This window comes from Microbulbifer discodermiae, from assembly GCF_040742695.1.
In the GTDB taxonomy this organism is placed as follows: Bacteria; Pseudomonadota; Gammaproteobacteria; order Pseudomonadales; family Cellvibrionaceae; genus Microbulbifer.
Genome location: NZ_JBFLAB010000009.1, coordinates 1 through 57,671, shown reverse-complemented (window position 1 = coordinate 57,671; position 57,671 = coordinate 1). Strand labels below are relative to the sequence as shown.

The window sequence follows — 57,671 nt, the reverse complement described above, 5'->3', positions numbered from 1 at the left end:
AGGTTGTACCAGGCATTGTTTGCCGTAGTGGTGGTGGAAGCCAGGTTGAAAGTGAACGGAGTGTCCGCAAAGGCAGCGTTCAGAACATTCATCTGGTTGTTGATATCACCACTGGACAATGCGCCATTATTGCTGGTGTCGGTGATCACGTGGAAGTGAACATCCACGCTCACAGAGCCGGCGGGGCGAGGCGTATAGCCACTGTCGCCACCGCTGCCAGGCTTGCCGCGCAGATTGCTGAGGTGGCGCTCCTTGAGGGCCGCTTCCTCGGTGGTCGGGTGCTTGGTGCCGCAGCGCAGGAAATTCGCGTTACTGTTGGCGTTTTCGAAAGCCTTGTCACTCTGTGCATCGGCGATCATGGGAGAGGCGAGCAGGCAGAAAGCGAACGCCTTGCTGAGGGACTTGGTTCGACACGGAAATTGCATAAGATAATCCTTATTTTTATTTATGATTGTTGTCGGGCTTCAGTTGAAGCCCGCGCAGAATGAGGCTTTTTACGCCAATTTGTCAATGACACAATCGCGGTGTTACATCAATAATGACGCTTAGTTCATTATTTTTCCCACGCCTAAAGTCCTCTCGCAAAAGACCCCGATCGCACCTTCAGCAGTAGAAGAACCTGCTGTAAACATCTACAGAAGATTATCCTCCCCGACCACCATGTCTCCTTATTCTGTCAATATCTACAGCAATATTCAGACAAATATTCTACGCGCTGTCTAAAGTCAGCCCCCTGTCAGAAAGCGCCGCCTCTTTGGTCCTGTTCGCTGTGCAGAACCCGTCCGATGGCCGTCCCACCATAGATTCTGGCTCTGACTCTCCCAGCCAAATTGACATACCTGCCCCTCTCCGGTTTCTTTTTAGGGAAATCTCTGGCATAACCCCCAGATGATTATTAATCCGGCAACTCAATAAATTGCCGGATTTATGCAATACAAGGATGTGCCGTCACCGGGGTTAGGCCGGTGCGAAGCTGTGAAATACAACTAACTTTGTGCAGTTGTGCAGGTTTTCAAACACGGCAGTCCAATGGATAGAGGATCATCGATTGAATCGCCGAGTTAATAATGCTGTGTGGGAAAGACTATGACGGATGTTTTGATCGTCGGCGGGGGCCACAATGGCCTGGTTTGCGCCTGCTACCTGGCCAGGGCCGGGCAGAAAGTCACCGTATTGGAACGCCGCGATATCGTTGGTGGTGCGGCCGTCACCGAAGAGTTTCACCCCGGTTTTCGCAACTCTGTAGCCAGCTACACAGTGAGCCTGCTCAACCCCAAGGTGATAGAGGACCTCAACCTGCACCGGCACGGTTTGCGGGTAAAGCTGCGCCCACAAGCCAATTTTTTCCCCCTGTCGGACACTGAAAGCCTGTCCTTCCACAGCAGCTTTACGGATACCAGCGCGGGGATTGCGCGCTTTTCCAGCAAAGATGCCGCTGCCCTGCCCGCCTTCTACGCGATGCTGGAATCCGTCGCCGATATATTGCGCACGGAGCTGCTGCGCACACCCCCCAACGTGGGTGGCGGCCTTGTGGACCTCTTGCGGGCCGGCAGTTTCGGCCTGCGCGCACGCCAGTTGACTATGGCCCAACGGCGGGACGCGCTGGACCTGTTTACCAAAAGCGCCACCGATATACTGGATGCCTGGTTCGAAAATGACCACCTGAAGGCTGCCCTGGCATTCGATTCTATAGTGGGTAACTATGCGGCGCCGAGCACCCCCGGCTCCGCCTATGTACTGCTGCATCATGTCTTCGGTGAAGTGAACGGTGTCAAGGGTGCCTGGGGCCATGCGCTGGGTGGCATGGGAGCCATCACCCAGGCCATGCTGAAAGAGGCCCAGCGGCTCGGCGTGACGGTGCGCACCGGTGCCGAGGTGAGCAAAGTACGTGTGGACAACGGACGGGCCTCTGGTGTGCGCCTGGCCAACGGCGACACCCTTCGGGCGCGCAAGGTGGTTGCCAATGTAGGGCCAAAACTGTTGTTCGGCAGCATGGTGGACCCCCAACACCTGGACGACGAATTCCTACGCCGGGTGCGCGGCTTCAAGGTCGCCTCCGGTACTTTCCGTATGAATGTGGCCCTGTCGGAACTGCCGGATTTCACCTGTCGCCCGGGCACCCATCTGCAGAAACACCACCAGGCAGGGATAGTGATCGGCCCCGACTTGGCTTACCTGGAACAGGCCTACCTGGATGCAAAACAATTTGGCTGGTCGAAAAAACCCATTGTGGAAATCCTGATTCCATCCACAGTGGATGATTCCCTGGCTCCCCCCGGCCAACATGTTGCCAGTTTGTTCTGCCAGCAGTTCGCACCGACACTGGCGGATGGCAGAAGCTGGGATGACTGCCGGGAAGCAGCGGCGGACACCATTGTCGACGCTGTGTCCGAATACGCACCCAATTTCCGCGATGCCATTATCGCCCGCCAGATCCACTCACCCCTGGACCTTGAGCGCAAATTCGGCCTGGTGGGCGGCGACATCTTTCACGGCGCTCTGGGGCTCGACCAGCTTTGGAGCAACCGCCCATTTATGGGCTATTGCAACTACCGCACGCCGGTAGCGGGTCTCTACCTGTGCGGCTCAGGCACCCACCCGGGGGGCGGTGTCACCGGAGTACCGGGACACAATGCCGCACGCGAAATCCTAAAAGACAAGTGATTTCCCTGTGATTCCACCCGCGCTGCCAGGCAGTGCACAAGCACAACTGTGCGCTGTCAGACCATATAGGAAGGCACTCAACACGGCCAAGCCAAAAATCCACCAAAATCCTATCCCATAAAATTCACATCGATATGGGCAAAGCGCCTAATTCTTCAGTAAGGTATGAACTTTCCATCATGAAAAAAGCAGTTTTTTTGCCCGCATTGGCGATAGTATTCAGTGCATTTTCCATTGCCGATGAGCAACCTCTGGAATTTGAGGCAGGTTACCTTGTGGATGGAAAACCGGGTCTGCAACCGTCGGGGCTCGCCATCTGTAGCGGAGAAATCGTCTTTGTCTCCGATAAACATGAACAGGAAATCTACAAATTGGTTTTCCACCCGCAGGGGGCAGCCAAACAGGGGGTAGCTGAAGTAAAAACCTGGAAAACACTGTCCAGTATTCCCGCACCGCCCAAACAGGACTTCAGTTTCACAATGCGTTTCAGGCGCTTTGTGGCGGAACTGGCCGGTATATCCGGGGGTATGGATTGGGAAGGTATCGCCTGTGACCGATTTGGCAATACCTTTTTGGCCAGTGAGTACTATTTCTCAATTTTGAAAATCGATGCTTCCGGCAAGATGGAATGGCTCGCGGACGATCTGTATCGAAGTGGAAACAAAGCCGGACTTTTTCAAAAGGACAATGCCTACATAGAGGGACTCACGCTACAGGACGGTGCACTCCTGCTGGCCGCCGAAAGGGAACCGAGAGGAATTATTGCCCTGGATGGGGGCTCTGCGTCTTTCCATGTTCAGCCCGAACCCCAGTCTTCCGGACAAGATCTGCCCCTGGACTATACGGGGCTGGAGGCCTACAACGACAAAATCATTGCTCTGGAAAGAAATCACTATCAGGTGTGCCAGCTTTCCCAGCAGTATGAAAGCAAACCCTGCTATTCGTTCAAGGAGGTTGCCACATCGTCCGACTGGGGCTACAACACCGGAAAGTATGGCCTTGCCGAAGGGGTGGCAGTGGATGGAAGCTCCCTATGGATAATTGTGGACAACAACGGGGATACCCGAAAGGCGGATGCCGACGATAGCAGATCGACTATTTTGAAATTCAAAAATCCATTTTAACAAGCCGGCAATTCCCGGGTTAATAGTCCAGCTTCTCCTGTGCAACTACTGATAGGCGCCGCAAGGCGCCGCTCAGCAGCAATACTGCAAACGCCGCGAGGCTCAGGACTCCCGCCCAGGCCAGGGTGGTAATGGGGGCCGCATATTCACTCAACACACCGGCGCCGAGCGCCCCCAGCGCGGCGGAACCGAACAAGGAAAGCTGGTAAATGGAAATAATGCGGCTGCGGAATTCCTCCGGTGCCAGCAGCTGCACAATGGCACGACCGAGTGCCGCGGACGCCGCGGCGACCGCACCCCAGCAAAAACACAGCAACAGCAGGCCAAAACGTGTGGGGCCCAGGCTGATACCGATCAGCAGCGCCGCACTGTACAGCAGGCACATAAGGATACCGCGCCCCGGCCGCGCTCCCTGACCGCGCCGCAGCATTACCACTGTAGCTGTCACTGTCCCGGCGATAAAGGCTATCTGCAGGGTGGCATAGTAGCTGGCGCCGCGTCCATATTCGTTGGCCAGCAGTGGCAACACCACCAAAAAAACACCGATATGGACAAAGCCGTTGAAACCTACCAGGGCCACCAGCTCGCGCAGTGGCGGCCGCTGCCAGACCTGGATAAAGCCGTCGCGAATCAGGGCCATGGATGGCGGTTGCCGCGACTGTGGTGCCGGGGCAGGCAACCTGAGGGCATAGAAAAACGCTGACGCCAGTAGCAATGCGATGATTTGCAGCGACAGCAGGGTCACGACGCCCCAGTGGTCGAAGCGGCTGGCGAGCAGCATACCCGTCGCCTGGCCACCGTACTGGGCCAGCATCATCCAGGTCACCGTGTGCTGGATACCGGCGCTGCGCTCTCCCACCGGCCGCACACCCCGCTGTACCAGATTGTCCCGCGCCGGCTGCAGGAAGGCAGTGCAGATGCCCAGACCCACGCCATAGAGCAACAATACCGCCAGGTTCGGAATGCGGATATCAAAATACAGCAGTAAAGCTATGTGACAGACAGCCAGGCCAAGGCAGGCCAGAGCGGACACGGCCGCGGAATCCCGCCGATCCGCGACCACGCCACCAAACAGCAGCAACACCAAATTGGGCAACAGTACCGATGCCTGCACCCAGCCCAGTTGCAGGGGTGGCAAGTTCACCACCGCCACCGCAATCCACGGCAGCAGGATTATCTGTAATCCGGTGGCGAGCGAGGTGCCGGCATAGCCGAGCAAAAACTTGTGCAGTCTTGCCGCCAGAGCGGAAACAGACATCGGGAAATTCCGGGGGTTGGTATACAGTATTACAGCTCCGGACAGCACTCAGCGGCGGCGGGGGCGGAAGCTCCGCAGCAGGCGCCGCAGCTGCCTGCCGGCCCGCGGGTCCTCGGCGTAGCTGGCCATCTCAAATGCGGTGGTGATCTTGTCTGCCATGAGCCCGAGCCCCGGTTCCTCAGCCGCCACCCGGCGGGCGAAGTCCCGCGGTGCTTCTCCGCAACGCCGCCCTATGCCCGCCCGGGCCAGGCGGCGGCAGAAGTTCCGGTAGAGGCGCTGCGCCTCTGGCAGCTTTTGCTCCCGCCCGGTGCTCCAAATCCACAACAGCAGAATGCTCAGGGCCACCGCGGCGGGTATCGCCAACAGCAGTGCCAGCCGGGCCGGGGAGATTTCTCCCAGTATACGCTGCAACAGCGTTCTCTGTCTGTCGCTGTCGAAGCTGATCACCGTCTGGTACCAGCGGTAGTTGAGCATGTCCCATTCCAGGCGCAATCGATGCAGCAGGGCGATGCGGTGCAGTGGCAAGAGCGCATCGCGCATAAACTCATCCGCCGCCGCCCTCTGCAGCCCATCGCGAATCCGCTCCGGCGATACCGCCGCGGTGGGGTCCACCCGCTGCCAGCCCCGTGCGGGAATCCAGATTTCAGCCCAGGCGTGTGCATCATAGTCCCGCACCAACAGGTACTCCTGCCGCGCCACCCATTCACCGCCCTGATAACCGGCTACCACACGCGCCGGTATCCCCGCCGCACGCATCATAAACACATAACTGCCGGCAAAGTGCTCGCAGAAACCCTGCCTGCTATCAAACAGAAACTCATCCACACTGTCTGCGCCCAGGGCCGGCGGCTGCAGTGTGTAGATAAAGCTGCGGGTGAATAAATCCAGTATCTGCTGCGAGACCTGTTGTGGGGACAGGTTTTTTTCGCGCAGTTGCGCCGCCCAGGCCCGTGCGCGCGGATTCCCACCGCGGGGCAATTGCAGGTTGCGCCGCCGGTCTGTGGTATTCAGCACTTCCGGCACCGGCAGCGTAGACCGCGGCCAGGAGCGCACCTGGTAGGCAAAGCGGCTGTACACCGGCGTCGATTTTACCAGTCGGTCGTCGCGGGTTTCGCCGACCCCCCCGGTATCCGAATGCGGCCGCGCCAGCGCGAAAAGCCAGGGTTTGTGGGTCGGCTCCTGGATCACCTGGTAGCGGTAACGCGGCCCGACCGCCGGCAATTGCGAAGCCGCCGGGCGCGGTTGGCCCCACCCCCTGTCATCGCTGCCAAAGCCGGGATAGCGGCCCCAGCTGCGGCCGTCGAAGCGGGACAACACCAGACCCCGCCAGTAGCGCTGTTCCGGCGGCGGCACCGGGCCGTCGAAACTAATCCGCAGCGCCGGCTCGTCGGACTTGGACAGCCGGGAAAAATCCCCGGGGGTCATCGAATCACTGATGCCGGTGGTGGCCTCCCCGCTGTCCTGCGGCACTGCCCACAGGGGCCCCAGCCGCGGAATTACCACGAACAGCACCAGCATCAGTGGCACCGATTGCGCCAACAGGGCTGCCGCCAGTCCCAGCGCCCGCCGCGGCCGGGCACTGTGGCGGCCACACTGGGCCGCCAGTGCCGCAGTCACCACCAGGATGCTCAGCACACCGTAAACCGCAACCGGGATCGACTGGTCGAAAATAAACAGCGTCGCGGCGACAAAATAAGACAGCAGCAGGCTCAGAAAAGCATCCCGCCTGGATACCAACTCGAGATTTTTCAGGGTCAGGGCAATGGCCAGCAGCGCGACCATAGGCTCCAGTGCGAACCAGTGCCGATAGGACGACAGCAGCCCCACTGCCACTATCCCCACCGCCATGTACTTGGCCAGACGTCCCGGCAACTCACGGCGTCCGCGGTAGGCATCCAGCCGCCACAATACCGCCAGCACCCAGGCCGCCACCAGCCAACCCGGCAGGCGCAGGAAGTGTGGCGTCAGCACCGCCAGTTGCGCGGCAAATATCCACAGCAGGCTCTCCCGCGGCAACAAGCTCTCTATCTGATTCACCTGGGGCCCCGCACCGGAAACAGGGCCAGCGCCGTGAGCACCCGCTGCTGGTGCTCCACACCCAGCCCCGGCTCGATTTTTCCACCGGGCAGGCGCAGCCCGTAGGCCTTGTTCTCCCGCTCGGCCTGGAGCGCCCAGTGGCACAAGTTACTGAGGCGCGTCTCCACATCGCGCCCGGCCAGTTGATCCCAATCCAGCCACAGTCGCGGATCGGCGCTGCTGTGATACTCCTTGCTGTGCAGTTCGCGCCCGCCCGCATACTGCTTCCACGCCACCTGCCGCAGAGAGTCTCCCGGGCGGTAGCTTTTGAGTCCGGCGAAATCGTCGCCGTCCCGGCGCTGCCTGTGTAGGGCTTCGCCCTCGCCTTCCACCCCACTGTCCGGCAAGGGCCCGGCGCTCTTGGGTTGCGGGTAAACCAGGAACTCCACGTCAAGGTCGACGCGACTCCAGCAGCGAAACAGCCCCAGGGGAAAACGGCTCTGGATATAGAGTCGCGGTGGCCGCACCCGGCCGCGCCCGCTGACCGGCAACGTGACCAGAGCCTCTTCCCCTTCCGCCGTCATCAAATCCAGCCGCAGCGCCTGCTGCCCTGGCCAGAAAATTTCCACCCCCTCCCGGGAGCGCCCTCCCCGGCCCGACACGGCGATCCGCAGCGCGGCAAAATCCCCACTAAAGGCGGGCGGGCTATCGAGTCGCTGCAGGCGGATACCGGACAGGTTGCCGAATGTATGGAGAGGCAGCAGCACCAGCAGGCTCAGTAGCAGCAGAGCCAGCGCAAGTACCAGGTTGTTTTCGTAGTTGGTCCCCAGCAGCCACAATAAGGCGATCAACAGCAGTGTCGCCAGGCCCGCGCGGGTGGGCAGGATAAACAGTTTGCGGTGATCCAGGGTAACGCTTGGGGCCGCGGGTGCGCGCCGGTTGATCCAGCGCTGCATGGCCGACTGCCAGTGCCGCACGGGGGAAACGGCGTCGTCCCTGGATGAGGTCATCGTGCCGGACTCAGGCGGCGATGATATCGACCTGGTGCAGCAGGCGCTCCACCAGCTGACCGCCGTCACCACTGTCGCCGGCGAGGCGGTGGCCGGCAACCGCCGGCAGTACCGCCTGGATATCCTCCGGCACCAGGTGAGCGCGGCCATGGATAAGCGCCCAGGCCCGGGCGGCGTGCAATACCGCCAAAGCGCCGCGGGGCGAAAGGCCGACGGCGCATTCCGCACTGTGACGGGTGTGAGACACCAACCGCTGCAGGTAGTCCAACAAACTCTCCGAGGCCTTCACCTGGCCCACCAGTGCCTGCAGCCGCGCCAAACCACCGGCATCGATCCGCGGCTGCAACTGCGCCAGTTGGGCGCGGGGATCGACTCCCTGAAACAGGGCCCGCTCCGCCTCCCGGGTGGGATAGCCGAGACTCACGCGCATCAGGAAGCGGTCCAGCTGCGATTCAGGCAGCGAAAAGGTACCGGACTGGTAAATGGGGTTTTGGGTGGCGATAACGAAGAAGGGCTCCGGCAGCGAATGGGTCTCGCCGTCGATACTGACCTGGCGCTCCTCCATCGCCTCCAGCAGTGCGCTCTGGGTTTTCGGCGAGGCGCGGTTGATTTCATCCGCCAGCAACAGCTGGCTGAATACAGGGCCGGGGTGAAAACGGAAGCTGCCGGAATCCCGCTGGAAAATCGAAACGCCCAAAATATCCGCCGGCAGCATGTCGCTGGTGAACTGCACCCGTTTGTAAGACAGGCCCAGCACCTGGGCCAGGGCGTGTGCCAGGGTAGTCTTACCCATGCCGGGGAGATCCTCGATCAACAGGTGACCGCGCGCCAGCAGGCAGGCCAGCGCCAGTTTCACCTGATGTTCCTTGCCCAGCAGTACCTTGCCCGTGTCAGCGATGATGGCGGAGATGATTTTTTGCATGTCGGTCCCGTTGTCACAGCCGCCACACCCCGGAAACTAGCCTCCGGATAGCGGGCGGGCTGAATTCTTGTTATTAATCATAGGCGGCCGGGGGGCGCCGCTTCACGGGCCAATTCCGCCGCCATCAGCTCTGGTTTCAACTGGCGGCGGGATACTTCCTCCCGTCAGTCCAAAGTGGACAGGCCCTGCGCCAGGTCGCGCTGCAGATCCTCGACAGTTTCCAGCCCCACGGAAACCCTAATAAGGTTTTCCGCGATGCCTGCCCGCGCCTTTTCCTCTTCACTGAGACGGCCATGGGTCGTGGTCGCTGGGTGCACAATGGTGCTCTTGGCGTCCCCCAGATTGGCGGTCAGGGAAAAAATTTTGCAGGCGTCGATAAGCTGCCACGCCTGCTGTCTGCCGCCCTCCACCGCAAAACTGAGCACACCGCCGAAAGCCGCCATCTGCTCTGCTGCCAAACGGTGACCCGGATGTCCCGGCAGGCCCGTATAGTAGACCCGCGCCACCGATGGCTGCTTTTCCAGCCATTGCGCCAGCGCCAGTGCATTGCGCGAATGGGTCTCCATGCGCAACCGCAGGGTTTCCAGACCCTTGAGAAATACCCAGGCGTTAAACGGGCTCATGGTCGGTCCCGCGGTGCGCAAAAACACCACCAGTTCATCGATGAACTCCCGCCTGCCGATCACTGCACCGCCCACGCAACGGCCCTGGCCATCGAGGTACTTGGTGGCTGAGTGCACCACGAAGTCGGCTCCCAGTGTCAGGGGACGCTGCAGTGCGGGCGTGCAGAAACAATTGTCCACCGCCAGCATGGCGCCAGCGCTATGGGCCAGGTCCGCCAGTTTGCGGATGTCGGCCACTTCACACAGCGGATTGGAAGGGGTCTCCATAAACAGCAACTTGGTATCGCCGTCCAGGGCATCCCGCCAGGCCGACATATCGGTGAGGTCCACGAAGGCGACACGCACACCAAATTTTTTCAGATAGCGGCTAAAGAGTGCAGTGGTGGTACCAAAAACACTGCGCGAGCAGATAACCTTGTCGCCACTCTGCAGCAGCGCCATGCACAGGCTGAGAATCGCGGCCATACCGCTGGAAGTGGCCACTGCGGCCTCGCCCTGCTCCAGTGCTGCGATACGCTGCTCGAACATCCGCACCGTCGGGTTGGTGTAGCGGGAATAGACGTTACCCGGGTTGTCGCCGGAAAATCGCGCGGCGGCCTCCGCCGCCGAGGGAAACACATAGCTGGAGGTGAGGTACATGGCTTCCGCGTGCTCCCCCTCCCCGGAGCGCGACTGGCCGGCGCGCACCGCCAGGGTTTCGAGTCCATAGCCTTCGTCTTCGAACATAGACGCCTTCCCGGATCGCGTGTAAAGAGGCTTTGCCGCTACCATCGCGGCACAGAGAAATCTATTGTAAACAAAGTTGCGGCAATGGCACTTAAAATATCCGCACAGGTGGAGACGGAAGGTACCCTGAGCGAGCCGCAATGATGGAGCCGCCAACAAAAAACCCGCGAACTTGCGCGCGGGCTCTGTTGTTTTGGCCTGTGTACCCGACAGTCGACTACATAGAGTTCTGGCTGCCCTTTTCACTCTTGGCACTGTCATTGCGCGCCGCGTGCAGCCGCTCCAGGTACTCCTCATCCACATCGCCGGTCACGTATTTGCCGTCAAAAACAGAACATTCGAACTGCTCGATGGTCTCATTGCCCTCGGCGGAAGATTCTACCAGGTCGCCCAGTTCCTGATAAATCAGCCAATCAGCACCTATTTCCGCACAGACCTCATCGGTAGTGCGGCCGTGGGCCACCAATTCATCTGCCGACGGCATATCGATGCCATAGACGTTGGGGTATTTCACCGCCGGCGCCGCCGACGCAAAGTAGACTTTGGCCGCTCCCGCCTCGCGGGCCATTTGAATAATCTGCTTGCTGGTGGTGCCGCGCACTATGGAGTCGTCCACCAGCAAAACATTCTTGCCACGGAACTCCAGTTCAATGGCGTTGAGTTTCTGACGCACGGATTTCTTGCGCTGTTTCTGGCCCGGCATGATAAAAGTGCGCCCGATATAGCGGTTCTTCACCATGCCCTCACGGAACTTGACCCCCAGCCTATAGGCGACGGTCTGGCCCGCGGTACGGGAAGAGTCGGGGATAGGGATCACCACGTCGATATCGTGATCCGGGCGCTCCCGCAGAATTTTTTCCGCCAGGTGCTCGCCCTGGCGCAGGCGCGCTTTGTGCACCGAAACCCCGTCCATGATCGAGTCCGGCCGCGCAAAATAGACATGTTCGAAGATACAGGGATTCAGGGACGGGTTCTCGGCACACTGCTCAGAGTGCACAGTGCCATCCAGTTCGATGTAAATCGCTTCTCCCGGTGCCACGTCCCGCACCAGAGTGTAACCCAGCACGTCCAGAGCCACTGACTCGGAAGCGACCATATATTCGCTGCCGCGGTCGGTCTCGCGCTTGCCGTATACCAGGGGGCGGATACCGTGCGGGTCGCGAAAGGCGACTATGCCATATCCGACGATCAGCGCGACGCAGGCGTAGCCACCCCGCACACGCTGGTGCACAGCCCTGGTGGCAGCGAAGATATCCGCGGCCTTGGGCTGCAGCTTGTGCAGTTTGTGCAGTTCATGGGCAAATACGTTCAGTAATACCTCGGAATCGGAATCCGTATTGATATGCCGCAGGTCCTGCAGATAGATTTCCTCCACCACTTCGCGCAAGTTGGTCAGGTTACCATTGTGCGCCATGGCAATGCCGTAGGGGGAATTTACGTAAAAAGGCTGTGCCAGTGCTGGGCCGGAGCTGCCGGCGGTGGGATACCGCACATGTCCTATGCCGAAGTTGCCGGTCAGGCGCTGCATATGCCTGGCCCGAAAAACATCGCGCACCAGGCCATTGGCTTTCTGCTGCTTGAGCTGATCCTTGTCGCAGGTGACTATACCGGCGGCATCCTGGCCCCGATGCTGCAACAGAGTGAGCGCATCGTACAGCTGCAGATTAACGTCACTTTTACCGACAATGCCGACAATACCACACATAGTCCGAGTCCTACTGGTCGAGTGGCAACCCCTGGCGGGAGCCCCGGTTAAAACAATTGAACGAAAAAGCCCTTGAGCGCCGCCGCCAGCACCCGGGCGCGGTCCTCAAACTCCAAAAAGTGGGGAATCAGGGCCGAGTCCCGCCACCAGCCATCCTGCTCCACGGGGATCAGCGCCGGAGCCAGTATCAGTAGTGCCAGCACCACAATACCGCCCCGCACTATGCCAAATACGGTGCCCAGGACGCGATCGGTGCCGGAGAGTCCGGTTGCCTCGACGAATGCCGACAGGGTCATTCTGAGACCGGCGCCCGCCAGCAGAGTGAAGACAAACAGGATGGCAAAGGCCGCGATGACCTGTACGGACGGGGTGTCCACCAGGCCGGAAAGCAGAGGGGCCAGCTGGTCGCGGAACATCATTGCGATGACGAAGGCCGCCACCCAGGTCACCATTGAGAGGGTCTCGTTAACGAAACCCCGACTGAGACCGATCAGCGTGGATATGGCCACGATTGCCAGAATGGTCCAGTCAGCCCAATTCATTCAACCCTGCCCACCTCGGCGACCGCTGTGAAGAGTGCGCATTCTAACTTAACGGGCTGGGTGCGTGAAGCACAGTGCGAGCGGGACATTGGCCCGGCCGTTGACCGGCGGGCCAGTGGCCCAGCATAGGCTTAAGCACAATTGGGCTTAGACACAGATTTCTAGCCGGGGGCACCAGGCAGGCAACCGGCGTCAGGACCTGAAGCGCAGTACCAGAGTCTGGATATCCAACAGCTGATCCAGCTCCTGCTTGACCAATTGGGCATCAGCCCGGTTCAGTTTGGGGCCAACGAACACCCGTACAAAGCGCCCCCTGGCGGTCGTCACGGGTCGGGTATAGGCTTTGTAGCCCTCATCCATCAGGCGGCCGCGCAACTGCTCTGCGCGGCCCTGGTCGCGGTAGGAGGCCACCTGCACCACCCAGGCCTGTGGCAGGCCATCGGCATCCAGTAAGGGTGGGGATTCTTTTTCCGCAGCGGACTCATCCCCAGCGGTTTGCCGCTGCCCGTCCTCCGCAAGGGTACTCTCTTGCTCCCCGCGGCTGGACTCGCCGTCGGGGCTGCCGGGGCCCGGCTGAAAGACCTGCTCCGGTTCCGGCGTCGGCACAGCATCGGCCACGGGCACCGGGTCGGCAATGGCGATCGGTTGAATCTCCGGAGCTGGCGGTATCTGGCTGGTGGCGTCGACATAGCGGGCGCCTTCGCGGTCGAACAGGCTGGGAAGAAAGATCACCCCCAACGCCACCAGCACCAGGGCACCGACCAGGCGCTGCTTAAAGCCATCGCTCAATCTCCCGGTGGACACCGGGTCACTACCCCGACTCGCCATCACTCCTATCCCGTATATATTGCAGAACCCCGGCCACGGTAAAGAAAGAACCGAAGACAAGCAACCTGTCCCGCTCGCCGAGGGCGCTCAGGGCCAGTTCGAACCCCTCCGCCACCGGCTCGCAGCGCGGCTCAATAGCCTGCGCGGCTATACCCACCCCTTCCAGCGCGGCTCTCAGCTCAGTGCAGCCGGCGGCGCGGTCGTTCTCCGGCAGCAGCGCCAACTGCCACCTGTCCACCAGCGGCGCCAGTGGCGCGACCAGCCCGGACAGGTCCTTGTCGGCCATCGCCGCCAGCAGTGCATGATTTGTCCCCTCCACAGGGTTCGCCGCCAGCCAGCCGGCCAGATATTGCGCGGCGGCCGGATTGTGCCCCACATCCAATAGCAGCGAGCGCCCGCGCCAGTGGAGCTGCTGGCAGCGCCCGGGCAGGCAGATTCCCCGCAGTACCGACTCCAGACTGCACGCGGGAAGGCCGTCCAACAGCGCCACACCGGTTATAGCGGCGGCGATACTGTTGGGCGGCAGGCTGATCGGGGGGATCTCGACGCGCAGGTCACCAAACCGGTAGCTGCCGTCGCTAAGGGCGAAATCGCGATTGATGAAGTAGCTGCGCGCCCCCTGGCTGGAGGCCGAGGAAACCACCGACAGGGGTGGCTCCGGATCGGCGCAGACAAACGGACTCGCCGGCCGCAGTATACCCGCCTTCTCCCGGCCTATGGCTTCGCGGTCGCTGCCCAGCCAGGCTTCGTGGTCCACCGCCACACTGGTGATAATGGCCAGGTCCGCATCCACCAGGTTCACCGCATCCAGACGCCCGCCCAGTCCCACTTCCAACAGCGCATACTCGACCCCGGCGCGCTGGAACAGCCACAGGGCAGCGAGGGTGGAAAACTCAAAATAGGTCAGGCTGATTTCACCCCGCACCCGCTCCACCGCTTCGAACGCCTGCACCAGGGCGACATCGTCCACCTCCCGCCCGTCGATGCGCACCCGCTCGTTGAAGCGCAGTAAATGTGGTGACGTATAGGCAGCCACCCGGTGCCCGCCGGCACACAGCAGCGCTTCCATTACGGCGACACAGGAGCCCTTGCCGTTGGTACCGCCCACAGTGATAACCCTTGGTGCGGGCTTCTGCACCCCCAACCGGCGCGCCACCTCCGCGACCCGCGACAGTCCAAGTTCTATCTCTACCGGGTGCAACTGTTCCAGCCGTTCGAGCCAGGTCTGCAGCTCACTCATGGCTTACTCCAGAAGTCGACATAAAAGGGGAAAACCACCGCGATTGTTGATGGTGTCGGTGGCTATTGCAATGGTTATTGCGCGAATCGACGGCGAGTGAAAAGCTCCGGGTACCAAAGCCCGGTATCGCCCTGGCGCCGCCGGGGGCGGGATTTCAATCCCGAAACAGTTTGCCCAGCAGGCGCGCCACAGTTGCACGCATTTCGCCGCGCGGGATGATCATATCGATGGCGCCGTGCTCCAGCAGAAATTCACTGCGCTGGAAGCCTTTGGGCAGTTTCTGGCGAATCGTCTGCTCGATGATATTGGGGCCGGCAAATCCAGCCCGCGCGCCCGGTTCGGCAGCATTGATATCACCCAGCAATGCCAGCGACGCAGAAACACCACCGTAGACCGGATCGGTCATCACCGAGATATAGGGCACACCGGCGGTTTTCATTTTCTCCAGCACCGCGGACGTCTTGGCCATCTGCATCAGGGAGATCAGTGCCTCCTGCATCCGCGCGCCTCCGGTAGCGGAAAAACAGACCAGGGGCATTCTCTCCTCCAGCGCCAGCTGCGCCGCGCGGGTAAAGCGCTCGCCCACCACGTAGCCCATGGAACCGCCGTGAAACGCAAATTCGAACGCCACCGCCACCAGTGGCCTGCCTTCCAGAGTACCGCGCATGGCTACCAGCGCGTCCTTTTCGCCAGTGGCTTTCTGCGCCTGAGTCAGGCGGTCCTTGTATTTCTTCACATCCTTGAATTTCAGCCGGTCCACCGGCAGGACGTCGGTGGCCAGTTCCTCCCGCCCCTCCGGGTCCAGAAAGATATCCAGCCGGCGGCGGGCACCAATCCGCATATGGTGATCGCACTTGGGGCACACATCCAGGTTGCGCTCCAATTCCGGGCGGTACAGCATTGCATCGCACTTGACGCACTTCTTCCAGACCCCTTCCGGCACTTTGCTGGCACCGGCGCGACGCTCAGTGCGAATGACCGCGGGAACAATTTTTTCTAACCAGCTCATATTGTTTGCAAATCCCGATGCTTGGCAGGGCCAGTGGCGACTACTGACCTTTGGCGTTGAGGTTGAGCATTAAAACACTAGTGTTCGCCGGAAACCCGGCGGGTTCGGCCGCCAATTTAGGCTTTCTGGCCAGGTGCACCCAGCGATGGACGCTCAATTGTCGAGCCCTGCGCGTATTTCGCTGACCAGTTCCGCCACGGCCTGACGCGCTGCGTCTGCGGTCGCGGATTCACCCACCGCCGCTACCAGCACACTGCCCACCACGGCGCCATCGCCGTGTTCGCTCACCAGGCGTGCGGAGGCCCCATCCTTGATTCCAAAGCCCACACACAGTGGCAAATCGGTTAAGCGGCGGATCTGATGCAGCTTCTCACCAACGGACACCGGGTCCAAATTGCCGGCGCCGGTGACACCCTTCAGGGAAACATAGTAGACAAAACCACTGGCCAGCCCACAGATAGTGCGCATACGCTCTTCGCTGGTGGTGGGCGTCAGCAAAAAGATATTGCGCAGGCCGCGCTCTTTCAGCAGTTCGTTGAGCGGCCCCGCCTCCTCCGCCGGCAGATCCACCGTCAAGGCGCCATCCACCCCGGCGGCCTGCGCCGCCTCGGCAAAGCTTTGCGCCCCCATTTTCTCGATGGGATTGGCGTAGCCCATCAGTATCACCGGCGTATCGCTGTCCCCCTTGCGAAACTCCCCCACCATTTGCAGGCATCTGCGCAGCGAAGTGCCCTGGGCCAGCGCCCTCTCGTGGCCCCTCTGAATGACCGGGCCCTCGGCCATGGGGTCGGAAAAAGGCACCCCCAGTTCAATCAGGTCACTGCCACTGGCCACCAGCTGGTGCATCAGGGACACTGTATGGTCCACACCGCCGTCTCCGGCAACGATATAGGTGACCAGCGCCTTGCGTCCCTGGGCGCGCAGGGCGGCGAAGCGTCGATCAATACGGTTTTGCATTTCCTCACTCACCGGCATCACTCCTAGACTTCGATGCCATCAATGGCGGCAACGGTAAAAATATCCTTGTCCCCACGACCGGAGAGGTTGATCACGATATTCTGCTCCGGCGAAAGGCCGGCGGCCAGCTTGAGGCCATAGGCCACAGCGTGACTCGACTCCAGCGCTGGCAGAATACCCTCTTTCCGCGTCAGCAGACGAAAGGCGCTGAGCGCTTCCGCATCGTCCGCCACCACATAATCGACACGGCCGATATCCTTCAACCAGGCGTGTTCCGGACCGACACCGGGATAGTCCAGGCCAGCCGACACCGAATGGGTCTCGATAATCTGACCGTCCTCGTCCTCCATCAGATAGGTGCGGTTGCCGTGCAGTATTCCGGGCACACCGTCGTTGAGCGGGGCCGCGTGGCGACCGCTGGCAAGGCCCTCTCCACCCGCCTCGACGCCGAACATTTTTACCGCGGCATCGTCGAGAAAGGGGTGAAAGAGTCCTATAGCGTTGGACCCGCCACCGACGCAGGCCACCAGCGCATCCGGCAGACGGCCAAACTGCTCGAGGCTTTGGCGACGCGCCTCGCGGCCTATGACTGAATTGAAATCCCGCACCAGCTGTGGGTAGGGATGGGGGCCAGCCACGGTGCCGATAATGTAAAAGGTGTCATCGACATTGGTCACCCAGTCGCGCATGGCCTCGTTCATGGCATCCTTGAGGGTTTTGGAACCGGACTGCACCGGAACCACCTCAGCTCCCAGAAGCTTCATCCGGTACACGTTTGGCGACTGGCGCCTGACGTCCTCGGCACCCATATAGACGACGCACTCCAACCCCAGCCGTGCCGCCACCGTTGCCGTCGCCACTCCGTGCTGGCCGGCGCCGGTCTCCGCGATCACCCGGCGCTTGCCACTGTGCTTGGCCAGCAGCGCCTGCCCCACTGTGTTGTTAACCTTGTGCGCACCCGTGTGGTTGAGATCCTCCCGCTTCAGCCAGATGCGCGCACCGCCCGCTTCAGCGGTGAGCCGCTCCGCCAGATACAGGGGAGAGGGACGGCCTACATAATGGGCCAGGTCGCGATCGAAGGCGGCGCGGAACTCCGGGTCGTCCCTGAGACTGAAATACATCGCCTGGAGCTGGTCCAGGGCATCCACCAGGGTCTCCGACACGAAGCGGCCGCCATAGGGGCCAAAATGGCCTTCGGCATCCGGAAAGGCTGAATAATTCACTGTATCTCGATCGTTCAATGCTCTATGTCCTTCACGCTATCACCCTTCTCCCTGCCGATTAGGGGCACTTCAATTGTAACTGTGCGCCGGAGTTTCAAACCCGGCACCTGGCGGCACGTATAAATTCGGCAACCTTGCGCTCGTCTTTGCACCCCGGCGAGGCCTCCACGCCGCCGCTCACATCCACTGCCTGTGGTTGCGCTATCACAATCGCTTGCGCCACATTTTCCGGACTCAGGCCGCCGGCCAGAATAATCTGCCGGCCGCTGTCCCGGGGTACCCTCTGCCAGTCGAAGGTCTCACCGGTACCTCCGGGCACTCCCGGCCTAAAGGCATCCAGCAGAAGACCCCGCGCCTGGGGATACCGCGCCATGGTGCCGGCGACGTCCAGGTCCTCCTTCATACGCAGCGCCTTGATATAGGGACGTCCGAACTGCTGGCAATAGTCTGCGGACTCAGCGCCGTGAAACTGCAACAGATTCAAGGGCACCCGATCCAGGACCTCTCTTACCTGCGCCGCATCCGCGTCGACAAACAGTCCCACCAGGGTGACAAAGGGCGGCACCGCTGCCGCAATCCCGGCGGCCCTGTCTAGAGAGACACAGCGCGGACTGTGCGGATAGAACACCATTCCCAGAGCATCCGCACCCAGTGTCACAGCCATAATGGCGTCCTCTGGCCGGGTGATGCCACAGATTTTTACTTGCATGGACACTGGTCGCCGAATGGCGCTTAAAAAAAAGTAGCTGGCGATACTACCAGATCCGCACAGGTGGCGGAATCCAGCGGCCTGGGAGCCCCGCCCTCCGGCAGCTTGTACAAAACAACCGGAAAGGGGTCAGCTACGTAAATTCGGGTCAGGCAAGCGGCAGTCCACCCAGGGGTAAGGGTACCAGCAGGGGCCCGGGTGCCCGCCGGGGCAAGGGGAATTCCTCCGGGTATTCGACCTCCACCAGATAGAGACCAAAGGGGGGGGCGGTAACACCCGCCCTGGTGCGGTCCCGGGCAGCCAACACCTCGGCTATCCACTCCGGTGCCCGCTCTCGCCGCCCCACCGACATCAGCGCCCCGGAGATATTGCGCACCATATGGTGCAAAAAAGCGTTGGCCCTGATTTCCAGCACAATCAGCGGACCCAGTTGGGCAATATCGAGCCGGGTGATTTCCCGCACCGGATTCCTGGCCTGGCACTGGCTGGCGCGAAAACTCGTGAAATCATGGCATCCCAGCAGGTGCGCGGCACCCCTACGCATGGCTCCCAGGTCCAGCGGGTGCCGGGTCCAGGTTACCTCGGCTGAACTGAGCGCCGAGCGCACCGGCGCACTGTGTATCAGGTAGCGATAACTGCGGGCGGTGGCGGAAAAACGCGCATGGAACTGCGGGGCCACTTCCGCCGCCCAGCCTACCCGCACCTCGTCCGGCAGCAGGGTGTTCACACCCTGCACCCAGGCCCGTAGCGGGCGCTGCGCGCTGGTGTCAAAATGCACCACCTGGTTGGTGGCGTGCACGCCCGCATCGGTGCGCCCGGCGCACACCACGGCTGTGGGCATTGCCGCTATGGAGGACAGGGCTTGTTCCAGAAATGCCTGTACCGTGCGCGACGCGGACCGCTGCTTCTGGAACCCATGTAGACGGGCACCGCAGTACTCCACGCCCAAAGCATAGCGTCGCACCCCCGGCGGCAGTTGCTCGCCCGGCGGCACTTCACCGTTGGGTTTGTAATGGTACTGGCTGGCCATTTCCTGCGCGGCTCCCCGCTGTGCGCGGCAACGTCTGTCGACGGTGCCTGAAAATAAAAAACCCCGCCGTTTAGGCGAGGTCTCTTTGGGTGCCGAAGCGGGCGATTACGCCAAACGCTCCAGCATCTCCCGGGCCTGTGTCTGCTGATCTCCCGAAGCCTCTTCCACCACTTCAGCAAGTATATCCCTGGCTCCGTCTTTATCACCCATATCCAGGTAGGCCTGTGCCAGCTCCAGTTTGGTACCCACCTCGTCACCGCCATCCAGCAGGTTAAGCTCCGAGTCCAGGTCTCCCTCGAGATCGAAACCCAAGTCGCCGAGGTCCGCGCCCAGGTCCTCTGCAGGCGCCTCCTGTGCCGAACTGCCTTGCACCGGCTGGGCCGCTTCCGCGCGGGTCTCGGGTGCCACGGCCAGATCGCCGTCCTGGGGCAAGTCCGCGGCTATGTCGTCGAGGTTGATGGAGTCCAGATCGAGATCCAGCTCCCCGTCCAACTCCACGCCAAAAGTCTCCAACTCTTCCGTTGTCTCATCCGCTTCCTGTGGCGCCGGATCCACTGCGGTATCGGGGGTGAAATCCCCATCCAGGTCCAGAGTCGGCATCTCCCCACTGCCGGACTCAATTGCTTCCCCCCCCTCTGTGGGCGACAGGTCCAGGTCAAAGTCCAAACCACTGTCCGCATCCCCCTGGTGCAATATCTCCGTCGTGCCGCCGGCGGGCTCTGACTCCAGCCCCTCATTCCCTTCCAGATCCAGTCCCCCGGGAATCAGGTCGTCCAGATTGAACTCCTCCGCGGAGGCAAGCTGCTGCTCATCGGTATCGTCAATACTGCCACCGACATCGGATTCGAGTCCCAGGTCGAGAGAGAACTCTTCCTCGCCGGCGGGATCCTGTGCCGGCCGACTCTCATCGGGAATATCCGCCATCAGATCATCCAGCAAGGATGACCCCTCATCCGCTTCCACCGGGGCCACATCCTCACCCAGGGAGGCACTGATATCATCGAGCTGGGCGGCCTCCAGGGACTCGCTGGACAAATCCATTGCCGGCGCTTCGAACGGTGGCGCCCCGGCGATGCCTTCGCGCAGGTGCGCGGCCCTGTCTGCGGCCGGACCATCGCTCACCGCCAGCAGCTCGCGATAGTGGCTGTCGAATTTATCCAGATCCTGCGCATTGGCATAGACTTCCAACAACATCAGCCGCGCGTCTATATTCTGGGGAGACTGCCCGAGGCCAGCCAGGAGCTTGTTTTCCGCTTCCCGATACTGTCCCAGGGACAAGTGGATCTCCGCCTCGGCGATAGGATCGTCGGTACCGATACCCCCCAGGTCATCCATTTCCAGGTCACTGGCGGCTTCGAAGGATTCCACTGCCGCCAGGTTTTCATCCCGATCATCCACTGAAGGTGCATCCGCCAGCGCCCGCTCGGCGGCCATCTCCGCTTCGATCTCGCGCATGGCTTTCTCTTCTTCACGGCGACGGCGCCAGCTGAAGAAACCGAACAGGCCCGCCAGCAGAATGGCCGCTCCGATTCCGATCAGGCGCATATGTTGCGCGGCCCAATCCAGCAGCGTCGGCTCGGGTTTCGTCTGCACGCTGACAACACGGTTGCGGTCGATATTTTCAACCGGCTCCTCTATCGCAGGCACTTCCTCCGCTGCGGTCGGCATCTCGGCCTCGTCCGCCTCCTGCACAGACACTTCCCCGGTATCTGCGCCCGGGGACTCCTCTTCAACGGCATTACTCTGCTCCGCCGCGGTTTGAATGGCCTGCATTTCCTCATTGGAAACTTCAACCATCCGCTCCATGGTGTCGATCTGCTCGTCAAGCTCGGAAATCCGCTCCTGCAGCTCCGCATTTTCCAGCCGCTGCTTGTCGAGTTCCTCTTCCGCAACTGCCAGCTCTCCGGACAGCGCCTCGCTGTCTTCGGCACCGCTACCGGAACCGGACAGCACCGATTCATTGTCTCCCGGTGCGGCCAGGCTCACGCGCCCCTCCAACGTATCGCTGGAAGCGGTTTCCCCCACCACCGCACGCCCGTCGAGCGGGGCACCGGTCGCGACTTCGCCACCGACGCCACGGCCGCGCCAGGAATCATTCTGCACCGCCACCTGGGCGATGGCCTGGGTGTGCGTCAGGTTGCGAATTTCATCGGCACTGGGCAGGCGCAGCACCACGCCGCGTTTGAGCAAATTGATATTGTTGTCGATAAATGCTTCCGGATTCAGGCGCTGAATCGCCAGCATGGTCTGCTGTACCGACAGGCGCCGGTCCGTACGGCTGTCCAGCGCTATTTGCCACAAAGTCTGGTTGGCCACCACCGGACCGTATACGTGGCTGCTGCCGGCCTGCCCACCGGGCGACAGCTCCAGCGGCTCGTCCACCGGTGGCTGTTCTTCAGCCCGCGGTTCCGCCGCGGGCTCCGGAGCGGGAACACTTTCCACTACCGGTTCCGCCGTCTGAGGGGCGGGGGATGTCTGCACCGAGGGCCGCGCGGGTTCGCGGCGTACCTGCTGGCGCTCGCGCGGGGCGGCGCGCACCGGTTCCGGTGCCGCCTTTTCGGCAAAAGCCGGCAAATCCATCAACAGGGTATATTCCCGCAGCAGACGGCCACTGGGCCAGCGGGTTTCCACCAGGAAATTCAGGAAGGGCTCGCGGATGGGTTCATGGCTGGAAATACGGATTTTCGGCTGCGCGGAGGAAAAGTCCACATCGAAATCCAGTTCCGTCAGCAAATAAGATCTGTCGACCCCGGCCCGCTCAAAATCCTCCGGGCTGGCGAGACGCACCTTGATCTCACCGTCCGAAAGTCCACGGGTCTGGAGTAGATTGATTTCCGCCTCCAGTGGCTGGTTGAGTGTCGAGTTCAGCTTGATCTCACCGAGACCCAGCGCCAGAGCGCCATTGCCAACCAGCGCGCTGACCAGACCTACAGCAAGTGCCAGCTTTCGCACACGCATATCCGATTCCCTTTATTGTTAGAACCATCCGGGTTTTCGCAAAGTGTGCCTTAGAAAACCCCTTCACTGTACAGTAAACGTCCAATGGGGGCTTTGCCGCAAATTCAGTACTGCTCCACTGGCGTACCAATCGCCTCCCCAAGCGGTACTGAAAGTTAATAACACACCTTCACTATGGCCGCTAAGTATTAATTATCAATGGTTTTTTAGCAACAAGTGAACAATCTGCACACAATTCATAGCCAAATCTTTGCGCAAATTATCCGAAGCCGTACAAAATTCAATCTGACCGGGGTGCAAAAGGCTCGTCCGCAAACGTCCAATCAGGGTCGTATCACGGCCTACCGCCTCCGCCGCCGACGGCCGCTCGACCATTTCCAACCGCGCGCCATTACCCAGCAGTCTGCGCAACTGTTCCAGGTCTGTCGGGGTTTGCAGTAGGACACGCACATTGGCTAGTTGGCCGTGAAACACCGAGGCTGTGTTAACTGTAGCGTCGACCGCAATCTCGTCCCCCAGTAGGCGCTGCAGATCGTGCACCAGTGACAGCTCCGTTAGGTTGTGGCCACTGGGTAGCGGTGGCTCACTGGAACTCAGGATATTAAACGCCAGTCGCTGGCCGATTTCCGGGTCCACTTCCACATCCTGCGCATTGAACATCTGTGCAGTCTGCGCAGCCATGGCATCCACCGCCGCTTTACCCAGCGCTGACACCGGCTGGTTGAGCGTTACTTCCGCCGATTTCAGCAGGCTGCGCAAAGGCAGCAGTGCCTCAACCACCATGGCCGCACCCGCCACCGGCAACACCAGCAGGCGGCGCTCGGCAACGGCGATGTCCGCGGTATTTACCAGCGGGTGCACCAGCAAGGCCGTCTCGTCACCGCGGGCATTCCCCGTCGCATCCAGTATCCAGGCCCCGGCCTGTTCCGCCGCGGCCATGGCCGCTTGGGCCTCCGGGCCGCTCTTCAGCAGCACAACTATCTGTCCTGGCGCAAAAACAAACGCCTCCAGTGACTGGGCCGCGATGGAGCGATTGGCAAATACCTGGGGATCCGCTTCACAGTCCTCCGCCTCCAATAGGCGCAACTGTTCCGGCTTGACCGTCTGGCGCTCTTCCAATAGCTCCAACAGGGGTGAAATGACGGCGTTGTTGACTCCCACAACCACCAGTTCGCGCTCTGATTCCGACATATCCGATCACTTATCCAATTGCAGCTGTAAAAAAAACCGGCCGATTATACCTGCCTGTATAGCCGCCGCGACCCACCGCAGCAACTATTGAATAAGTTGCCGGGTCAGTGGGATACAAGGATATGCCGCTGCCGGGTAAAGGGCGGCACTTCGGAATGATAGAGAGTCGCCCATCGGATTGCCGGGTTAATGGGAATGGGTTTTAGTAATCTGACAGGGTTGCTTAAAGTCTACCCAGCAGAATCAGCAGCGCGCGGCGCAAGGGTTCCGCAGCGCCCCACAATAACTGATCACCGACGCTGAAGGCATTCAGATATTCGGGTCCCATATTCAACTTGCGCAGGCGTCCCACAGGGACTTCGAGCCCACCGGTCACCGCAGTTGGACTAAGTTGCGCCAGTGTAGCTTCGCGCTCGTTGGGCACCACTTTCACCCAATCATTGGCACCGGCGATCAGCTGTGTCAGGTCCGCCAGTGGCAGATTCCGCTTGAGCTTGATGGTAAACCCCTGGCTGTGGCAGCGCATGGCCCCGATACGCACACAGGTACCATCCACCGACACTGTTTCGCCCGTGTCGAGGATCTTGTTGGCCTCCACCTGCGCCTTCCACTCCTCGCGGCTCTGACCGCCCTCCATGTGGCGATCAATCCATGGCAGCAGACTGCCTGCCAGCGGCGCCCCGAACTCGGCGATGGGGAAGCTGGGCGCGCGCATGGTGGCGGCTACCTTGCGGTCTATATCCAATATCGCGCTGGCGGGATCGGCCAGTTCGGTGGCGACACCATCGCGAATCGCACCCATCTGGGTGATCAGCTCGCGCATGTTTTTGGCCCCGGCTCCACTGGCGGCCTGGTAAGTCATGGCGCTTACCCATTCCACCAGCCCCGCCTTGAAGAGGCCGCCGAGGCCCATCAACATCAGACTTACGGTGCAGTTGCCACCGATAAAGTTTTTGATCCCGGCGTCTATACCCCGGTCGATCACCGCGCGATTGACCGGGTCCAGCACAATAATGGCATCATCCTGCATGCGCAGGGTGGAGGCGGCGTCGATCCAGTAACCGTCCCAGCCCCTGGCGCGCAGCTGTGGAAACACCCGCTGGGTGTAGTCGCCGCCCTGGCAGCTGACGATGACATCCTGCTGCGCCAGAAGGTCGATATCGTAGGCATCCCCCAGGGGTGCCGATTCCCGCCCCACGTCGGGCGCTTCGCCACCGGCATTGGAGGTGGAGAAGAACAACGGCTCCGCAATATGGACGAAATCATTTTCCTCCCGCATGCGCCCCATCAACACGGAACCCACCATGCCGCGCCAGCCGATAAACCCGATTTTGTTCATTTCAACAACCTGTTAAGCGCCGCGGGCGGCCTGAATTACTAGATTTTGGAGTCACAAGGCGTTCACCACGGCTGCACCCATCTCCGCGGTAGTAACTTTCCTGCATCCCTGGGTAAATATATCTGCGGTGCGCAGCCCCTCGTCCAGCACCTTGTGTACCGCCTGCTCAATTAGGTCGGCAGCCCCGTCCATATCCAGCGAATAGCGCAACATCATGGCTGCGGACAATATGGTTGCGAGCGGGTTGGCAACACCCTGCCCGGCAATATCCGGCGCTGAACCGTGACAAGGCTCATAGAGGCCAAAACCGGTTTCATTCAGGGAAGCCGACGGCAGCATACCGATGGAGCCAGTGAGCATGGCGGCCGCATCGGACAGAATGTCGCCGAACATATTCCCGGTAACCATCACGTCGAACTGCTTCGGCGCGCGTACCAGTTGCATGGCGGCATTGTCCACATACATATGGGACAATTCCACATCCGGGTACTCAGGCGCGAGTCGCTCGACCACTTCGCGCCACAGCACCGTCACCTCCAGCACATTGGCCTTGTCCACGGAACAGAGCCGGCCGCGACGCTTTCGCGCCGCTTCGAACGCCGTGCGCGCAATGCGTTCTATTTCGTATTCGCTGTACACATAGGTGTTGAAACCCTGCTGTTCACCGTTGGCCAGCACGCGAATGCCGCGCGGCTCACCAAAATAAATACCCCCGGTAAGCTCACGCACTATGAGAATATCCAGGCCGGATACTATTTCCGCTTTCAGTGACGAAGCGTCGGCCAGCTGCGGATAGAGTATGGCCGGGCGCAGATTGGCATAGAGACCCAGGCGGCTGCGGATTTTCAACAGTCCCCTCTCCGGCCTTATGTCCCGATCCAACTGGTCCCACTTGGGGCCACCGACGGCGCCGAGCAATACCGCATCGCACTGGCCAGCCGCCTCAAGGGTCTCCTCGGTCAAGGGCTCACCACTGCTATCTATGGCGGCACCACCTATCTCGCCCTCCTCGAAAGCGAGTCCGAGACCGGATTTTTTATCAACCGCCTCCAGCACGGCCTTGGCCTGGGCGACGATTTCCGGGCCTATACCATCACCCGGCAGAATCATAATTTTCTTACTCAAGACAGATTCCTCAATTCCATGGTAAACCGGCATTACCGGACCGCATTGAACAGCCAGGGTGCCCGCTGGCGACGCTGTTGTTCGTAGGCGCGAATATCCTCCGCATCCTCCAGCGTCAGCCCGATATCGTCGAAACCGTTCAGCAGACAGTGTTTGCGAAAGCTATCCACCTCGAACGGAATGGAGGCACCGTCCGGCTTCACCACCTGCTGTTGTTCCAGATCGATGGTGAGCTGGTAGCCTTCCCGGGCCAGGGTCTCCTCAAACAACTGGTCCACGATCGACTCTTCGAGCACTATGGGCAGAAGGCCGTTCTTAAAGCAGTTGTTGAAAAAAATATCGGCAAAGCTCGGGGCTATGACGGCGCGAAAGCCGTAGTCGTCCAGCGCCCAGGGGGCGTGTTCACGGCTGGAGCCGCAGCCGAAGTTCTCCCGGGCCAGCAGCACCGAAGCTCCCTGATAGCGCGCCCGATTGAGTGCAAATTCCGGATTCAGCGGGCGCTTGGAGTGATCCTGGCCCGGCTGACCTTCATCCAGGTAGCGCAGTTCGTCGAACAGATTGGGCCCAAAACCGGTGCGCTTGATGGATTTCAGGAATTGCTTGGGAATAATCAGGTCGGTATCCACATTGGCCCTGTCCATAGGTGCCACCAGACCCTTGTGCTGGGTAAAAGCTCTCATTGGCCGCCCTCCCGGTGCAAATCCCGCACGTCGACAAAATAACCGTTAATCGCCGCGGCAGCGGCCATGGCCGGGCTCACCAGATGTGTGCGCCCGCCATAGCCCTGGCGCCCTTCGAAATTGCGGTTGGAAGTGGACGCACAGTGCTCTCCGGCCCCCAGCTTGTCCGCATTCATCGCCAGACACATGGAACAGGAGGGCTCGCGCCACTCGAAACCGGCGTCGATAAAAACCTTGTGGAGTCCTTCCCTCTCCGCCTGGGCCTTGACCGCCTGGGAGCCGGGCACCACCAGCACCTGTTTGACCGTGTCCGCTTTTTTGCGCTCCCGGGCGATATCCGCAGCCGCGCGCAGATCCTCGATGCGGGAGTTGGTACAGGAACCAATGAAAACGCGATCGAGCCTTATTTCGGTGATTTTCTGCCCGGCGCGCAGGCCCATATAGTCCAGCGCCCGCTCGATACCGGCGCGCCTTGTGGAATCGGTTTCAGCGCCGGGATCCGGCACCTCGGCACTCACGGGTGCCACCATCTCCGGCGAAGTACCCCAGCTCACCTGGGGTTCAATTTCCTCACCGCGCAACGCCACCACCGCATCGAATACGGCATCCTTATCTGAGTGCAGATGGCGCCAGGCCTCCACCGCCTGTTGCCACTGTTCCCCCTGCGGTGCATAGGGCCGGTCCTTCACATAGTCCAGGGTCACCTGGTCCACCGCCACCATACCCGCGCGGGCACCCGCCTCTATCGCCATGTTGCAGATGGTCATGCGCCCCTCCATGGACATGGAGCGGATCACCTCACCACCGAATTCAATGGCGTAGCCGGTGCCGCCGGCGGTACCGATCTCGCCGATTATCGCCAGCACCACATCCTTCGCGGTAACCCCTAGGCGCAGCTTTCCGTCCACGCGCACCAACATGTTTTTCATCTTTTTCTGGATAAGGCACTGGGTGGCCATCACATGCTCCACCTCGGAGGTGCCGATGCCGTGTGCCAGAGCCCCGAGGGCGCCGTGGGTGGAAGTGTGGGAATCACCGCAAACCACCGTCATCCCCGGCAGAGTTGCACCTGTCTCCGGGCCGATTACGTGCACTATGCCCTGCCCCGGCTCATTGATGCCAAACTGCACCACATCGAAGTCCCGGCAGTTCTCATCCAGTGTTTGCACCTGAATGCGCGCTATCTCATCGCGAATACCCGCAACCCCCGCAGCGCGCTCGGTTTTGTCGGAAGGCACATTGTGGTCGGGAGTTGCCACCAGCGAGTCCCTGCGCCACAGATTGCGGCCCGCCAGCCGCAGGCCCTCGAACGCCTGCGGCGAGGTCACTTCGTGAATCAAGTGGCGGTCTATATAAATCAGTGCGGTGCCGTCTTCGCGGCTCTTGACCAGATGGTCAAGCCAGAGCTTGTCGTAGAGTGTCTTTCCACCAGCAGTAGCGCCCATGGCCTTTTCTCCTCGGTTTTGGCTCGAGCCAGTCTAGCCATGCACATTGCATAACATCAATTTATATTTATCATATAAACTAGTCCAACAGGGAATAGATCCCCCAGGCCAGCTCCCGCCGCGTGACAGGCTGAGGGGGCTGACTTCCCGGAGGAGGGTCCGAGTGTGGAAATTCAGTGGCTAAAAGCCTTTCTCGCCATCGCCGAACAGGGTTCTGTATCGGATGCCGCCGCACACCTCCACCTCACGCAACCAGCGGTGAGCAAGCGCCTCGCGGCACTGGAACAACAGTTGGATACCGCCCTGTTCGACCGCATAGGACGGCGCCTGCAACTCACACAGGCGGGGCGTGTGCTGCTGCCCCGGGCGCGGCATATTCTCAATGAGGTGAGCGATGCGGAGCGCGAACTCCACACCCTGGGCACTGAGGTCTCCGGCAGTCTACGCATCGCCACCAGCCACCACGTGGGCCTGCACCACCTGCCGCCAGTACTGAAGTCCTTCAGCAACCTCTATCCCAACGTGGCCCTGGACATCGATTTCGTCGATTCGGAACAGGCGTACGAAGCACTGGTGGCGGGCGAGTATGAACTTGGGGTGGTGACCCTGGCGCTGAAGGACTACCCGGGTCTGGAGGCCAGGGTTATCTGGCCGGATCCCTGTGTGGTGGTGGCGGCGCCGGACCACCCGCTGGCTCTGAAGCCAAAACTGCAACTCGCCGACCTCTCGGATTACCCGGCGATACTGCCGGACCTCAGTACCTATACCGGACGGCTGATCAAGCGGGCGTTCGATGCCCGGGGACTGAAACTCACCGCCAAACTGGCCACTAATTTCCTCGAGACCATTAAAATGATGGCGGGTGTCGGACTGGGCTGGAGTGTATTGCCGCAAACCCTGGTGGACGAAAGCCTGGCGGTGCTGCCGGTTGAAAAACTCGAAGTCCTGCGCAATCTCGGTGTGATCCATCACCGCGCCCGCACGCTCAGCAATGCGGCCGGTGCCCTGCGACAACTGCTGCTTGAGGCAGCCCAACGGGAACAGGCTGAAAAGCCTGACAACCATCACAAAAATTAACCAAAGTGTACCGCCGGCACCGTTAGGCGGGAAAAAGAATAGTAAACTCCGCGCAAAACAGTACAGAGGGAAGCCGATGAAAAACATAACCCTGGCCATCTGCATGGCCGCCGCCAGTGGTGCCGCCACTGCCGATACCATACTGGGCTTCGACGCCAGCCTGGGGGTTTGGATACCCTCTTACGACGGCGGTATCGGCAGAGACGACTTCGCTATCGAAAGCTTCAACCCGGCAGAGGACAACATCACCTTTATTCAGGCGGCCCTCGAACATCCGGTTCCGTTGATACCAAATGTTATGGTGGCCCACAGCAGCATCGAAACCAACGGCGATACCACCCTGTCTGAAACTGCGAGGTTCGGCGATCTCTATTTCCCCGCGGACAGCACAGTGGGCATGAACCTGGACTTAAGCTATACCGATGCCACCTTCTACTACGAACTACTGGACAACTGGGTCAATCTCGATCTCGGCCTGACCGCGCGGCGTTACGACGGGCAACTGGACGTGGCCAGCGATCTGCAGACGGAAACTGTCGAACTGGCCGGCTACCTGCCTATGCTCTACGGTATGGCCCGCTTCGACCTGCCTTTCACCGGCTGGTCGACTATCGCCCAGGGCAACGGCACCGGCTACAAGGGCGGCTCCGTTACCGATTTGACCGCCAAGGTGCGCTGGGACTTCGCCCCGGTTCTGGATCTGGGCCTGGAGGCGGGCTACCGTACCATGAATATGAACCTCAAGCGGATCGACGAGTTGGGGACCGACCTGGACATCAGCGGCGCCTATATCGGCCTGAACCTGCATCTCTAACCCCCAACTCAACCCCCTACCCTAGCAGGTTGTTGAAAAAGCCCTCCCTGGCTTTCCTCAACCCGGGTTTGCGGTGCATGTCCGCAAACCATCCATCACAAATCAAGCAGTTACATGCTTGATTTGCGGCCTGTTCACACTAACTGAGTTGGCCCTAGCAGCCTGCAAAAACGGGGCTGCTATTTCTTCATCAGCGGTTTCATTGCCGGGCCGGCTTCCGGGTCGAAATCAGCGGGGGTAAAGCCCAGTAGCGCCAGAGCCGTAGCGGCCACCTGGTTCTGGTACAGGTCCGCGCCGCCGGATACTTCTCCAAGACTCTCGATATCCGGGCCCAGGGCGGCTATCCAGATCTGGTCCGAACCCACCACACCATCCTTGTGGGGCTGGTTCTTGTTACCAAAATACTGCACCAACGCCGGCCCGCTGGCGTGGTGCGGCCAGGCCTCCGCGGTATTTCCCCGGCCGTGATCCACGGTGATAATCAGGTTGGTATTGCCCCGGTAGGCTTCCATAGACTGCAGCGTGTTCCACAGGTCGGCGAGGAATGCATCACTGCGATGCGCAGACAGCAAATACTGGTGATATTCCTTGTCGTGGGCAAAATCATCGGTTTCCCCCAGGGCAATATAGAGTACCTTGGGTTTTTCTTGCAGCAGATATTCCTTCGCCAGACCGTAGGTAAAGGCATCGGGCCTTACATCCTTCCAGAAAACCGGCAGTTGCCCCTGCAGATCATTGAGGAATTGAGCCCGCTGGGATAGTCGGGGCCAGTCCGCAGGCTCCAGGCCGGCGTTGACGAAAACACCACTGCGCTCCCGGTTGACAATGGCGGGAAAGGCGCCCCAGCTGCCGAAAGCGGCCACCTTGTGTTTGAATCCGGGCTGCTTATTCAGCCATTCCAAAAAAGTGATATTGGCATTGGGAACCGGATCATTGGAGTCGATATCCGGGTCTGCGCGGCCGGTGAGAATCTCGTTGTAGCCGGGGTAGGAAAACCACCAATGATTCGTGACATTGGCCCGGGAATCCCTGTTGCGGTTGCCGGCCAGCACCCCGCCCTGCGCGATTTCGCCCCACATAAATGGCAGAAGTTTATGGCGCTTCTCCGCTGTGGATTTTCCACCAAACTGTTCCGCCAACTGCTCTTTGTTCCGGGTATAATCTGCATGGTTGAGCAGCTCCGGATCATAACCGGAAAAAACCTCCTGCCAGCGCAAGCCATCAAGGGTTACCAACACCAGATTTTCCGCCCCATGCGCCTTGACGCCGAGCACTGCAGCCAGCAGTGCCGCAAGTAATATTTTCATTGCACAGTCCTCCGCGGGAATTCACTCCGCATGTAATTTTCTTTGCTATTAACCCAGCAGTCCAATAGATAATCCCTTAACCATTGGATTGCCCCCCTTGAAAACCTGCGCAATTGCGCAGAATCGTTAGCTTTTCAGGAGTTTGCACCGGACTCCGCCCGGCGGCAGCACATCCTTGTGCCGCGTTAACCCGATGGCGTTAGAAATCCACAACAGCGGACAGGGAAACCGTGCGCGGCGCTCCTATCCAGGCGCCCCCGGAAACCACTGAGCCCAGGTAGTCCTCATCAAACAGGTTGTTGACCACCAGATTCAGGTTTGTGCGGGCCAGCGCCGGATGAATATCCACCAAGTTCAGGCCCAGGTAGGCATCCGCCACCGTATAGGACGCGGCCACCCAGGAGTTGCCCGGATCCACATAGCGGTCCCCGGTAAACTTGGCCGAGATACCGCCGTACAGCAGTTCCGAAGCCCAATCCAGTCCCACCACAAACAGGTGGTCGGCGATACCCACAACGTGGTTACCGGGAGTAATGCCCTGGGCCTCATCGACGGCGGCATCGCCGGAACCGATATAGGTGGCGTCAATCAGGGTATAGGAGGTGTAAAGGTTGAGGGATTCGGAGAGGTCATAGTCCAGCAGCAGTTCCACACCACTGGATTCGATACCGCCGGCATTGAAGTAGGTGCCGTTGGTTCCGATCAGGTAATCGGGGCCCGCCGTGGTATTGTTGTCCAGGAAAATAATGCGGTTTTCAAACTCGTTCTCAAAATAGGTGGCAGTGGTGGTAAAACTATCGCCGGCATAACGCAGTCCGAATTCGATGGTCTCGGACGTCTCTGGTTCGATATTCTCCAGGTCGGAATCCGGGCGTTCGAGAACACTGTCACCGATCGCCTTGAAATTCTCCGCATAGCCGGCAAATAGTTCGGTATTTTCCAGCGGAGTTTCCCACAGCAGCCCGGCGGAGATGAGTATATCGGAATCGGAGTTGACCCTAGCATCGGTCGAAGCCCCAAACAGATCCTTCCGCTCCACGTCCACCAGAAATTGTTTGGCCCCCAGGGTGAGCGTGACGCTATCGATGGTGAGGGCGTCCTGCAGATACCAATTGCGGGTTTCCTGGGGGTAGCTGCGATCATATTGCACCCAGTAGGGACTGGCTTCAAAACCGGCACCCTGGGAGGCATCGGTGATTTTGTGCCAGTCACGGTGTTCGTCTCGGGTGGCATCCTCATACCAAAAACCCCCGCGCAACGTGTTGTCGTAGCCGGCGACCAGGCCATTGTAGCTAAAATCCAGGGTCACGCCGGTGCGCTCCTTGCCATAGTGGGTGTGGCGGTAGGACATGACCGGCAGCGCATTTGCGGGATAACAGGCGGGATCGTATTCCGGACCGGATTGACCGTAGACATTAACCACCGAAGAGATACAGCCGTCCCTGGGGCTGAGTGCGCTGCCATCCGCATCGACAAAGAAAATCTGCCCTCGCTGGACACCCCCGTAAACGGTAGGAGCACCGAGGAACTCGGACTCCCCGGCACTGCCGTCATCAATGATATCCACCAGATAGGGCGGCACCCAGTCGCCGCGCCCTTTATTGCGGTGATAGTACACACCGGATTGCAGGTTCAGGCTGTCAGTCAGATCAAAGTCAAACTGGGCATAGCTGAGCAGGTTCTTGCGCAATGTCGACCAGCCGCGGCGATACAGCTGGTCGATGTGCGGAATTCCGGTCCACTCATCCCGCAGAAAATCGTCTTTGGGAGAAGCCTCGAACTGGGCCGCGGAATAAATACGCTGGTAATTGTCCTCGTGGACATCATCGTAAGCCACATAGGCTTTGATAGTACCGGCTTCCAAAGTGGTCACCAGTTTGGCCGCCAGTTGCTCGCGCTCGTTTTCCGCGCTCTCATTGATCCAGTCGGTAGCTTTTTGATTGGAATAGGAAATCCACGCCTTGCTGTTGTCGGCGAATGTACCTGAGTCGAAGCGATAGTAGAATCGCCGGGCATCGAATTCCCCCGCGGACACTTCCATTCGGCTGCGCCGCGCATCCGCCGGGTCGTCCGTGCGGTAGTCGATGGTACCGCCCAGGGCTTCATGTGAGCGGGAAGCGATATCCGCAGTGCCCTGGGAAACCTCCACAGAGCCGATATTGGCCGGATCCACAAAACGGTTGGCTTTGGAGCCACCACCGTAATTGGAGCCGCCGTTGGGAATACCGTCAATAGTGGTGCCTATCTGCTGCTCATCCTGACTGATGGTGAAGCCGCGTACACTGATGTTGGTGGACCAGTCGTCAAAACCGTAAGTATCCCCCTCGTTGACTGAAACACCGGGCAGGTTGTCAATCAGCGCGTTCACGCTGGTAATGGTGGACTGCTGCCTGCGCATCGCCTCGGACACTTCGCTGCGGTTAAAAGTGACGCCCTTGGCCAGCACCACTACCTCTTCCAGCTGTTCACCGCCCGCCTGTTCGGCGTGCAACGGGTTGGCAGCCACCAAAGTGGCGAGTGAGACGGCTGCAGCCAGCGGTTTTTTTCTGATGTTCATCGGGGCACCCCTTGTTGTAGTGATTGAGCAGACGCGGACCGGAGCAGCCATGCTCCAGCCCAGTTGCCCGCGTACATTGAGGGGTGAAGGTGAAATATTTTTTACGGATAAATTAAACTCTGTTGACCGGCCTGTGAATGCAGGTGAACAGAGCAATCAGGGACATAAAAGGGATAGGATTTACCGGTCATTGGAACGGGCCCATAACCGTGAAGCGACGGTGAGAAATTGCAGCAGGCATAGGTGGTTTAACCGCCAGAGGCAGTTAATCAGAACAGAGGCGGACAGCGGGTATTGATTTGTCGCCCTTGAAGACCTGCGCAATTACGCTGAATCACTTGCTGTTCACTTGAAAATAGCAGGTCGCTGAGAATGCCCTTCTCTGCTAATAGTGCGGCGGCTTATCATCCGCCGCGTCACCGTCACCAAACACCTGCAGTGCAATATCCTGGTATCTGGCCAGGACTTCCTCAAACTGCGCTTTCAGGGCACGAATCTCGGCATCCTGCTGTGCAATCACATCATTCAGCTGTGCCATTGTGTCCTCGTGAAAAGCGAGCCGGGTCTCCAGCTCGTCCACCCGACGGATCAATTCGATATTCTGTTCCATTACAACAACCGGTATAAGTGTTCCACCAGGTGCACCGAGCGCCTGTCCATAAAAAGGCTCTGCCCCAGGCGCGCGGTCACATAGCCGCAGCCGATCTCCCGCTCCGGATCGGCAAAACCGACACTGCCCCCTGCACCCGGATGCCCAAAGCCCCAGTCCCCGCCAAAACGCAGGTCCGCCCCGCGGCCGCTGAGAACAAAGCCACAGCCAAAGGCAACGTCGGCCTGCAATACGGCATCGCGCTCCCGGCTCTGCTCCCTGCGGGCCTCCGCCACCGTGTGCGGATCCAGAATTGCCCCTTTGGCCAGTGCGAGGTCACCGTAGATGCCCGCCAGATCCCGGGCACTGAAGTGCCCGTTTGCCGCCGGTATCAGCGCCCCCCGCCAGGCGGAGCCGTTACTGCCGGTCAGCAGACTGACAGGATTGGAGAAGGCCTTCGCAACCGGCCCCTGGCGATCCTCTTTCATGGCGTGTGCCACGGCATTTTCCCGCAGCTCCGGCAGGGGCTTTTTGAGCGGACCCACGTCCGCGATGCGGGTGGACCTGTGGCCCAGGGCACCAAAGCCGCCATCCAGCTGCAGCGAGTCTGCCAGCACCTCGCGATAGAGTTCGGGCAGTGTGCGCGACGAGACTCTCTCCAGCAATCCGCCCAGGCTCCAGCCATAGAGAAAAGCCGCATAGCCCTGCCGCGATCCCGGCGGCCACCAGGGTTCCTCGGCCGCCACCCGCGCGCAGCTTCCATCCCAGTCGTAAATCAAGTCGTCCGCCACCCGCTCGCGGAAGGCCACCAGGCCGGAGCGATGGCACAGCAACTGACGGGGCGTAATGGCGGCCTTGCCCGCCGCGGCAAATTCCGGCCAGTAGTCCGCCACCGGCCGGTCCAGGTCCAGCCGACCGGCAGCCACTTGCTGCATCGCCAACACCGCGAGTACCCCCTTGGAGCAGGAAAATACATTGGCGATGGTGTCCTCCGTATAGGGAACCTGTCCCTCCCGGTCGCAGCGCCCCGCCCACAGCGACACTATCAGCTCATTGGACCGGCGGACGGCAAAAGCCGCACCGGTTTCACCGCTCTGGCGAAAATTGGCGGCAAAGGTATCCAAGAGCGGCTCGAAACCGGGGGCACAGTGGCCGTATATCTCCATCGCAAGTGTCCAGCAGTGGGAAAAGGAGGCGCAAGATTAATTTCTTCCCCTGTCCTGCGCAAATCGTTAGCATGGCCGCAAAATTTTTCACAGAGGGACAACCATGACTGAGCCGGTGGCAATTCAGGATCAAATTCCCGCGAACCACTGCTTCGGTTGCGGCCCGGAAAATGACCGGGGCCTGCAAATCAAAAGCTTTTGGGTCGGCGACGACGAAACCCACTGCCAGTTCACCCCCGCCCCGGAGCACTGCGCCGGGCCCACCCACTACCTCAATGGCGGCATCATCGCCACCATCATCGACTGTCACACCATCTGTACGGCGATCGCCGACGGCTACCGGCAGGCCGGGCGCCAACCCGGCACCGGGGACAAAATCTGGTACGCCACCGGCAGGCTGGATGTCCACTATAAAGCGCCGGCGGCGATGGATGCCCCGGTAACGCTGCGGGCCAAAATCACCGGTCGCAGCGGCAGGAAAACCACCCTGCACTGCACCCTCACCAGTGGAGACCGCATCTGCGCCTCGGCGGAGGTGGTGGCGGTGCGCGTGCCGGACAACTGGTAGCGGCTACCGGCTGGCGACTCAGCCCAGATCCCGGCCCGCTGTGTCCAGTTCTTCCAGCCTGTAGCCGCAGTGGCGACAGTAGTCGGCATCCCGGTCGTGGCCGGCGCGGCTGCAATTGTCACAGCGTTGCACGCTGCGCTCTCTGCCGATCTCACTGGCCAGCTCGGCAGTTACTATCCCGGTTGGCACAGCGATAATGGAATAGCCCACCAACATAGTCAGGGAGGCAATCGCCTGCCCCAGGGGCGTGTGCGGGGTGATATCGCCGTACCCCACCGTTGTCAGGGTGACAATCGCCCAGTAGACACTCTTGGGAATACTGGTGAAGCCGCTATGGGGCCCCTCCACCATAAACATCAGCGCACCGAAAATGATGCACATCACCAGTACGCTGGCGTAAAACACCATAATTTTTCTGCGCGCCTGCCACAGGGACCGCATGAGCAGGTTTGCATCACGCAGATAGCGCACCAGCTTGAGCACGCGAAAAATGCGCAGCACCCGCAGCAGGCGCACCACCAGCAGATAACTGGCCCCGGTAAAGGCCAGCGCCACATAGCTGGGCAATATCGCCAGAAAGTCCACCACGCCGTAAAAGCTGAAAATATACCTGCGGCGGTCCACCGCACAGTAGATACGCAGAATATACTCGACCGTAAACAGCCCGGTAAAAAACCACTCCAGCCAAAAGAACAGCCGCCCGTACCGCCCGGCGATACCCTCGACGGAGACCAGAAGTACCAGACCCACACTGAGGAGAATGGCCCAGATCAAAAATACATCAAAGCCTTTTCCCGCCGGCGTGTCAGTGCCGAAAATTACCTCATTAAGCCATTTGCGCCTGCCGGTTAGTGCCATATATCCTCCTGCCGGCACAGACTATAGCGCCGGAAGGTCCCGCCCGCCACAGGCGCACCGCAATTCCGGTCGGCAAAGCCTGACTCTTGTTAGAGCACTGCGCTACAACAGCGCACTTTTTCGCTAACATATAACACCAGAGAGGTCTCGGGGGTCGCTGCCGGCGGCTAAGAGGCCGGATTTACCGGCGAGCCAGCGGCAGAACTTTTCGCGCGGGGTTGCGTCGCATTGCAGGGCCGATCCCGCCAGCCGGGTTGGCTGGACAGCTGGGGGAAATCATGAGCAGGGAAAACCGTCTGGTTTACTCGACCGATCGCGGCCGGGTCAAAGAGGAACCGAGCAAGGAGTCCCGCCGCAGCGGCGACGGGATTGTTCGTATTCAAAGGGAAAGCAAAGGCCGCAAGGGCAAGGGCGTCACCTGCGTGCGGGGCCTCCCGGGCAGCGACGCCGATTTGAAGCTATTGCTGGCGGACATGAAAAAACGCTGCGGCTGTGGCGGCACTGTAAAAGACGGGGTGATTGAAATTCAGGGTGACAAGCGCAGCGAGATCAAGGCCCTGCTGGAAGACCGCGACTTTAGGGTAAAGCTCGCCGGCGGCTGAGCGGACCGACGGGCGGGCAGCCCCATGCAGCAGGTGCTCGGATCAGTCCCGGGCGCTGCCGAGCCAGCACTCGATGGTTTCCCGCAGCTGGTCCTTACCCAGGGGCTTGGTGAGAAAATCATCCATACCCGCCGCCAGGCAACGGCCTTCGAACTGCTCTTCCGTGGTGCTGGTCAGAGCGATGATCGGCAGTCGATTCTCCACTGCATGCTCTGATTCCCAATGGCGCAGGGTTTCGATAATTTGTGCACTGTGTTCGGTATTCTGCTGGCAGTCCACCAGCAGCATATCGTAGTGCCCCTCCGACAGCAGCTCCAGCGCGTCCACCACCGACCGGGCCACTTCCACCCGGTATCCCAACGTGTGCAGCATTTCTTCGGTCACCCGCTGGTGTTGGCGCGACTCCTCGATCAACAGCAAGGCGTACTGGCGCGGGTGGGCACCACTGCTGGTGACAATGCGACGGCTGGTCTTTTTACCACCACAGAACAACAAACCGATCAATGCATCGTGCAGTTCCTTCCGGGTCGCCGGGCGGCTCAGATACTGTGTGCAGGGCAGGCTTTTGATAAAGGGGGTAAATGCCTGCTTATGGCCATAGGCGCCCAGACACATCAGTGGGCAGTTTTTGGGCTCTACATCGCTGTGGTCGATAATCTCCTGGACTGCCGTCAGCAGGCTCGAATCGCCCATGGCCGGAACCAGCAACACCAGCTGACTGCGCACCAGTGCCTGCTGCACAGCCTCCTCCAGTGCCGGCCGGTGCGCCGATGAGGTGTATTTCAAACCCTGCACCTCCATTCCGAAGGAACTCAGAGCCTTTTCCAGGCCGCTGACAAACAGGCCCTTCTGGTGCAACAGCAGTATGTCCAAATCCTGCAAGCGGCGATCCGGCACCAGATAGAAGCGCTGGTTCGGTTCGGTGGCGAATCTCATCGCCACCTGATAGCGGTTGCCGTCGCGGCTGGAATGCAGCTGCAGATAGCCACCCATGGCTTCCGCCAGCCCCTTGGCAATGGACAGGCCCAGCCCCGTAGCTACCTGGGCGCTGTCTACCCGCGAGAAGGCGCCGAACAGTTCACTTTCGTCCGGCAGTATCTCACCCTGACCATCGTCCATGAGGGCGATCGTCATCTGTCCCTCCGCGGTGCTGATAGGGGAAAAGTCCACCTGTCCCCAGATCTCGCCCTGCTGGGCTATTGCCGTAGCCGCCTCCACCAGGTTGCGTATCAGCTGGGAGGTCTTGCGATTGTCCCCGATCACCATGACCGGCAGCTTGTCGTCTATTTCGAAATTGAATTCAAGGCGCTGGCGATGGGAGGCCTTTGCGGCAAACTTAAACGACTTCTCGACGGTTTTTACCAGATTGAAGGGCCCCTGTCGCAGCCGGATACTCTTCCTTGCCACACGGGTAAAAAGACCGACATTATCCACCAGTTTCAGTTGCTGGCGACTGGCGTTTTTTGCCAGCCGCACCCACTCCCGCTGCCGCTCCGGCAATTGCTCCGCCTCCAGCAGCGCCAGCGCTCCCAGGGAGTCGGTGAGTTGGCTGCGAAACTCCTGGCCGATGTTTGCGACAAATTCATTGGTTAACTCGATGGCCGCATCGGATCTTTTACTGGCCACGGCGAGCTGGCTGGCGCGTTGCTGCAACTCCTGCATCGCGCCCATACGACCCCAGTAATTCTCGGACTCAAGTCGTGCCTGGCGGGAGATGAGCCAGACAAACGCCAGCGAAAGCACACCGTAGACAGTGCCGAGGATATCTCCCGATAGAAACGATGTAGCGGAAGCCGGCACCAGGGATACCACCAGGCACCAGGTGAGAAACCGGTAGTAGGGCGCGAATACGGTCACCACAATGGCACTGTACATCACGGTATAGAGCCACAAAAAGTGGGTCTCCGGCGCAAATCCCAGCAGCCACTCGTGGCACACCAGTATCAGACCCCACCAGCCAGCGAACAGAATTGCGGTGAAAAAATAGCGGCGGCGCCAGCGATGCGGACCGGCGGCATAGAGGCTGCCAAAGCGAAAAAGGTGATAGCCGTGCAACAGACTCAGCAGGATCAACCCTATAGCAAGCACCAGGGTCAATTGCGGTGCAACCAGGGGCAACTCACCCACTGTCACTGCGATGAAAAACACCATAATGGTAAAAAGCATCACGCGACGGCTGTACTTGGCCATACGCGCGTCTGTGAGTCGACAGACGCGACGGTCTTTTTGTACTTTGAGTTCCGGTCGATCAAACATTGGCATTTAGCCCTTTCACCACTGCCCTGGCGCTGGTGTATTCCATCTGCACGAATATCGAACCCGCGTATCAGTTCAGCCGGACACCGAGGTTAAGGCGGGCCGGGCGCGGCCAGCTTCTAGCCGATCCCCAACACTTCAACGAGCACTGTTTTGATCACAAAGCCCAGCAGGCCGAGGCCCAGGGCCAGAAACAAAACAAAGGTACCGAATCGCCCCGCCTTGGATTCCCTGGCCAGGCTCCAGACGATAAACACCATAAACAGAATCAGCCCACCGACCCCCAGCCAGAGTGAATACTGCTCGAATTGCTCAAAAGACATACAACTTCATGTCCTGAATGATTCACTACCACTGGCGGCCGGCTAAGGGGCAATAGCCCTGATGGCCGACTTCCGCCCGGCACGCCGGGCAGGTAAAAAATTTGGCGCGTATTGTAATGGACACTTGGGCTTATAACCACGGCTACAGGCTCCTCCAGTGGACCGGAGCCAGGGAACCTCTGCAGCGGATTCAGGCGCCCTGATAATAGTCCTCATCCTCCGCCCTGGTGCCGCAGCGCATACGGCTGACCTCCCTGTCCCGGTAGCGGCTGTCGTGCCAGCAGCGAGGCAGTGCCTCACCAGACAGGAAACACAACTGGGTCTTGTCAAAGACCTCGGGATCCTGGACCTCTTCACCCCAGAGGTAGCGGCCGACGACGGTGAGTTCGTAGGGGTTGGATAAGGTAACGATATCCGCTACCTCAACCAAGTGACTGGAAGACAACTCTTTGAACAGCATATTGGCACCAATTTCATCCTACTTCCCTCAGTATAGGGTTCGCGGATATATTGGGGCGTTCCGGGGGATAAAAATAGTGTTTCAGGGGCACAAGCCAGCTCCAGGAACCGCACCCAATGCGGCCTGCCCGGCACCTTTACGGCAATTCCGGCGGCTCCGTATGGACCCGATCGACGATGGCCATTCATGGCGCCCTGCGGGTTTTGAGGCTGCTGAAAAAGACTTTGCCAGCAACCTGCTGTCCCGAGCAGGTATGTTCGGGCCGTAAATAGGGCTCGCTCACTTAGTGTCAACAGGCCTAGGAGTGATTGGGGACTGCCTCGACAGTATGCCGGACGGTAATATCGGTCACCGTAGCAATAGATATTCAATCTATGGACTTGGAGCAAATAAACTCTTCGGTCACATCGGCTCCGAGCAGCAAATACCTGCGGCACTTCCCATAGCCGGCGGGCGCATCAAGACTGCAGACGACAACACCCTAACTCCGGGATACCCTCAGCCCTCCAGGGTCAGTCGGGCGGAAATCATTCCCTCTTCCGCCAGGGCATCCAAGTTTACCGTGCGGAGCACAAACCCCTGCTGGACCAGGGTATTTAGCCAGGGTTGAAGGTCCTGATAGCGCGCCTCGTCGATCCACAGACGAATGCGCCCCTGGTCCTCGGGCTCGAAGCGCTTGATAGAAATGCCGTGTTGCCGGGCCGCCGCCGTCACCCTTTGCAACAGGGTCCCGGAGGCCTGACCGCTGGATGAGGGGGGCTTGAGGCGCTCCAGCACATTGCGCTGGGATTCTATCCACTGCACCAGCTCCTGCGATGCGTCGGCGCGGCTGTAGGCGTCGTCAAAAAAGTGCTTGGCGGGCGTAAACAGACCGTAAACGATAAAAAGTCCCCCCAGCACCAGGATCAGTACTCCCAGCGCACGCTGGTCATTGGGCGGCAGGGAACGCCATTTCTGCTGCAGTTCCTCGACAATTGCTTGTTTCATCACTCGGTTTTCTTGGCAGGTGCAAATATCTGTTAATCCGGCAAACCAATCGAAGCCTGTTCGAATGAATTGCCGCCCTTAAAATCCTGTTCGAGTACCCGGAAGCGCCGGCCTTTGCCGACGGCAGGTCCACGGGCAGGATTCACCCCAGCGCCGACTGGCGGGCGGGTGAATCAATGCGATCACTGCAGCTTGACACGACCTGATGCGCCCTTTTCCAATTCACTGGCAGCCAGCAGTTCGGCCCGGTACTGGCCGTTGCTGAGGCTGCCGACAAATCGATCCAGCTCAGCAAGATCGGCGGCTTTCACCTGTAACACCAATTCGCCACGCTGGCCGTCAAAACGCAGGGACTGCAGCTTCAACTGGCCGCTGCCCTGTTGGTTCCATACCTCGCTCAACAGCTGCATCTGGCCACTGAAACCATCGCCGCCGCCGGCGGCCTGCTTCAGATACCCCTCAATCTGGCGCCGCAGATCCCGGCCGGGCCGGGTTTCGGGAAACAATTCCGTAAACAGTGCTCGCGCCTGCTCTTCAGAACCGGAGGCACGCCAGTTGTAATAGGAACCCGCCACTACAAACAGCAGCAGTTGCACCGCAAAACAAATGGCGGCCACCTGTGCCGGCCTTATCCACCAGTTGGGCTCTTCCCTGTCAGTCGCCAGCGCAAAATCTCCAGTGAGAAGATTGGCCATGCGCGAAGGGCGAAAGCGCTCCAACAGTTGCTCCTCCGCCGCGCCGGCGGAAGAGTGCAGACCGTCGCCGAACAGTGATTCCAGATTCGCCCGGGTCAACTGATCGTCGGGGTCTTCGCCGATCAGTTCCAGCTGCGGGGTTGCATCACCCTCCTGGCTATCTTCGCTGTGATTTTCCACCAGGGGTGCCAGAAGCTGCTGCAGGTAGCGGCGCTGTACCGAGAGGCCGTGACCGCTGCCGTACCAGAGGTGGGCACGGTTCCCATCCAGCCACAGGGCGGTATCGGTATCCAGCAGATCCAGTAGCTGGTATTCGGGAACAGCGGCAATCAGCGGCCACTCCAGCCGCTGCAGCTGATCCCGCAGCACTTCCATCTTCTGGCGGGCGATAGCGTAAACACTGCACGCTTCTCCCGCGCGGGGCTGACATACAAAGTGCAGATCCTCAACGTCCTCGGCCAGCTGCTCTTCGACCATATAGCCAATGGCCTGACTCTGGCGACGGGCGGCTTTGGGAATGCTGTCCACCCCACTCCACACCCAGTGTCCGGGCAACAGCAGCAGCGCCCGCGTCTGTTCACCAAACTGCAATTCCAACGCGTCCGCGGGCTCCTCCTCGGTAGTAACGGGATCGTCCACACCAAACGCGCGCGCAAAATCATCGTCCATAGCGACGGTGCGCCAGCCGCAATCACTCCAGCATTCCACCCGGGGAATCTGGTTACTGCTATCCTCCACCAGCCGCAGTAACAACAATCGCTTCTCGGATCCCGAAGCGGTTTCGCCGCCAGTTACCTTTTTAATCATAACCATTTAAATTTAATTAGCATTATTGTCCGAATTGTCCGGGCCTTCAGCCTCGAAGCTCAGCAGCTCACGCATATAGGCAATGTCGAAATTCCGCCTGTGGCGCTGCATCACCTTGGCTTCGCCCTTGGTCTCGTCCAGATAAATCATGGACTCCCAATATTGCCGGTATTCCTCCCCATCACCCAGCTGCACCGCGATTCTGGCGAGGAAATACTGGCTGTCAAACACCAGCGCCTGGGTCTGCTGAAAACCAAAATCCTGCAACTGGGCCTGTTCATTGAATACGCCCTCAGAATCGCGAAAGCTCAATACATCCTCCACCCGCGCCTGGGGATCAACCGCTTCCAGCAGGGCCTCGGAGGCAAAATTTACATTGATCGCCGTACCCTCCGCCGGCAGTGCGCAAAGGTAGGGCCTCAAGGCCTGCCAGTCTTCGCCCTCCATCCCCTGTACCGCAGCCAGTTCGGAAACATCGCTGATCAGTGTGTCCGGAGTGCGGTGCGCCATTTCCAGGCCCAGATAACCGTCGTCCTCAGTCCCCGGCGCCAGCGGCGTATCGCCGGGATCGAGCCAGTCCAGTATGGCTTTGGCCAGCTCCGGCTTGCCGGTTACATTGCCCACCAGGCGCTGAAAAATCTGCACCTGATCCGCCTGTCCGGCGCCCGGGCCGGCGAGATTGTTTACATTAAAACAGGAATGCAAATCCTGGATGTTGATTCTGATCCTGCCATTTTCCGGGTTGAAAGACAGCGCCGGCCCGGCCCAGCCTTCCTGCATCGAATCCGACGACGGTGACTGTTCCCGATCCTCCTCGTAATCCCGCTCCAGTGCCACCCTGGCCCAGGCTTCGGCGCCACCGACAAATTCCGCAAGCTGGGTATTGGCCAACAGGGCCGCGGTGCGGGAAACGGCTATGCGGTTGCGCACAATGGCCTGGCTGACCGCGGCAACGGCGATCACCAACACCAGCAGTACGGTAATCAGCGCCACACCCCTCTGGCGCGCTAGGCCAACACTACCCATCGCGCTTCCCACCGTTATCGCCTTCGCCGTCCCCCGGTTTGGGCTGGGAGCCGTCATTATTGTCGGAGCCACCCCCATCACCGCCACCGCCACCGCCACCGCCTCCTCCCCGATTGGAGCTAAGACTTACCGCGCCACTGGGTAGAACGAAGACCCGCCGCAGTTCACCGCTCGCCTGGGTGAGCAGGACAAACTCAACGGCCCGGGGCAACCGCAGGTCGACAGCTCCCGCATCAGTGGTGGAGGATGCCGGCGGCCACTGGGACAGCCAGGCTTCCGTCTCCCCATCGAAATAGCGCAGGCTCAGGCTGTCGACACCGGCCAGCAGGGGTTCCGAGACAGGCTCGCTGTCCGGTGCGCGGTCCAGGATTCGCCAGCGCCCCCTCAACAGCAGTGACTCTTGATCCCCGGAATCCGCGTCCGGATCTTCGGCAAAGCCCACGCGGTAACTGACACGCTGCAGCTCACCCCGGGGTTCCCCGGTAAAGTTGGACGCGCCCAGGCGGGTGAACTCCAGCTCGTCGGAATCCCCCCTCAGCGCCGGCTCGTAGCCACTGTAGGCATTTTTAACCGGCCTCGGTGTAACCTGGCGCAGATCGTCATCGATGCGGTACATGGCCATGGAAAAGCGACGCATCTCCTCGGCCCGGTATTGCAAGACCTGGTCCGTGTGGTTGAAGGTATCCAGCAGCGTGAAGGCGCCCACACTGATAATCGACACCAGAACCAGCACCACCAGAATCTCGATCAGGGTGAAGCCGGGCGCCGGACTTCCGCGCCGGGGCGGCACCTGCCCCATTACGGGACTGAATACTGGCTGCCGCTTCACTCGGCCACCCATGCGTCCAGGGTATAGCTGGGATTGTCCGCTTCCGGCTCGGCCACCTGGATAATGATGTGGCGCATTTTTTCTTCACTGGTGGCCTCGACCCTGGCCGTCACCTCCCACTCGCGGGCCCCGGCGGGGACCCGCTCTGTCTGCTCCCCCAGGGGTGGCCAGGGACTCTGCAGGCGAATCTGCGCCAGCACCTGCTGTGCCGCCAGGTTGGCCGCCAGCCGCTGTTCCATGGCGGCCTGAGCCTGCACGCTGTCCTGCATGGTTTTTAGCAGGCTGGCGGCGATAACACCGAAGATCACCAGGGCCACCAGAACCTCCACCAGGGTAAAACCCATCTCCCGGCTCCGGACCTCAATAGTCATCGGTCTGCCACTGAAGCTGCAGCCCGTAGAGGCTCGAATAGGAGATACTGGCGGCGCGGGACACTTCCCGGTCCTCCAGCAGCACAACGGCGAGTTCGGCCGGCAGGACTTCGCCGCTGGCCAGAGCGATAAACTGCGGCACCGGATCCTCAGTGTCCTCATCGCTTGCCGCCGAGGGCAGTTCCGCCTGCTGCAATACCTTCACCCGCATGTTTCCCGGCAGCTGGTGGACGGCAAACCGCTGCGCCATGGTGCTGACGGTCTCAGCATCGGCTTCGGGGGACTGCCACTCCAGGCTGGTGGGGTCGTAGCGAACCACCGAATAGCCGTCGCTATTGAACACCACCCCATAGTGAGAATTGTCGATCACAGCCCGGTCCACCACCAATTGCAAAACTCCGGCGAGGCGCTGTGTTTCACCTTTCCAGGCCCGGACATCGGAGCCCCCCAGGGAGAGCACGGCCATACCGGCCAGGGTGGCGATAATCACAATCACCACCAGCAATTCAATCAGGGTAAAGCCGGCGCTGCGACCGGGCCGCACAAACATGTGAATCGACTGTTTGCAGACTAGGGTTCAGACGCGAAAATATCCGCCGCCTCCCCCTCACCACCGGGCTTGCCGTCGGCACCCAGACTGAACAGATCGTAGGGGCCATTACTGCCCGGGCTGATGTACTGGTATTCATTGCCCCAGGGGTCCTTGGCCTCGCGCTTCAGGTAGGGCTGCGACCAGTTTTTTGGCTCTGGAAAGCCGCTCGGCTTGTTCACCAGCGCCTGCAGACCCTGGTCCGTACTGGGGAACACAAAGTTGTCCATGCGGTACATATCCAGTGCGGTTTCCAGGGCGCGGAGATCCGTTACCGCCGCCTTCATCCGCGCCTCTCCGGTGCGGCCCAGGATATTCGGCACCACCAGAGCCCCCAGTACGCCGAGTATCACGATCACCACCATGATCTCGATCAGCGTAAAGCCCCCATTTCCACGCATGCTTTTCATTGCAATCACCTTTACCTGTCTCCACCTTGGTTCTATCCCGGTGGTTCCACTCAGCCGGCAGCTGAATTACACCACCATCTGATTCATACTCATGATGGGCATCATTATTGCCATCACGATAAACAACACTATCGCCGCCATCAGCAGCAGCATGACCGGCTCGAACAGACTGACGAACGCCGTTACTGCCCCCTGCAAATCCTGCTCCTGGGACTCCGCCGCCCGGCCCAGCATCGCGTCCAAACTACCCGAGGACTCCCCGCTGGCAATCATGTAGATCATCATCGGTGGAATATACCCAACATCCTCCAAAGCCCGGCGCAGGCTTCCACCCTCACGCACTGACTTTTGCGCTGCCTGCAACCGCTCCTTGAGAAAGTCGTTGGACATCACCCCACCCGCGATACCCATCGCCTGTACCAGTGGCACACTGCTTCCAGTCAGAATGGCCAGGGTTCCCACATAGCGGGCACTCTGGCCGCTGCGCACCAACCAACCCACAAGCGGCAATTCCAGCAGGCGGTGATGCACCCGGTAGCGCACTCCGGGGCGTTTCATCATAACAATGGCGACGACGATCAGAGCAAGCAGCACCGGCGGCACCAGCCAGCCCCAGGCGGCGATAAAATCGCTGATGGCGACCAGTATCTGGGTGGGTAGCGGCAACAGCTGTCCACTGCCAGTAAACACCTCTATCACATCGGGCACCACATACACCATCAGACCCGTCACCACCAGTACGCAGACCAGTACCAGCATCATGGGGTAAATCAAGGCCAATTGGACCTTCTGGCGAAACTTCTGCTGGTTTTCCGTGTAATCTCCCAGGCGCTCCAAAACGGCATCCAGGTGCCCGGAGTGCTCCCCGGCCTCCACTGTGGCCCGATACAGATTGGGAAAGGCGCGGGGAAAGTTGCCCAGCGCCTGGGCGAAGCTGTGCCCTTCGAGCACCTTGCCGCGCACGGCGAGCACAATGCGGCGAATCTTTTGATTTCGCGTCTGGCTGGCAATGGCCCCCAGCGCCTCCTCCAGGGGAATACCGGCCCGGAGCAGAGTGGCGATCTGGCGCGTCAGCAGCGCCAGATGTTTGACACTGAGGCCGGGGCTGCCGGACAGAAAGCTGGCGTTGCCGGCTGCGGACGATTCCGTGGCCGGGGCCACCTCCAGTGGTACCATGCCCTTGGCACGCAGCTGCTGTCGCGCGGCCCGGGCGCTGTCCGCCTCCAGAGTGCCGCGGTTTTTGCGCCCGGAAGCGGTCAGCGCCGCGTATTGGAACGCCGCCACGTCAGGACTCCTGTGTCACGCGCACGACTTCCTCCAGCGAAGTGACTCCGGCCAGAATTTTGGCGATACCATCTTCACGGATACTGGGTGCGACTTTGCGCGCTTCGCCGACCAGGGCGCTTTCAGAGGCGCGGTCGTGGATCAGTTGACGCATGGTTTCGTTGACTGGCACCAGCTCATAGATACCCACCCGCCCGACGTAACCGCTTTGGCTACAGGACTCACAACCCACCGGCCGGTAAATGATGGTTTTCTCAGCCGCCCCCCTGCCCAGCAATTCACATTCACTGGCGTCTGCAGGGTGCGGCGCCCTGCACTCGGGACACAGCACCCGCACCAATCGCTGGGCCAAAACGCCGATCAGGCTCGAGGACAGTAAAAAGGGCTCGATCCCCATATCCACCAGGCGGGTTACGGCCCCCAGCGCTGTGTTGGTGTGCAGAGTGGAGAGCACCAGATGGCCGGTCAGACTGGCCTGAATGGCGATCTGCATGGTCTCCAGGTCGCGGATCTCACCCACCATTACCACGTCCGGGTCCTGGCGCAGGATCGCCCGCAGGCCGCGGGCAAATGTCATGTCAGCTTTGGTGTTGACCTGGGTCTGGCCAACGCCTTCGAGGTTGTATTCTACCGGGTCCTCCACCGTGAGAATATTCTTCTCGCGGCTGTTGATACTGCCCAGGCCCGCGTAGAGCGTGGTGGTTTTACCGGAACCTGTGGGGCCTGTGACCAGCAATATGCCGTGGGGCCGCGCCAGCAGTTCGGTCATAGCGCCGAGATCGCTCTCGGACATACCCAGTTGACGCAGATCCATTTTGCCCGCCTGCTTGTCCAGCAGGCGCATCACCACCCGCTCGCCGGCACTGGAGGGCATGGTGGATACGCGCACGTCCACTTCCCGGCCCGCCATCAGCAGTGAAATACGTCCGTCCTGGGGAATGCGCTTCTCGGCGATATCCAGTTTGGCCATGACCTTGATGCGGGACACCAGCAGCGGCGCCAGTGCACGGCGCGGCTCGAGTACCTCGCGCAATACCCCATCGACGCGAAAGCGCACAACCAGGCGCTTTTCAAACGTCTCGATATGGATATCCGAGGCACCCTGTTTGAGGGATTCGGCAAAGATGGCATTGATGAGCCTGACGATGGGTGCATCGTCTTCCTGTTCGAGCAAATCCTCGGTTTCCGGCAGCGAATCCACCACCGCCGCAAGATCCAGCTCTTCACCCAGTCCCTCGACGTCGGAAAGGTTGCCCCCCTCGCGATTCTCGTACTGGCGCTGCAGCGCCATGTTGAAGTCGCCCTCGTCGACAGGCTCGATATCCACTTCCAGGCCGCTCAGCCGCTGCAGCTCCGCCAGCACACCGGCGTTGATCGGCGCCACATACTGGCACCAGGGACGCCCCTCGCGCTCCACCAGCAGCACCTTGTGGCGCTTGGCAAACGCATAGGGCAGGCGTTTTGGTGTCGCAGACACCTCGCCGCTGATCATTTTTCTACCTCGAGTACCTGGACTGGCGCGTCTGAGGAGCCGGACTCGTCGTAAGTGCCGGAAGGCGGCAGCAGATCCGGCAGAACCTCGCCCCGGTGCCAGTCCCAAAGCAGGCTGGTTTCCCCGCGCATTTCTATCTGCTTCCGCTGCAGGTCGAGATAGCGCTTGCGGGTTTCCTCGTAGCCCGCCACCTGGTCACTCAAAATGCGCGGGCGCAGGAATACCATCAGATTGGTTTTGCGCACTCTTTTCCTGCTGGAGCGAAACAGTCGGCCGATACCGGGAATATCGCCCAGCAATGGCACCTTGGACGATGTTTCGGTCACATTGTCCTCAATCAGGCCACCGAGCACCAGAATAGCGCCGTCGTCGATCAGCACCCGCGTGCTGATCTCCCGTTTGCTGGTGACGATGTCGGAAGCACCGGTGGCATCCTCCGCGGCGGGAACCACATTTTCCACCTTCTGCTCGATATCCAGGGTTACCGAGTTATTGTTGTTCACCCGTGGGGTAACGTTCAGTTCGGTACCTATATCCTCCCGCTGTATCTGTGTGAAGGGGTCATTGTTGCTGCCGGACAAGAGCTGCTCGCCAGTGACAAAGGGCACATTCTGGCCCACCAGTATGCTGGCCTCTTCGTTGTCCAGCGCGATAATGGTGGGCGTCGACAGGATATTGGCGTTGCTCTGGGTCGCCACCGCATTCACAACCGCACGCAGATCGGTGCCGCTGAGATAACCCAGGTTCAGGCCCCTGCCGATCAAATTTAGCGGGTTTAATGACAGCGGATTGATATCGGATATCTGGTTACCCTCATCATCGACGATAGGAGTTGGTGCCGCGTCGTTATTGAACCCCGCCACCACATCGTCGCCCGCCCCGGCGATCCACTTGATGCCCAGGTCGCTGCCGTTGTCCGCCGTCACTTCCACGATCAGCGCCTCTATCAGCACCTGTGCCCGACGCACATCCAGCTTGGCGATGACCCCTTTCATGGTTTCCAGCAATGACGGCGGCGCGGTCAGTACCAGCGAATTCAGCGCTTCGTTGACCTGAATACTGACTTCCACATCCGCCGCCTGCTGGTCTTTTTCCGTCTTCTGGATGCTGCCACTCATGCCCTCGAGAATCGGTTTCAGGTCCGCCGCATTGGCGTACTGGACATAGACCACCGCCGTATTGCCGTCCCCGGCCAGTGGCTGGTCCAGGCGCGCTATCACGTTCTTGATCTGTTGGCGGGTGACCGGGTCCCCGGTGAGCAACACCGAGTTGGAGCGTTCGTCGACGGCGATCCGCAACGGCTGCACGTCGGTGCCGGGTTGCTTGCCGCCGGAAATCAGCAGGTCGTTGATAACCTGTTTGATTTCCTTGGCGGAGGCGAATTGCAGTGGCACCAGCTCAATGTCGATGGCACCCGCATGGTCGAGTTGGTGAACCAATCGCACTATCTGCTCGATATTGGCCGCACGGTCCGCAATCAACAGTGTATTGGTCTCCGCATAAGCGGCCAGGTGACCGGTTTGGGGTATCAGAGGTCGAAGCATGGCGATCAGCTGCGCCGCGGAAATATTCTTGACCCGCACTGTGCGCACTACCAGGGATTCGGCCGGCGCTTTGGTACCGTTGCCGACTACTGGTATCGCCTGCTGTTTCGCCAGCGCATCGGGGACCACCTTCCAGGCTCCGCCCTGCTCCACCAGGCTAAAGCCATTGACCTGAAGCACCGACATAAAAACGTTGAAGGCCTCTTCGTGGGTCATCGGGTCGCCGGCGATCACTGTGACCTTACCCTTGACGTTAGGGTGCACAATAATGTTCTTGCCGGTGAAGTCCGCGGCCCAGTTGATCAGGTCGCGGATATCGGCATTATCCAGTGAGAGTGTGACGCGCTCCGGGGGTGGGGCCTGTGGTTGAGCCTGTGGTTGGGCCAGCACCGGTGTGGACAACAGCAGTCCCAGAAAGCCGGCGACAAACAGCCGGCGATTGAACATCCTCATCATTATTATCAGGCTCTTAAACAAAACTCTGGTATTCGAAACATTTTATTGGCGTGCTTCGCGCCTTTCACGCGCAAGGCTGCGCAATTCTTTCAGGCGCTCACGAATGGACTGTTGCTTCTCCGCTCTCGCGGCGGCATTGGCCGCATTCACCTCTACTGCGCGGCCAGCGACATTCCTGCCGGTGTAGCGACTGAGCGGCACATTGGGCCGCCCGTCGTGATCGGGGTAAGTCAGTTTTTCCATTTTCCCGTTGCGGCGCAACACTATGTGATCGATCGCCACAGAAAACAGCTCCGCCCCACCCGGCAGGCGATCACCAACGTACAGGCGCTGGGCCGGTTTTCCCTTTTCCGCAATCAGTGCGCTGGCCTTGTCCTTGGTGGAGTTATCCAGCACGCCGGACAACACGAGATTCAACTGGGTAATCGGGATATTGGCCAGATCCACATCCGGCTCCGCCTCCTGCTTGACCTCGGCGCGGCCAAAAAAAGGCGTATCGGGAATGGTTGTGCTCTGCCCGGCACTGGGCAGATTGCCATCGCGCACCACTAGCAGGGAATCCTCCCCGGCGGGCGCCAGTATCGAAGCGTAGGCCAGCAGGTTAACGGACAGCCAGCCGGCGGCCACCACCACCGAGGCGAGCACGCCGCGCGACAGTCTTCTGCCCGGTTGGGAAGGCGCAAAGACTGATCGGAGTGACCCTGTGACACGCTGGATTGCGGACATGAACTTACCCAAAAACCTAACCGGTGGTAGCTTTTCTGTATCTTATGGCGCCTATTGTCAATCGTCGCACCCAGAAAGGCAATCCACACCAATCGGCTAAAATTTAACCATTCGGCGCGACACCAAAGCCGCAAACCGCCGCAAAGACCCGCCCACTCTGGCTTTCCGTGAAGCGGCAACAAAAGGGCGGCTAACGCCGCCCTTTTTCCACCCTAGTATATTAACCCAACTTTACAATTTGCTTTCGAACTCCGGCACCGCATCGAACAAATCCGCCACCAGCCCGTAATCTGCGACGGAGAAGATCGGCGCTTCCTCATCTTTATTTATAGCAACGATCACCTTGGAGTCCTTCATACCCGCCAGATGCTGTATGGCACCGGAAATACCCACCGCTATGTAGAGGTCCGGTGCAACTATCTTGCCGGTCTGCCCCACCTGCATGTCGTTGGGCACAAAGCCTGCATCCACCGCCGCACGGGATGCGCCCACGGCGCCGCCCAGCTTGTCGGCCAGGCGATACAGCAGATTGAAGTTGTCGCCATTCTGCATACCCCGACCACCGGAGATCACCACCTTGGCAGCGGTCAGCTCAGGGCGGTCAGACTGTGCCAGCTCCTCACCGACAAAAGACGATACCCCCGCATCATCGGCGATATCCACAGCTTCCACTACTGCGTTACCGCCCTCGGCGGACACTGGGTCAAAGGCGGTGCTGCGGACCGAGACTACCTTGATCGCATCGGAACTCTGCACCGTAGCGATCACATTGCCCGCATAAATAGGCCGCTTGAAGGTGTCCGCCGACTCCACTGCGATGATGTCCGAAATCGGCTGCACATCCAGCAGCGCCGCGGCCCGCGGCAACATATTTTTGCCGGTGGTGGTAGCCGGCGCAAGAATATGACTGTAATCCTTGCCCAGGTCCGCCACCAGCCGGGCGACGTTCTCCGCCAGCTGATGTCCGTAGGCGGGGTTGTCGGCCACCAGAACCTTGGCAACACCGTCCATGTTCGCCGCTGCCTCACCCACAGCTGCGCAGCCGGAACCCGCAACCAGCAGATGCACTTCGCCGCCGATTTCCCCGGCTGCGGCAACGGTATTGAAGGTGGCCCCTTTCAGTTCAGCGTTGTCGTGTTCCGCAATAACCAAAATACTCATCAGATCACCTTCGCTTCGTTCTTCAGTTTCTCGACCAGCTCCGCCACATCCGCCACTTTAACCCCGGCCTGGCGTTCGGCCGGCGGCTCCACTTTCAGGGTTGTAGTGCGCGGTGCTATATCCACACCCAGCTCATCGGGAGTGGTTGTATCCAGAGGCTTTTTCTTGGCCTTCATAATATTCGGCAGGGAGGCGTAGCGCGGCTCGTTCAGGCGCAGGTCCGTAGTGACAATGGCCGGCAGTTTCAGCTCCACCGTTTGCAGGCCGCCATCGATTTCCCGGGTGACCTGCACCGAGTCGCCCTCGATTGCCACTCCCGACGCGAAGGTACCCTGCCCCATGCCGGTCAGGGCGCCGAGCATCTGGCCGGTCTGGTTGTTGTCACCGTCGATAGACTGTTTGCCCAGAATCACCAGTTGTGGCTCCTCCTTGTCCACCATTGCCTTGAGGCACTTGGCAACAGCCAGGGGTTGCAGCTCCACATCTGTCTCCACCAGAATGCCGCGATCCGCACCCAGCGCCAGTGCGGTGCGGATCTGCTCCTGGCACTGCTTGGGCCCCATGGAAACAGCCACTATCTCGCTGACGACACCTTTCTCCTTCAAGCGCACCGCCTCTTCCACCGCTATTTCGCAGAAGGGGTTGATGGACATCTTTACGTTGGCGATATCGACGTCGCTACCATCCGCCTTGGGGCGAACCTTGACGTTGTAGTCGACAACGCGTTTTACAGCTACAAGAACTTTCATGGAAATCCCGTCTCGGTAAACTTTTGGAGCCGCGACTGACAGGTCAAATCGCGAACGAATTTGATTTCAGAGTCAAACGAGTGTTTGAACGCGCGATATGGTGAGCCTTCTATAACGCAAAATCAATAGCCGGATTGAGTTGGGTAAAGACTATTCACCACATCAATTTCCCTCCATAGGGACGGCTTATAGGCGGGCGCGGAGCTGCGGCAAAACGGCCTATTTGCCAGGGAAAACGGCTGCTCCTGCAATTGGTAGGGCCACTTAAAGCCCGATATAATCGTGACCCAATCCAGGGCACAAGACCCGGAGAGATAGTGTATGCAACCAGCGGAGGAGAGCGCCGTGGAACGCGAATCAATGGAGTACGATGTGGTGATCGTGGGCGCCGGTCCCGCCGGGCTGGCCGCCGCATGTCGTATCCGGCAGCTAAATGACGAGATCTCCGTGTGCGTGGTGGAGAAGGGCTCTGAGGTCGGCGCCCACATTCTGTCCGGCGCAGTGTTTGAGCCCACCGCGCTGAACGAGCTGTTTCCGGACTGGAAAGAGCGTGGCGCCCCCCTGAATACCCAGGTCCAGAGCGACGATATCTATGTTCTGCGCAATGACGAGGCCGCCATCAGGGTTCCCAATCTGTTTGTGCCCAGCACCATGCACAATCAAGGCAACTATATTATCAGCCTCGGCAACCTGTGCCGCTGGCTGGCCGAGCAGGCGGAAAACCTGGGAGTGGAAATTTTCCCGGGCTTCGCCGCAACCGAAGTACTCTTCAACGACGATGGCTCCGTCAAAGGCATTGCCACCGGCGATATGGGCGTCGGCGCGAATGGGGAGCACAAGGACTCCTATATGCCGGGGATGGAGCTGCACGCCAAGTACACCCTCTTCGCTGAGGGCTGTCGCGGCCATCTGGGCAAACAATTGATCGCCAAATACCGGCTCGATGCGGACCGGGACCCGCAGCACTATGGTATCGGCATCAAGGAAATCTGGAAGGTGCCCGCAGACAGGTATCAGCAGGGCCTTGTGGTCCACACCGCCGGCTGGCCACTGAACCAGAGCGGCACGCCCGGCGGCGGCTTTCTGTATCACCTGGAGGACAACCAGGTGGTGGTCGGCCTGATCACCGACCTGGCCTACCGGAATCCCCATGTGAGCCCCTTCGACGAGTTCCAGCGCTACAAGCATCACCCGGTGATCAGCCAGTATCTACAGGGTGGGCAACGTGTGGCCTACGGGGCACGCGCCATTGTGAAAGGGGGACTGCAGTCGCAGCCGAAGATGACTTTCCCCGGTGGCCTGCTGATCGGCGACAACGCCGGCACCCTGAATTTCGCCAAAATCAAGGGCAATCACACCGCGATGAAATCCGGCATGATCGCCGCCGAGACATTGGTGGAAGCCCTGGCGGCGGATCGCAGCGGCGACGAACTCGTGGACTATGCGCGCAGATACGCCGACAGCTGGGCCTGGAAGGAGCTGCACAAACAACGCAATTTCGGCCCCGCCCAACACAAACTGGGCAATATCCTCGGATCGGCCTACGCGTTTGTCGACCTCAATATCTTTCGCGGCAAACTGCCCTGGACCCTGCGCGATACCGGTGCGGATCACGCCCAGCTAAAACCGGCCGCCGACTGCAAGGCAATCGACTATCCCAAACCAGACGGTGTTTTGAGCTTTGACAAACTGTCCTCGGTGTTTATCTCCAACACCAATCACGAGGAGGACCAGCCCTGCCATCTGAAGCTAAAGGATGCCGAGATACCACTGAATCACAACCTGCCCATCTACGATGAGCCAGCACAAAGATACTGCCCCGCCGCTGTCTATGAGGTTGTAGAAGACGCCAACGGCAAGCGCTTTCAGATCAATGCGCAGAACTGCGTACACTGCAAAACCTGCGACATCAAGGATCCCACTCAGAATATCGTCTGGGTGGCACCCGAAGGCGGCGGCGGCCCCAACTATCCCAATATGTAAACTTTACCGGGAGCGCTGGTTCAGCGCTTCCTGACCCATCCTCGCCATTCCTGTTCACTCCACCCACCACCGCTCACGGGCTACACTGACTCTATTGGCCCGGCATCTAAACAAGCGCCCGGCTGCGGGCCGCAAATCGAGCTCCCAGATGCTCAATTAGTGGTGGAGGCATTGCGGACCTGTGTTGCAAACCCGGGTTGAAAACAATACCGAAGAAGTTTTTCTCATGCTGCCGGGCGTATTGCCGGGGCGATAGTGTCCCTGGCCTCTACCCAGCCAATACATCCGCTCTGGGCATCAATCCGCTGGAGGGAACAATGAAACCGGCCCTGCTGTGTATCGACCTGCAAACCCTGTTCGCCACCCGCGGGCAGGGCATCTTTGCAGACGGAGGAAAACTCCACTGGAGCCAGGAGGAGCAAGACGAATTCTTCGCCCGCCTGGAAACTGTGGTTCTGCCCAATGTGCGCAGGCTGCAAGCCGTATTCCGTGACAAGGGACTGGAGGTGTTGCACATACGCACCAGAGCCAAAACCAGCGATGGACGCGACCGGACCTTCTGGCACAAACGGGCCGGACTGTTGGCGACACCGGGATCCCCGGAAGCCGAATTTCTCGCTTCCGTAGTCCCCCTGAGGGATGAACTGGTCATCAATAAAACCGGTATCGGGCCCTTTGGCAACAGTAACCTGCCCGAGCTACTGATCCAGCTCAACCTGTCCCAGCTCTACTGCTGCGGGGTGCACACAGACGGCAGTATCGAATCTACGATTCGCGCGGGTGCTGATTTCGGCTACTGCCCAATCCTGGTGGAAGATGCCTGCGCAGCCGCCGGGGAGATGCGTCACAGTCTATGCGTGGGCAGACTCCAGAACCTAAGCGGCGAAATGACCACCACCAATAAACTGGTAGAGGATCTGCAACAACATCTGCGTTCGGTCAGTTAGCGGGCTATTGAAAAAGTGTTTTTTGGCAGCCCGCTGTTCCAAACAGGGAATTTAAGAAGGGGATATTGCGGAATTGTTACTGAAAACGGGATTGGCGGGAAAAGTAACGATAAATTTCAATCGGCTATCGATTGTTTACATTTTTATTGCAGTTAGGTTTCTACTAGGGCCTGTTTACACTAACCCGACAACTAAGGAACCTCTGAAAAACTGCTCCAGTCTGGCATAATTTACCCCATTTCCAACATACACAGATTCAATCATGAGCCAACTGACCTTCGCCGAAGCCGAATACACTATCAAGAAACGCAAAACACGGCGCGAACTGTTCCTCGAGAAGCTGAATCAGCTGTTGCCGTGGAGGCAGTTGGAGTCATCCGTCGCCAAGTACTATGCCCGTGGCGGCATGGGTCGGCCACCTTATCCACTGCCCGCCATGTTGCGTATCCACATTATGCAGTTGGCCTACAACTTGAGCGATCCCGCCATGGAGGACGCTCTTTATGAGATAGAATCAATGCGCCGCTTTGCCAGTATTCGGTTGGATCGCGTGCCGGATGAGACAACGACCCTAAACTTCCGTCACCTGCTTGAAGAGCATCAGCTTGGCAAAAAACTGTTTAACAAGATCAACAAGCACTTAGGGCAGCACGGTCTGATTTTGCGAGAAGGCAGCATAGTGGATGCCACCATTATTTCAGCCCCGAGTTCGAC

Annotated in this window: 51 protein-coding genes (1 of these 51 running past the window's edge); 9 read left to right on the top strand and 42 right to left on the bottom strand. The window is 59.9% G+C overall.

Annotated elements, in window-relative coordinates; genetic code table 11:
• On the bottom strand, nucleotides 1–425 hold the 5' portion of the coding sequence (locus tag AB1S50_RS05360; protein WP_367149443.1) for a zinc metalloprotease. The gene continues 493 nt to the left of window position 1, outside the view; 425 of the gene's 918 nt are visible here — the first part of the coding sequence; its start codon is at nucleotides 423–425; its stop codon lies beyond the left edge, outside the window.
• A gap of 661 nt (nucleotides 426–1,086) precedes the next feature.
• Here AB1S50_RS05360 and AB1S50_RS05355 point away from each other — a divergent pair.
• Together AB1S50_RS05355 and AB1S50_RS05350 are read left to right on the top strand one after the other, a co-directional pair.
• Nucleotides 1,087–2,664, top strand: a complete 1,578-nt coding sequence (locus AB1S50_RS05355; protein ID WP_367149441.1) for a phytoene desaturase family protein — start codon at nucleotides 1,087–1,089, stop codon at nucleotides 2,662–2,664.
• Between the two features lie 179 nt (nucleotides 2,665–2,843).
• Nucleotides 2,844–3,788, top strand: a complete 945-nt coding sequence (locus AB1S50_RS05350; RefSeq protein WP_367149440.1) for a hypothetical protein — start codon at nucleotides 2,844–2,846, stop codon at nucleotides 3,786–3,788.
• Between the two features lie 19 nt (nucleotides 3,789–3,807).
• Here the strand turns inward: AB1S50_RS05350 and AB1S50_RS05345 are convergent, their stop codons facing one another.
• The 20 genes from AB1S50_RS05345 to leuC all read right to left on the bottom strand — a co-directional run bounded on the left by AB1S50_RS05345 (nucleotide 3,808) and on the right by leuC (nucleotide 28,324).
• Complete coding sequence (locus AB1S50_RS05345) at nucleotides 3,808–5,046, bottom strand: MFS transporter (RefSeq protein ID WP_367149439.1); 1,239 nt, start codon at nucleotides 5,044–5,046, stop codon at nucleotides 3,808–3,810.
• 48 nt (nucleotides 5,047–5,094) lie between these two features.
• Nucleotides 5,095–7,083, bottom strand: a complete 1,989-nt coding sequence (locus tag AB1S50_RS05340; protein WP_367149438.1) for a transglutaminase TgpA family protein — start codon at nucleotides 7,081–7,083, stop codon at nucleotides 5,095–5,097.
• Nucleotides 7,080–8,072, bottom strand: coding sequence for a DUF58 domain-containing protein (locus tag AB1S50_RS05335; protein ID WP_367149437.1), 993 nt, complete (start codon nucleotides 8,070–8,072; stop codon nucleotides 7,080–7,082). The genes AB1S50_RS05340 and AB1S50_RS05335 overlap by 4 nt, the downstream gene beginning before the upstream one ends.
• Nucleotides 8,073–8,082: 10 nt before the next feature.
• A complete protein-coding gene (locus tag AB1S50_RS05330; protein ID WP_367149436.1) occupies nucleotides 8,083–8,994 on the bottom strand; it encodes an AAA family ATPase in 912 nt (303 codons plus the stop codon).
• Between the two features lie 164 nt (nucleotides 8,995–9,158).
• The gene (locus tag AB1S50_RS05325; protein WP_367149435.1) at nucleotides 9,159–10,343 is read right to left on the bottom strand and encodes an O-succinylhomoserine sulfhydrylase; all 1,185 of its coding nucleotides are present in this window, start codon (nucleotides 10,341–10,343) and stop codon (nucleotides 9,159–9,161) included.
• A gap of 217 nt (nucleotides 10,344–10,560) precedes the next feature.
• Entirely contained in the window at nucleotides 10,561–12,048 is a 1,488-nt protein-coding gene (purF, locus tag AB1S50_RS05320) for an amidophosphoribosyltransferase (protein ID WP_367149434.1), read from the bottom strand.
• Between the two features lie 47 nt (nucleotides 12,049–12,095).
• Complete coding sequence (locus AB1S50_RS05315) at nucleotides 12,096–12,590, bottom strand: CvpA family protein (protein WP_367149433.1); 495 nt, start codon at nucleotides 12,588–12,590, stop codon at nucleotides 12,096–12,098.
• Nucleotides 12,591–12,782: 192 nt separating this feature from the next.
• Nucleotides 12,783–13,418: an SPOR domain-containing protein gene (locus AB1S50_RS05310; RefSeq protein ID WP_367149432.1), complete on the bottom strand. Its 636-nt coding sequence runs from the start codon at nucleotides 13,416–13,418 to the stop codon at nucleotides 12,783–12,785.
• Nucleotides 13,402–14,658: a bifunctional tetrahydrofolate synthase/dihydrofolate synthase gene (gene folC / locus AB1S50_RS05305; protein ID WP_367149431.1), complete on the bottom strand. Its 1,257-nt coding sequence runs from the start codon at nucleotides 14,656–14,658 to the stop codon at nucleotides 13,402–13,404. The genes AB1S50_RS05310 and folC overlap by 17 nt, the downstream gene beginning before the upstream one ends.
• A 154-nt stretch (nucleotides 14,659–14,812) precedes the next feature.
• Entirely contained in the window at nucleotides 14,813–15,667 is an 855-nt protein-coding gene (accD, locus tag AB1S50_RS05300) for an acetyl-CoA carboxylase, carboxyltransferase subunit beta (RefSeq protein WP_367149430.1), read from the bottom strand.
• Nucleotides 15,668–15,820: 153 nt separating this feature from the next.
• Complete coding sequence (trpA, locus tag AB1S50_RS05295) at nucleotides 15,821–16,624, bottom strand: tryptophan synthase subunit alpha (protein ID WP_367149489.1); 804 nt, start codon at nucleotides 16,622–16,624, stop codon at nucleotides 15,821–15,823.
• A gap of 23 nt (nucleotides 16,625–16,647) precedes the next feature.
• Entirely contained in the window at nucleotides 16,648–17,865 is a 1,218-nt protein-coding gene (trpB, locus tag AB1S50_RS05290) for a tryptophan synthase subunit beta (RefSeq protein ID WP_367149429.1), read from the bottom strand.
• A 76-nt stretch (nucleotides 17,866–17,941) separates the two neighbouring features.
• Nucleotides 17,942–18,556, bottom strand: coding sequence for a phosphoribosylanthranilate isomerase (locus tag AB1S50_RS05285; RefSeq protein ID WP_367149428.1), 615 nt, complete (start codon nucleotides 18,554–18,556; stop codon nucleotides 17,942–17,944).
• 148 nt (nucleotides 18,557–18,704) lie between these two features.
• Nucleotides 18,705–19,586: a tRNA pseudouridine(38-40) synthase TruA gene (truA, locus tag AB1S50_RS05280; RefSeq protein WP_367149427.1), complete on the bottom strand. Its 882-nt coding sequence runs from the start codon at nucleotides 19,584–19,586 to the stop codon at nucleotides 18,705–18,707.
• 105 nt (nucleotides 19,587–19,691) lie between these two features.
• A complete protein-coding gene (locus AB1S50_RS05275; RefSeq protein WP_367149426.1) occupies nucleotides 19,692–22,544 on the bottom strand; it encodes a FimV/HubP family polar landmark protein in 2,853 nt (950 codons plus the stop codon).
• Between the two features lie 195 nt (nucleotides 22,545–22,739).
• Nucleotides 22,740–23,735 (bottom strand): Asd/ArgC dimerization domain-containing protein, encoded by a 996-nt coding sequence (locus AB1S50_RS05270; protein ID WP_367149424.1) that lies wholly within the window; start codon nucleotides 23,733–23,735, stop codon nucleotides 22,740–22,742.
• A 223-nt stretch (nucleotides 23,736–23,958) separates the two neighbouring features.
• Complete coding sequence (asd, locus tag AB1S50_RS05265) at nucleotides 23,959–25,074, bottom strand: aspartate-semialdehyde dehydrogenase (protein ID WP_367149423.1); 1,116 nt, start codon at nucleotides 25,072–25,074, stop codon at nucleotides 23,959–23,961.
• Between the two features lie 51 nt (nucleotides 25,075–25,125).
• Nucleotides 25,126–26,199 (bottom strand): 3-isopropylmalate dehydrogenase, encoded by a 1,074-nt coding sequence (leuB, locus tag AB1S50_RS05260; protein WP_367149422.1) that lies wholly within the window; start codon nucleotides 26,197–26,199, stop codon nucleotides 25,126–25,128.
• Between the two features lie 32 nt (nucleotides 26,200–26,231).
• Nucleotides 26,232–26,879, bottom strand: a complete 648-nt coding sequence (leuD, locus tag AB1S50_RS05255) for a 3-isopropylmalate dehydratase small subunit (protein ID WP_367149421.1) — start codon at nucleotides 26,877–26,879, stop codon at nucleotides 26,232–26,234.
• The gene (leuC, locus tag AB1S50_RS05250) at nucleotides 26,876–28,324 is read right to left on the bottom strand and encodes a 3-isopropylmalate dehydratase large subunit (RefSeq protein ID WP_367149420.1); all 1,449 of its coding nucleotides are present in this window, start codon (nucleotides 28,322–28,324) and stop codon (nucleotides 26,876–26,878) included. The genes leuD and leuC overlap by 4 nt, the downstream gene beginning before the upstream one ends.
• Nucleotides 28,325–28,489: 165 nt before the next feature.
• Here leuC and AB1S50_RS05245 point away from each other — a divergent pair, with 165 nt between their 5' ends.
• A complete protein-coding gene (locus AB1S50_RS05245) occupies nucleotides 28,490–29,401 on the top strand; it encodes a LysR family transcriptional regulator (protein ID WP_367149419.1) in 912 nt (303 codons plus the stop codon).
• Nucleotides 29,402–29,477: 76 nt separating this feature from the next.
• Nucleotides 29,478–30,215, top strand: a complete 738-nt coding sequence (locus AB1S50_RS05240) for a TIGR04219 family outer membrane beta-barrel protein (RefSeq protein ID WP_367149418.1) — start codon at nucleotides 29,478–29,480, stop codon at nucleotides 30,213–30,215.
• Between the two features lie 179 nt (nucleotides 30,216–30,394).
• Here the strand turns inward: AB1S50_RS05240 and AB1S50_RS05235 are convergent, their stop codons facing one another.
• The 4 genes from AB1S50_RS05235 to AB1S50_RS05220 form a co-directional block, all read right to left on the bottom strand.
• Nucleotides 30,395–31,522 (bottom strand): alkaline phosphatase family protein, encoded by a 1,128-nt coding sequence (locus AB1S50_RS05235; RefSeq protein WP_367149417.1) that lies wholly within the window; start codon nucleotides 31,520–31,522, stop codon nucleotides 30,395–30,397.
• A gap of 199 nt (nucleotides 31,523–31,721) precedes the next feature.
• Nucleotides 31,722–34,079 carry a TonB-dependent receptor domain-containing protein gene (locus tag AB1S50_RS05230; RefSeq protein ID WP_367149416.1) on the bottom strand — a complete coding sequence of 786 codons (2,358 nt, stop codon included), beginning with the start codon at nucleotides 34,077–34,079 and terminating at the stop codon, nucleotides 31,722–31,724.
• 385 nt (nucleotides 34,080–34,464) lie between these two features.
• On the bottom strand, nucleotides 34,465–34,689 hold the full coding sequence (locus AB1S50_RS05225; protein WP_367149415.1) for a SlyX family protein: 225 nt from the start codon (nucleotides 34,687–34,689) through the stop codon (nucleotides 34,465–34,467).
• Complete coding sequence (locus tag AB1S50_RS05220; protein ID WP_367149414.1) at nucleotides 34,689–35,834, bottom strand: serine hydrolase domain-containing protein; 1,146 nt, start codon at nucleotides 35,832–35,834, stop codon at nucleotides 34,689–34,691. The genes AB1S50_RS05225 and AB1S50_RS05220 overlap by 1 nt, the downstream gene beginning before the upstream one ends.
• Nucleotides 35,835–35,937: 103 nt before the next feature.
• Here AB1S50_RS05220 and AB1S50_RS05215 point away from each other — a divergent pair, with 103 nt between their 5' ends.
• The gene (locus tag AB1S50_RS05215) at nucleotides 35,938–36,402 is read left to right on the top strand and encodes a PaaI family thioesterase (protein ID WP_367149412.1); all 465 of its coding nucleotides are present in this window, start codon (nucleotides 35,938–35,940) and stop codon (nucleotides 36,400–36,402) included.
• A gap of 18 nt (nucleotides 36,403–36,420) precedes the next feature.
• Here the strand turns inward: AB1S50_RS05215 and AB1S50_RS05210 are convergent, their stop codons facing one another.
• Nucleotides 36,421–37,260: an ion transporter gene (locus AB1S50_RS05210; protein WP_367149411.1), complete on the bottom strand. Its 840-nt coding sequence runs from the start codon at nucleotides 37,258–37,260 to the stop codon at nucleotides 36,421–36,423.
• Between the two features lie 278 nt (nucleotides 37,261–37,538).
• On the opposite strand from AB1S50_RS05210, the gene yciH reads away from it, so the two are divergent.
• On the top strand, nucleotides 37,539–37,862 hold the full coding sequence (gene yciH / locus AB1S50_RS05205; protein WP_367149410.1) for a stress response translation initiation inhibitor YciH: 324 nt from the start codon (nucleotides 37,539–37,541) through the stop codon (nucleotides 37,860–37,862).
• Between the two features lie 42 nt (nucleotides 37,863–37,904).
• Here the strand turns inward: yciH and AB1S50_RS05200 are convergent, their stop codons facing one another.
• From AB1S50_RS05200 to AB1S50_RS05125, 16 genes are all read right to left on the bottom strand, one after another.
• Nucleotides 37,905–40,124 (bottom strand): hybrid sensor histidine kinase/response regulator, encoded by a 2,220-nt coding sequence (locus tag AB1S50_RS05200; RefSeq protein ID WP_367149409.1) that lies wholly within the window; start codon nucleotides 40,122–40,124, stop codon nucleotides 37,905–37,907.
• 113 nt (nucleotides 40,125–40,237) lie between these two features.
• Nucleotides 40,238–40,441, bottom strand: coding sequence for a DUF2788 domain-containing protein (locus AB1S50_RS05195; protein ID WP_367149408.1), 204 nt, complete (start codon nucleotides 40,439–40,441; stop codon nucleotides 40,238–40,240).
• A gap of 190 nt (nucleotides 40,442–40,631) precedes the next feature.
• Nucleotides 40,632–40,901 carry an acetyltransferase gene (locus AB1S50_RS05190; RefSeq protein ID WP_367149407.1) on the bottom strand — a complete coding sequence of 90 codons (270 nt, stop codon included), beginning with the start codon at nucleotides 40,899–40,901 and terminating at the stop codon, nucleotides 40,632–40,634.
• Nucleotides 40,902–41,399: 498 nt separating this feature from the next.
• A complete protein-coding gene (gspM, locus tag AB1S50_RS05185) occupies nucleotides 41,400–41,888 on the bottom strand; it encodes a type II secretion system protein GspM (RefSeq protein WP_367149488.1) in 489 nt (162 codons plus the stop codon).
• Nucleotides 41,889–42,070: 182 nt separating this feature from the next.
• Complete coding sequence (gene gspL, locus AB1S50_RS05180; protein WP_367149406.1) at nucleotides 42,071–43,396, bottom strand: type II secretion system protein GspL; 1,326 nt, start codon at nucleotides 43,394–43,396, stop codon at nucleotides 42,071–42,073.
• Between the two features lie 6 nt (nucleotides 43,397–43,402).
• A complete protein-coding gene (gspK, locus tag AB1S50_RS05175; RefSeq protein ID WP_367149405.1) occupies nucleotides 43,403–44,416 on the bottom strand; it encodes a type II secretion system minor pseudopilin GspK in 1,014 nt (337 codons plus the stop codon).
• Nucleotides 44,409–45,245 (bottom strand): type II secretion system minor pseudopilin GspJ, encoded by an 837-nt coding sequence (gspJ, locus tag AB1S50_RS05170; RefSeq protein ID WP_367149404.1) that lies wholly within the window; start codon nucleotides 45,243–45,245, stop codon nucleotides 44,409–44,411. Before gspJ ends, gspK begins: the two co-directional genes overlap by 8 nt.
• Entirely contained in the window at nucleotides 45,242–45,616 is a 375-nt protein-coding gene (gene gspI / locus AB1S50_RS05165) for a type II secretion system minor pseudopilin GspI (protein ID WP_367149403.1), read from the bottom strand. Before gspI ends, gspJ begins: the two co-directional genes overlap by 4 nt.
• Nucleotides 45,606–46,166 carry a type II secretion system minor pseudopilin GspH gene (gspH, locus tag AB1S50_RS05160; RefSeq protein WP_367149402.1) on the bottom strand — a complete coding sequence of 187 codons (561 nt, stop codon included), beginning with the start codon at nucleotides 46,164–46,166 and terminating at the stop codon, nucleotides 45,606–45,608. Before gspH ends, gspI begins: the two co-directional genes overlap by 11 nt.
• Nucleotides 46,167–46,186: 20 nt before the next feature.
• Nucleotides 46,187–46,615: a type II secretion system major pseudopilin GspG gene (gene gspG / locus AB1S50_RS05155; protein WP_367149401.1), complete on the bottom strand. Its 429-nt coding sequence runs from the start codon at nucleotides 46,613–46,615 to the stop codon at nucleotides 46,187–46,189.
• Nucleotides 46,616–46,681: 66 nt separating this feature from the next.
• Nucleotides 46,682–47,899 (bottom strand): type II secretion system inner membrane protein GspF, encoded by a 1,218-nt coding sequence (gene gspF / locus AB1S50_RS05150; RefSeq protein WP_367149400.1) that lies wholly within the window; start codon nucleotides 47,897–47,899, stop codon nucleotides 46,682–46,684.
• A 1-nt stretch (nucleotide 47,900) separates the two neighbouring features.
• A complete protein-coding gene (gene gspE, locus AB1S50_RS05145) occupies nucleotides 47,901–49,391 on the bottom strand; it encodes a type II secretion system ATPase GspE (RefSeq protein WP_367149399.1) in 1,491 nt (496 codons plus the stop codon).
• Nucleotides 49,388–51,391 carry a type II secretion system secretin GspD gene (gspD, locus tag AB1S50_RS05140; RefSeq protein WP_367149398.1) on the bottom strand — a complete coding sequence of 668 codons (2,004 nt, stop codon included), beginning with the start codon at nucleotides 51,389–51,391 and terminating at the stop codon, nucleotides 49,388–49,390. Before gspD ends, gspE begins: the two co-directional genes overlap by 4 nt.
• Before the next feature lie 42 nt (nucleotides 51,392–51,433).
• Complete coding sequence (locus tag AB1S50_RS05135) at nucleotides 51,434–52,117, bottom strand: type II secretion system protein N (protein WP_367149397.1); 684 nt, start codon at nucleotides 52,115–52,117, stop codon at nucleotides 51,434–51,436.
• Nucleotides 52,118–52,348: 231 nt separating this feature from the next.
• Entirely contained in the window at nucleotides 52,349–53,278 is a 930-nt protein-coding gene (locus tag AB1S50_RS05130) for an electron transfer flavoprotein subunit alpha/FixB family protein (protein WP_367149396.1), read from the bottom strand.
• Nucleotides 53,278–54,027 (bottom strand): electron transfer flavoprotein subunit beta/FixA family protein, encoded by a 750-nt coding sequence (locus AB1S50_RS05125; RefSeq protein WP_367149394.1) that lies wholly within the window; start codon nucleotides 54,025–54,027, stop codon nucleotides 53,278–53,280. The genes AB1S50_RS05130 and AB1S50_RS05125 overlap by 1 nt, the downstream gene beginning before the upstream one ends.
• A gap of 345 nt (nucleotides 54,028–54,372) precedes the next feature.
• Between AB1S50_RS05125 and AB1S50_RS05120 the strand changes: the two genes are divergently transcribed.
• The 3 genes from AB1S50_RS05120 to AB1S50_RS05110 all read left to right on the top strand — a co-directional run.
• Entirely contained in the window at nucleotides 54,373–56,010 is a 1,638-nt protein-coding gene (locus AB1S50_RS05120) for an electron transfer flavoprotein-ubiquinone oxidoreductase (RefSeq protein WP_455363733.1), read from the top strand.
• Nucleotides 56,011–56,327: 317 nt separating this feature from the next.
• Nucleotides 56,328–56,957 carry a cysteine hydrolase gene (locus AB1S50_RS05115; RefSeq protein WP_367149393.1) on the top strand — a complete coding sequence of 210 codons (630 nt, stop codon included), beginning with the start codon at nucleotides 56,328–56,330 and terminating at the stop codon, nucleotides 56,955–56,957.
• Between the two features lie 262 nt (nucleotides 56,958–57,219).
• Nucleotides 57,220–57,671 (top strand): IS5 family transposase (locus tag AB1S50_RS05110; protein ID WP_367149392.1); only part of this gene is annotated, 452 nt, incomplete at its 3' end.

Excerpts from the sequence above, each read along its gene's own strand:
- AB1S50_RS05355 (WP_367149441.1), top strand. The coding sequence starts at position 1,087 with ATGACGGATGTTTTGATCGTCGGCGGGGGCCACAATGGCCTGGTTTGC.
- AB1S50_RS05350 (WP_367149440.1), top strand. The coding sequence starts at position 2,844 with ATGAAAAAAGCAGTTTTTTTGCCCGCATTGGCGATAGTATTCAGTGCA.
- AB1S50_RS05345 (WP_367149439.1), bottom strand. The coding sequence starts at position 5,046 with ATGTCTGTTTCCGCTCTGGCGGCAAGACTGCACAAGTTTTTGCTCGGC.
- AB1S50_RS05335 (WP_367149437.1), bottom strand. The coding sequence starts at position 8,072 with ATGACCTCATCCAGGGACGACGCCGTTTCCCCCGTGCGGCACTGGCAG.
- AB1S50_RS05330 (WP_367149436.1), bottom strand. The coding sequence starts at position 8,994 with ATGCAAAAAATCATCTCCGCCATCATCGCTGACACGGGCAAGGTACTG.
- AB1S50_RS05325 (WP_367149435.1), bottom strand. The coding sequence starts at position 10,343 with ATGTTCGAAGACGAAGGCTATGGACTCGAAACCCTGGCGGTGCGCGCC.
- purF (WP_367149434.1), bottom strand. The coding sequence starts at position 12,048 with ATGTGTGGTATTGTCGGCATTGTCGGTAAAAGTGACGTTAATCTGCAG.
- AB1S50_RS05315 (WP_367149433.1), bottom strand. The coding sequence starts at position 12,590 with ATGAATTGGGCTGACTGGACCATTCTGGCAATCGTGGCCATATCCACG.
- AB1S50_RS05310 (WP_367149432.1), bottom strand. The coding sequence starts at position 13,418 with ATGGCGAGTCGGGGTAGTGACCCGGTGTCCACCGGGAGATTGAGCGAT.
- folC (WP_367149431.1), bottom strand. The coding sequence starts at position 14,658 with ATGAGTGAGCTGCAGACCTGGCTCGAACGGCTGGAACAGTTGCACCCG.
- accD (WP_367149430.1), bottom strand. The coding sequence starts at position 15,667 with ATGAGCTGGTTAGAAAAAATTGTTCCCGCGGTCATTCGCACTGAGCGT.
- trpA (WP_367149489.1), bottom strand. The coding sequence starts at position 16,624 with ATGCAAAACCGTATTGATCGACGCTTCGCCGCCCTGCGCGCCCAGGGA.
- AB1S50_RS05285 (WP_367149428.1), bottom strand. The coding sequence starts at position 18,556 with ATGCAAGTAAAAATCTGTGGCATCACCCGGCCAGAGGACGCCATTATG.
- truA (WP_367149427.1), bottom strand. The coding sequence starts at position 19,586 with ATGGCCAGCCAGTACCATTACAAACCCAACGGTGAAGTGCCGCCGGGC.
- AB1S50_RS05275 (WP_367149426.1), bottom strand. The coding sequence starts at position 22,544 with ATGCGTGTGCGAAAGCTGGCACTTGCTGTAGGTCTGGTCAGCGCGCTG.
- AB1S50_RS05270 (WP_367149424.1), bottom strand. The coding sequence starts at position 23,735 with ATGTCGGAATCAGAGCGCGAACTGGTGGTTGTGGGAGTCAACAACGCC.
- asd (WP_367149423.1), bottom strand. The coding sequence starts at position 25,074 with ATGAACAAAATCGGGTTTATCGGCTGGCGCGGCATGGTGGGTTCCGTG.
- leuD (WP_367149421.1), bottom strand. The coding sequence starts at position 26,879 with ATGAGAGCTTTTACCCAGCACAAGGGTCTGGTGGCACCTATGGACAGG.
- leuC (WP_367149420.1), bottom strand. The coding sequence starts at position 28,324 with ATGGGCGCTACTGCTGGTGGAAAGACACTCTACGACAAGCTCTGGCTT.
- AB1S50_RS05240 (WP_367149418.1), top strand. The coding sequence starts at position 29,478 with ATGAAAAACATAACCCTGGCCATCTGCATGGCCGCCGCCAGTGGTGCC.
- AB1S50_RS05235 (WP_367149417.1), bottom strand. The coding sequence starts at position 31,522 with ATGAAAATATTACTTGCGGCACTGCTGGCTGCAGTGCTCGGCGTCAAG.
- AB1S50_RS05230 (WP_367149416.1), bottom strand. The coding sequence starts at position 34,079 with ATGAACATCAGAAAAAAACCGCTGGCTGCAGCCGTCTCACTCGCCACT.
- AB1S50_RS05225 (WP_367149415.1), bottom strand. The coding sequence starts at position 34,689 with ATGGAACAGAATATCGAATTGATCCGTCGGGTGGACGAGCTGGAGACC.
- AB1S50_RS05220 (WP_367149414.1), bottom strand. The coding sequence starts at position 35,834 with ATGGAGATATACGGCCACTGTGCCCCCGGTTTCGAGCCGCTCTTGGAT.
- AB1S50_RS05215 (WP_367149412.1), top strand. The coding sequence starts at position 35,938 with ATGACTGAGCCGGTGGCAATTCAGGATCAAATTCCCGCGAACCACTGC.
- AB1S50_RS05210 (WP_367149411.1), bottom strand. The coding sequence starts at position 37,260 with ATGGCACTAACCGGCAGGCGCAAATGGCTTAATGAGGTAATTTTCGGC.
- yciH (WP_367149410.1), top strand. The coding sequence starts at position 37,539 with ATGAGCAGGGAAAACCGTCTGGTTTACTCGACCGATCGCGGCCGGGTC.
- AB1S50_RS05200 (WP_367149409.1), bottom strand. The coding sequence starts at position 40,124 with ATGCCAATGTTTGATCGACCGGAACTCAAAGTACAAAAAGACCGTCGC.
- AB1S50_RS05195 (WP_367149408.1), bottom strand. The coding sequence starts at position 40,441 with ATGTCTTTTGAGCAATTCGAGCAGTATTCACTCTGGCTGGGGGTCGGT.
- AB1S50_RS05190 (WP_367149407.1), bottom strand. The coding sequence starts at position 40,901 with ATGCTGTTCAAAGAGTTGTCTTCCAGTCACTTGGTTGAGGTAGCGGAT.
- gspM (WP_367149488.1), bottom strand. The coding sequence starts at position 41,888 with ATGAAACAAGCAATTGTCGAGGAACTGCAGCAGAAATGGCGTTCCCTG.
- gspL (WP_367149406.1), bottom strand. The coding sequence starts at position 43,396 with ATGGTTATGATTAAAAAGGTAACTGGCGGCGAAACCGCTTCGGGATCC.
- gspK (WP_367149405.1), bottom strand. The coding sequence starts at position 44,416 with ATGGGTAGTGTTGGCCTAGCGCGCCAGAGGGGTGTGGCGCTGATTACC.
- gspI (WP_367149403.1), bottom strand. The coding sequence starts at position 45,616 with ATGACTATTGAGGTCCGGAGCCGGGAGATGGGTTTTACCCTGGTGGAG.
- gspH (WP_367149402.1), bottom strand. The coding sequence starts at position 46,166 with ATGTTTGTGCGGCCCGGTCGCAGCGCCGGCTTTACCCTGATTGAATTG.
- gspG (WP_367149401.1), bottom strand. The coding sequence starts at position 46,615 with ATGAAAAGCATGCGTGGAAATGGGGGCTTTACGCTGATCGAGATCATG.
- gspE (WP_367149399.1), bottom strand. The coding sequence starts at position 49,391 with ATGATCAGCGGCGAGGTGTCTGCGACACCAAAACGCCTGCCCTATGCG.
- gspD (WP_367149398.1), bottom strand. The coding sequence starts at position 51,391 with ATGATGAGGATGTTCAATCGCCGGCTGTTTGTCGCCGGCTTTCTGGGA.
- AB1S50_RS05135 (WP_367149397.1), bottom strand. The coding sequence starts at position 52,117 with ATGTCCGCAATCCAGCGTGTCACAGGGTCACTCCGATCAGTCTTTGCG.
- AB1S50_RS05130 (WP_367149396.1), bottom strand. The coding sequence starts at position 53,278 with ATGAGTATTTTGGTTATTGCGGAACACGACAACGCTGAACTGAAAGGG.
- AB1S50_RS05125 (WP_367149394.1), bottom strand. The coding sequence starts at position 54,027 with ATGAAAGTTCTTGTAGCTGTAAAACGCGTTGTCGACTACAACGTCAAG.
- AB1S50_RS05115 (WP_367149393.1), top strand. The coding sequence starts at position 56,328 with ATGAAACCGGCCCTGCTGTGTATCGACCTGCAAACCCTGTTCGCCACC.